This window comes from Dyadobacter sediminis, assembly GCF_005860765.1.
In the GTDB taxonomy this organism is placed as follows: Bacteria; Bacteroidota; Bacteroidia; order Cytophagales; family Spirosomataceae; genus Dyadobacter; species Dyadobacter sediminis.
Window position 1 is genome coordinate 114,550 of the sequence record NZ_VCEI01000031.1, and the last position, 57,671, is coordinate 172,220.

The 57,671-nt window shown below is 44.6% G+C and carries 47 protein-coding genes (1 of these 47 running past the window's edge); 28 read left to right on the top strand and 19 right to left on the bottom strand.

What is annotated here, in order from left to right; genetic code table 11:
- Nucleotides 1-266, top strand: partial view of a DNA-3-methyladenine glycosylase I gene (locus tag FEM55_RS23630; RefSeq protein WP_138283797.1) — the final stretch only. The gene continues 286 nt to the left of window position 1, outside the view; only the last 266 of its 552 coding nucleotides appear in the window; its start codon lies off the left edge, out of view; its stop codon occupies nt 264-266.
- Nucleotide 267: 1 nt separating this feature from the next.
- Here FEM55_RS23630 and FEM55_RS23635 read toward each other — a convergent pair whose 3' ends face one another.
- The gene (locus FEM55_RS23635) at nt 268-1,080 is read right to left on the bottom strand and encodes a glycerophosphodiester phosphodiesterase family protein (RefSeq protein ID WP_138283798.1); all 813 of its coding nucleotides are present in this window, start codon (nt 1,078-1,080) and stop codon (nt 268-270) included.
- Between the two features lie 127 nt (nt 1,081-1,207).
- Nucleotides 1,208-2,125 carry a PfkB family carbohydrate kinase gene (locus FEM55_RS23640; RefSeq protein WP_138283799.1) on the bottom strand — a complete coding sequence of 306 codons (918 nt, stop codon included), beginning with the start codon at nt 2,123-2,125 and terminating at the stop codon, nt 1,208-1,210.
- Between the two features lie 195 nt (nt 2,126-2,320).
- On the opposite strand from FEM55_RS23640, the gene FEM55_RS23645 reads away from it, so the two are divergent.
- From FEM55_RS23645 to FEM55_RS23655, 3 genes are read left to right on the top strand one after another with little or no spacing between them, the layout of a single operon-like run.
- Nucleotides 2,321-2,746 (top strand): DUF5618 family protein, encoded by a 426-nt coding sequence (locus FEM55_RS23645; protein ID WP_229209396.1) that lies wholly within the window; start codon nt 2,321-2,323, stop codon nt 2,744-2,746.
- An 18-nt stretch (nt 2,747-2,764) separates the two neighbouring features.
- Nucleotides 2,765-4,267 carry a cysteine--tRNA ligase gene (gene cysS, locus FEM55_RS23650; RefSeq protein ID WP_138283800.1) on the top strand — a complete coding sequence of 501 codons (1,503 nt, stop codon included), beginning with the start codon at nt 2,765-2,767 and terminating at the stop codon, nt 4,265-4,267.
- Nucleotides 4,268-4,271: 4 nt separating this feature from the next.
- On the top strand, nt 4,272-5,276 hold the full coding sequence (locus FEM55_RS23655) for a M28 family peptidase (protein ID WP_138283801.1): 1,005 nt from the start codon (nt 4,272-4,274) through the stop codon (nt 5,274-5,276).
- 40 nt (nt 5,277-5,316) lie between these two features.
- On the opposite strand, the gene pbpC is transcribed toward FEM55_RS23655, so the two are convergent.
- Nucleotides 5,317-7,617 (bottom strand): penicillin-binding protein 1C, encoded by a 2,301-nt coding sequence (gene pbpC / locus FEM55_RS23660; RefSeq protein ID WP_138283802.1) that lies wholly within the window; start codon nt 7,615-7,617, stop codon nt 5,317-5,319.
- Nucleotides 7,618-7,788: 171 nt separating this feature from the next.
- Between pbpC and glpK the strand changes: the two genes are divergently transcribed.
- The 6 genes from glpK to FEM55_RS23690 all read left to right on the top strand — a co-directional run bounded on the left by glpK (nt 7,789) and on the right by FEM55_RS23690 (nt 15,951).
- Nucleotides 7,789-9,288, top strand: a complete 1,500-nt coding sequence (glpK, locus tag FEM55_RS23665; protein WP_138283803.1) for a glycerol kinase GlpK — start codon at nt 7,789-7,791, stop codon at nt 9,286-9,288.
- A gap of 522 nt (nt 9,289-9,810) precedes the next feature.
- On the top strand, nt 9,811-10,620 hold the full coding sequence (locus tag FEM55_RS23670; RefSeq protein ID WP_138283804.1) for a 3'-5' exonuclease: 810 nt from the start codon (nt 9,811-9,813) through the stop codon (nt 10,618-10,620).
- A gap of 103 nt (nt 10,621-10,723) precedes the next feature.
- Nucleotides 10,724-11,077 (top strand): NADH-quinone oxidoreductase subunit NuoK, encoded by a 354-nt coding sequence (gene nuoK, locus FEM55_RS23675; protein ID WP_138283805.1) that lies wholly within the window; start codon nt 10,724-10,726, stop codon nt 11,075-11,077.
- A gap of 46 nt (nt 11,078-11,123) precedes the next feature.
- The gene (gene nuoL, locus FEM55_RS23680) at nt 11,124-13,040 is read left to right on the top strand and encodes an NADH-quinone oxidoreductase subunit L (protein WP_138283806.1); all 1,917 of its coding nucleotides are present in this window, start codon (nt 11,124-11,126) and stop codon (nt 13,038-13,040) included.
- Nucleotides 13,041-13,096: 56 nt separating this feature from the next.
- Nucleotides 13,097-14,545, top strand: coding sequence for a complex I subunit 4 family protein (locus FEM55_RS23685; protein WP_138283807.1), 1,449 nt, complete (start codon nt 13,097-13,099; stop codon nt 14,543-14,545).
- Between the two features lie 8 nt (nt 14,546-14,553).
- Nucleotides 14,554-15,951 carry an NADH-quinone oxidoreductase subunit N gene (locus FEM55_RS23690; protein ID WP_138283808.1) on the top strand — a complete coding sequence of 466 codons (1,398 nt, stop codon included), beginning with the start codon at nt 14,554-14,556 and terminating at the stop codon, nt 15,949-15,951.
- 132 nt (nt 15,952-16,083) lie between these two features.
- On the opposite strand, the gene FEM55_RS23695 is transcribed toward FEM55_RS23690, so the two are convergent.
- The gene (locus tag FEM55_RS23695; protein ID WP_229209397.1) at nt 16,084-16,935 is read right to left on the bottom strand and encodes an alpha/beta hydrolase; all 852 of its coding nucleotides are present in this window, start codon (nt 16,933-16,935) and stop codon (nt 16,084-16,086) included.
- A gap of 522 nt (nt 16,936-17,457) precedes the next feature.
- On the opposite strand from FEM55_RS23695, the gene FEM55_RS23700 reads away from it, so the two are divergent.
- The 5 genes from FEM55_RS23700 (at nt 17,458) to FEM55_RS23720 (ending at nt 22,126) form a co-directional block, all read left to right on the top strand.
- Complete coding sequence (locus FEM55_RS23700) at nt 17,458-18,231, top strand: alpha/beta fold hydrolase (protein WP_138283810.1); 774 nt, start codon at nt 17,458-17,460, stop codon at nt 18,229-18,231.
- A 102-nt stretch (nt 18,232-18,333) separates the two neighbouring features.
- Nucleotides 18,334-19,005: a CBS domain-containing protein gene (locus tag FEM55_RS23705; RefSeq protein ID WP_138283811.1), complete on the top strand. Its 672-nt coding sequence runs from the start codon at nt 18,334-18,336 to the stop codon at nt 19,003-19,005.
- A gap of 89 nt (nt 19,006-19,094) precedes the next feature.
- On the top strand, nt 19,095-19,970 hold the full coding sequence (locus tag FEM55_RS23710; protein WP_138283812.1) for an NAD kinase: 876 nt from the start codon (nt 19,095-19,097) through the stop codon (nt 19,968-19,970).
- Between the two features lie 24 nt (nt 19,971-19,994).
- Nucleotides 19,995-21,029: a dipeptide epimerase gene (locus FEM55_RS23715; protein WP_138283813.1), complete on the top strand. Its 1,035-nt coding sequence runs from the start codon at nt 19,995-19,997 to the stop codon at nt 21,027-21,029.
- Complete coding sequence (locus tag FEM55_RS23720; RefSeq protein ID WP_138283814.1) at nt 21,026-22,126, top strand: aminotransferase class I/II-fold pyridoxal phosphate-dependent enzyme; 1,101 nt, start codon at nt 21,026-21,028, stop codon at nt 22,124-22,126. The genes FEM55_RS23715 and FEM55_RS23720 overlap by 4 nt, the downstream gene beginning before the upstream one ends.
- 3 nt (nt 22,127-22,129) lie before the next feature.
- Here FEM55_RS23720 and tatC read toward each other — a convergent pair whose 3' ends face one another.
- Complete coding sequence (gene tatC / locus FEM55_RS23725) at nt 22,130-22,999, bottom strand: twin-arginine translocase subunit TatC (RefSeq protein ID WP_138283815.1); 870 nt, start codon at nt 22,997-22,999, stop codon at nt 22,130-22,132.
- A 136-nt stretch (nt 23,000-23,135) separates the two neighbouring features.
- Nucleotides 23,136-24,167 (bottom strand): pyruvate dehydrogenase (acetyl-transferring) E1 component subunit alpha, encoded by a 1,032-nt coding sequence (gene pdhA / locus FEM55_RS23730; RefSeq protein WP_138283816.1) that lies wholly within the window; start codon nt 24,165-24,167, stop codon nt 23,136-23,138.
- 128 nt (nt 24,168-24,295) lie between these two features.
- On the opposite strand from pdhA, the gene recF reads away from it, so the two are divergent.
- Entirely contained in the window at nt 24,296-25,387 is a 1,092-nt protein-coding gene (recF, locus tag FEM55_RS23735; RefSeq protein ID WP_138283817.1) for a DNA replication/repair protein RecF, read from the top strand.
- A gap of 16 nt (nt 25,388-25,403) precedes the next feature.
- On the opposite strand, the gene FEM55_RS25440 is transcribed toward recF, so the two are convergent.
- Together FEM55_RS25440 and FEM55_RS23745 are read right to left on the bottom strand one after the other, a co-directional pair.
- Entirely contained in the window at nt 25,404-25,685 is a 282-nt protein-coding gene (locus FEM55_RS25440; protein ID WP_138283818.1) for a type II toxin-antitoxin system RelE/ParE family toxin, read from the bottom strand.
- A 310-nt stretch (nt 25,686-25,995) separates the two neighbouring features.
- The gene (locus tag FEM55_RS23745) at nt 25,996-27,063 is read right to left on the bottom strand and encodes a mannose-1-phosphate guanylyltransferase (RefSeq protein ID WP_138283819.1); all 1,068 of its coding nucleotides are present in this window, start codon (nt 27,061-27,063) and stop codon (nt 25,996-25,998) included.
- A gap of 290 nt (nt 27,064-27,353) precedes the next feature.
- Between FEM55_RS23745 and FEM55_RS23750 the strand changes: the two genes are divergently transcribed.
- Nucleotides 27,354-30,434, top strand: a complete 3,081-nt coding sequence (locus FEM55_RS23750) for a carboxypeptidase-like regulatory domain-containing protein (RefSeq protein WP_138283820.1) — start codon at nt 27,354-27,356, stop codon at nt 30,432-30,434.
- Between the two features lie 5 nt (nt 30,435-30,439).
- On the opposite strand, the gene upp is transcribed toward FEM55_RS23750, so the two are convergent.
- Entirely contained in the window at nt 30,440-31,084 is a 645-nt protein-coding gene (gene upp, locus FEM55_RS23755; protein WP_138283821.1) for a uracil phosphoribosyltransferase, read from the bottom strand.
- 126 nt (nt 31,085-31,210) lie between these two features.
- Here upp and FEM55_RS23760 point away from each other — a divergent pair, with 126 nt between their 5' ends.
- From FEM55_RS23760 to FEM55_RS23785, 6 genes are all read left to right on the top strand, one after another.
- Nucleotides 31,211-32,953, top strand: coding sequence for a capsule assembly Wzi family protein (locus FEM55_RS23760; protein ID WP_138283822.1), 1,743 nt, complete (start codon nt 31,211-31,213; stop codon nt 32,951-32,953).
- A 15-nt stretch (nt 32,954-32,968) separates the two neighbouring features.
- Nucleotides 32,969-33,832, top strand: coding sequence for a carboxylating nicotinate-nucleotide diphosphorylase (nadC, locus tag FEM55_RS23765; protein ID WP_138283823.1), 864 nt, complete (start codon nt 32,969-32,971; stop codon nt 33,830-33,832).
- Between the two features lie 23 nt (nt 33,833-33,855).
- On the top strand, nt 33,856-35,976 hold the full coding sequence (locus tag FEM55_RS23770; protein ID WP_138283824.1) for a ComEA family DNA-binding protein: 2,121 nt from the start codon (nt 33,856-33,858) through the stop codon (nt 35,974-35,976).
- 54 nt (nt 35,977-36,030) lie between these two features.
- Nucleotides 36,031-38,184 carry a DNA helicase RecQ gene (gene recQ / locus FEM55_RS23775; protein WP_138283825.1) on the top strand — a complete coding sequence of 718 codons (2,154 nt, stop codon included), beginning with the start codon at nt 36,031-36,033 and terminating at the stop codon, nt 38,182-38,184.
- Between the two features lie 61 nt (nt 38,185-38,245).
- Nucleotides 38,246-38,629, top strand: coding sequence for a RidA family protein (locus FEM55_RS23780; RefSeq protein ID WP_138283826.1), 384 nt, complete (start codon nt 38,246-38,248; stop codon nt 38,627-38,629).
- 150 nt (nt 38,630-38,779) lie between these two features.
- Nucleotides 38,780-39,055 (top strand): hypothetical protein, encoded by a 276-nt coding sequence (locus FEM55_RS23785; protein ID WP_138283827.1) that lies wholly within the window; start codon nt 38,780-38,782, stop codon nt 39,053-39,055.
- A 67-nt stretch (nt 39,056-39,122) separates the two neighbouring features.
- Here the strand turns inward: FEM55_RS23785 and FEM55_RS23790 are convergent, their stop codons facing one another.
- The 5 genes from FEM55_RS23790 to FEM55_RS23810 form a co-directional block, all read right to left on the bottom strand.
- Complete coding sequence (locus FEM55_RS23790; protein ID WP_138283828.1) at nt 39,123-42,905, bottom strand: SNF2-related protein; 3,783 nt, start codon at nt 42,903-42,905, stop codon at nt 39,123-39,125.
- Nucleotides 42,906-42,988: 83 nt separating this feature from the next.
- Nucleotides 42,989-43,429 (bottom strand): NUDIX domain-containing protein, encoded by a 441-nt coding sequence (locus FEM55_RS23795; protein WP_138283829.1) that lies wholly within the window; start codon nt 43,427-43,429, stop codon nt 42,989-42,991.
- Between the two features lie 65 nt (nt 43,430-43,494).
- Nucleotides 43,495-44,079 carry a D-sedoheptulose 7-phosphate isomerase gene (lpcA, locus tag FEM55_RS23800; protein ID WP_138283830.1) on the bottom strand — a complete coding sequence of 195 codons (585 nt, stop codon included), beginning with the start codon at nt 44,077-44,079 and terminating at the stop codon, nt 43,495-43,497.
- 14 nt (nt 44,080-44,093) lie between these two features.
- Complete coding sequence (mnmC2, locus tag FEM55_RS23805; RefSeq protein ID WP_138283831.1) at nt 44,094-44,750, bottom strand: tRNA (5-methylaminomethyl-2-thiouridine)(34)-methyltransferase MnmC2; 657 nt, start codon at nt 44,748-44,750, stop codon at nt 44,094-44,096.
- Nucleotides 44,751-44,785: 35 nt separating this feature from the next.
- Nucleotides 44,786-46,054 (bottom strand): aspartyl protease family protein, encoded by a 1,269-nt coding sequence (locus tag FEM55_RS23810; protein ID WP_138283832.1) that lies wholly within the window; start codon nt 46,052-46,054, stop codon nt 44,786-44,788.
- A gap of 298 nt (nt 46,055-46,352) precedes the next feature.
- Between FEM55_RS23810 and tpiA the strand changes: the two genes are divergently transcribed.
- On the top strand, nt 46,353-47,114 hold the full coding sequence (gene tpiA / locus FEM55_RS23815) for a triose-phosphate isomerase (protein ID WP_138283833.1): 762 nt from the start codon (nt 46,353-46,355) through the stop codon (nt 47,112-47,114).
- An 88-nt stretch (nt 47,115-47,202) separates the two neighbouring features.
- Here tpiA and FEM55_RS23820 read toward each other — a convergent pair whose 3' ends face one another.
- The 4 genes from FEM55_RS23820 to FEM55_RS23835 all read right to left on the bottom strand — a co-directional run bounded on the left by FEM55_RS23820 (nt 47,203) and on the right by FEM55_RS23835 (nt 51,655).
- Entirely contained in the window at nt 47,203-48,447 is a 1,245-nt protein-coding gene (locus FEM55_RS23820; protein WP_138283834.1) for an OmpA family protein, read from the bottom strand.
- A 91-nt stretch (nt 48,448-48,538) separates the two neighbouring features.
- Entirely contained in the window at nt 48,539-49,294 is a 756-nt protein-coding gene (locus tag FEM55_RS23825; protein WP_138283835.1) for a DUF5672 family protein, read from the bottom strand.
- Nucleotides 49,295-49,305: 11 nt separating this feature from the next.
- Complete coding sequence (locus FEM55_RS23830; protein ID WP_138283836.1) at nt 49,306-50,283, bottom strand: glycosyltransferase family 2 protein; 978 nt, start codon at nt 50,281-50,283, stop codon at nt 49,306-49,308.
- Between the two features lie 79 nt (nt 50,284-50,362).
- Complete coding sequence (locus tag FEM55_RS23835) at nt 50,363-51,655, bottom strand: hypothetical protein (RefSeq protein WP_138283837.1); 1,293 nt, start codon at nt 51,653-51,655, stop codon at nt 50,363-50,365.
- A 98-nt stretch (nt 51,656-51,753) separates the two neighbouring features.
- Between FEM55_RS23835 and FEM55_RS23840 the strand changes: the two genes are divergently transcribed.
- The 4 genes from FEM55_RS23840 (at nt 51,754) to FEM55_RS23855 (ending at nt 57,160) form a co-directional block, all read left to right on the top strand.
- On the top strand, nt 51,754-52,305 hold the full coding sequence (locus FEM55_RS23840) for a hypothetical protein (protein WP_138283838.1): 552 nt from the start codon (nt 51,754-51,756) through the stop codon (nt 52,303-52,305).
- Nucleotides 52,306-52,335: 30 nt separating this feature from the next.
- The gene (locus FEM55_RS23845) at nt 52,336-53,124 is read left to right on the top strand and encodes a cysteine hydrolase family protein (protein WP_138283839.1); all 789 of its coding nucleotides are present in this window, start codon (nt 52,336-52,338) and stop codon (nt 53,122-53,124) included.
- Nucleotides 53,125-53,241: 117 nt separating this feature from the next.
- Nucleotides 53,242-56,106, top strand: coding sequence for an excinuclease ABC subunit UvrA (gene uvrA / locus FEM55_RS23850; protein WP_138283840.1), 2,865 nt, complete (start codon nt 53,242-53,244; stop codon nt 56,104-56,106).
- A 217-nt stretch (nt 56,107-56,323) separates the two neighbouring features.
- On the top strand, nt 56,324-57,160 hold the full coding sequence (locus tag FEM55_RS23855) for a fumarylacetoacetate hydrolase family protein (RefSeq protein ID WP_138283841.1): 837 nt from the start codon (nt 56,324-56,326) through the stop codon (nt 57,158-57,160).
- A 64-nt stretch (nt 57,161-57,224) separates the two neighbouring features.
- On the opposite strand, the gene FEM55_RS23860 is transcribed toward FEM55_RS23855, so the two are convergent.
- Nucleotides 57,225-57,623 (bottom strand): hypothetical protein, encoded by a 399-nt coding sequence (locus tag FEM55_RS23860; RefSeq protein WP_138283842.1) that lies wholly within the window; start codon nt 57,621-57,623, stop codon nt 57,225-57,227.
- Nucleotides 57,624-57,671 lie beyond the last annotated feature (48 nt).

Genomic DNA, 57,671 nt, shown 5'->3' on the forward strand with positions numbered 1-57,671 from the left:
GGCTTAAAATAAATGCCGCTATTGTCAATGCACAGAAAATACTGGAACTGAAATCGGAATTCGGATCTTTCAAAAACTGGCTGGACGCGCATCATACTTTGACCAAAGCGGAATGGATCAGGCTTTTTAAGAAAACGTTCAAATTTACAGGCGGTGAAATCGTCAGCGAGTTTTTGATGAGCACGGGTTATCTCGAAGGCGCACATAGTCCCGAATGCCCGATTTATGAGAAAGTCCGGAATTATTCCTGCACTGCAAGATCGTAAACTAGTTATAACCGTTTTCTTTTAGAAATTTAACCAGCTCAGCAGGTTTGTCCGTTTGCAAGCCCTGAACACCTTTTTGTAATGCGTCTTTCCAGGAAGCCGGTCCTTCATCAGGACGCTGCACATCCATCCAGACTGAAATATCCTGCGCATTTGCCGCTTTTATCATTTCGGGATTGGAAACATTGTCCAGAACTTTCAATTCTGTTTTTTTCAAAAAGCCATTCAGTCCTTCTACATCCGTTACTTCTTTGGGCATGCTGGAAATCAAAGGGATATGCGGAGCCGTACTTTTCCAGTGTTTGTGCTGATTTACATCATTCACATAAACAACGACCTGATGTTCCATTCCTGCTGCCTGAATCTGCTTCCACGTTGCGGCGGCATCGGCCTCTTTGAAGTCGAGGTAAATGTTTATTTTGTCCTTGCAAAGCGCCAGAATTTCCCTGAATTCCGGAATATGGTGCGTTCTTCTGTTCTGATTAAATACCTGAAGCTTTTTTATTTCAGCAAGCGTCATGGCACTTACTTTTCCGGTTCCGTTAGTCGTGCGGTCCACGGTTGCATCATGGATTACAATCAAATGTCCGTCCTTTGTCGTTCTAAGGTCCACTTCCACATAATCTGCTCCGCCGGCAATTGCTTCCTTGCAGGCTGCAATCGTATTTTCGGGAACCTTTACATGATTTCCTCTGTGGGCAATGACAACAATTTTGTTTTTACTTTGGGGCGAAGCATTCGGATGCTGTGATTTTGCAGAAAAGGCAATAAAAAGCAGGATAAAAAAACCTGTAACGTTTCTTGATAACATCATCAAATGGAATATTTAGCAGGGTTAATGTGTATTTCAAACATGCATTGATAACAGCATCAAAAAAGTCTATAAGCAAGAAGATTTTAATTCTGACTTATAGACCTCATCATTTTAGCAACTGAAAAATCTATTGTATTTCAAAACTGGATAAATTTACAAAATCCTGAACACGCGCATCAATTTCCTGCTGCGTAAGATTTACAATTCGTTCTGTACCGAATTTCTCAACGCAGAAAGAAGCCATGGCCGAGCCGTAAATAATGGCACGTTTCATATTTTCAAAGGAAATATCGTTTGTGCTCGCCAGATATCCGATAAATCCGCCTGCAAACGTGTCGCCTGCGCCGGTCGGGTCAAAAACCTCTTCCAACGGAAGCGCCGGTGCAAAAAAGATGCGGTCTTCCTGAAACAGCAATGCACCGTGTTCTCCTTTTTTTATGATCAGCGTTTTCGGACCCATCGCCATGATTTTTTTTGCAGCCTTGCGCAGGGAATATTCACCCGAAAGCTGGCGCGCCTCTTCATCATTGATCGTGATCAGATCCACCAGTTTCAGAACTGCTTTCAAGTCGTCCAGCGCGATGTTCATCCAAAGGTTCATGGTATCCAGCATAATCAGTTTCGGACGCTTGGCCATGCGCTCAATTACCAGTTTTTGCGTAGCCGGCACCGTGTTCCCAAGCATCAGAAATTCTGTTCCCTGATAAGAATCCGGAATAATCGGGTCAAAATGTTCCATGACGTTCAGCTGCGTTTCCAGCGTATCGCGGGTGTTCATATCTTCATGATATTTTCCTGACCAGAAAAATGTTTTTCCATCCTGAACAATTTCCAGACCTTCCGTATTAACGCCGTGATCCTGAAGAAGCGAAATCATTTCATTAGGGAAATCCCCGCCGACTACGGCAACCAGATTGTTCTCTTTTGTAAAGTAAGATGCAGCAAGTGTGATGTAAGTGGCAGCACCACCAATAATTTTATCTGTTTTTCCAAATGGTGTTTCAAGTGCATCAAATGCTACAGATCCTACGGTTAATAAACTCATAAATTAGTACTGTATTGATTTTAAGTTAGTTTCAGGTTTGAATATTATTCTGTAATTGCTGCGAAGATAATCAAAACGCCCGAATAGCCTTCCTGTCGCATGCTTTATGAATGAACAGGTACGGATCAATCATTGGTTATTTGCTATTTTTGTAGGAATCGGATAGCAGGTTACGGTCTGGCATTCGGATAAGTTATGCTATATCACGCTTATTTACACATACTGATGGAAGCCATTACAGAAGCAAGAAGGCACATTGACAATGCAAAAGGATTTCTCAAAAACAACGCAAGAAAACAGGACGGGTTGTTTCAGGATTCAAAATACGTCAAAATTGCAGGGCACACGGCTTATACCGGTATTTTGCTTGCGTTGAACGAGTTGTTAGGAGATAAAAAGAAGAAAACCCGTAAAAGTGCAGAATGGTACCAGAAGGAACTGAGTAGCCTGGATAAAAAAGTAACCGCAAATTTTGCCACTGCTTATGAAGTTTTACACTTGGCAATGGGTTACGATGGAACCAAAAGTGTTAAAATTGCCAATGTCGGACTGGAAGAAGCAGAAAAAATAATAGATTGGGTGGAAACCCGCCTGACGAAGAAAGAAATGAAGAATCCGTAATCAAAGAAAGTAAACTAAATGACCACACAATCTTTCCAGCCTCTTAAAATATTCAATACACTAACCCGTAAAAAGGATGTATTTGTCCCGATCGCACCTCCTTACGTCGGAATGTATGTCTGCGGGCCAACGGTTTACAACAATGTCCATCTCGGAAATATCCGTACGTTCCTGTCTTTTGACATTCTGTACCGTTATCTGACGCACATCGGCTACAAAGTACGCTATGTAAGGAACATTACCGATGTAGGCCATTTGGTAGGCGACGGTGAGGAAGGCGAGGACAAGATCGGGAAAATGGCCAAGCTGCAAAAACTGGAACCGATGGAAATTGTGCAGCGGTATACCAATGATTTTCATGACGTTTCTGCGATTTTCAACCTGCTTCCGCCCAGCATAGAACCAACCGCAACGGGCCATCTGATCGAACAGATTGAAGCGGTAAAGTCGCTTATAAGGAAAGGGGCTGCTTACGAATCAAACGGTTCGGTTTATTTTGACATCAATAAATATCAGGCGGGCGGCAATGAATACGGCAAGCTTTCAGGCCGGGTAATTGAGGATCTTCTGAATGAAACCCGCGAACTGGACGGACAGGCAGAAAAGCGCAATCCGCTCGACTTTGCACTCTGGAAAAAAGCCAGTCCCGAACACATCATGCAATGGGATTCGCCGTGGAGCATGGGCTTTCCGGGATGGCACCTGGAATGTACATGCATGAGTGCCAAATATCTTGGAAAACAGTTTGACATTCACGGCGGCGGAATGGACCTGAAATTTCCGCATCATGAATGTGAAATCGCACAGGGAAAATCGCTGACCAATGAAGAACCCGTACGTTACTGGATGCATACCAACATGCTGACGGTAAACGGACAGAAAATGTCCAAGTCGCTCAACAACTCTTTTCTTCCGGCTGAACTGTTTTCAGGAAACCATGCCTTGCTGGATCAGGCATACAGCCCGATGACGGTGCGCTTCTTCATGCTGCAAAGCCAGTACCGCAGTACGCTCGATTTTTCCAACGACGCGCTCAAAGCTGCGCATAAAGGGTATAAAAAACTGGCAAACGGATTGCGCATTGCAAAGCTGCTTGCGTATGTTCAGGAAGACGATGTAGCAAAGGATGAGGCAAAAATTGCTGACATTGAAAAGGCAATCGAAGGCTTTTATGCAGCCATGAACGACGATTTGAATACAGCCGTCGCATTTGCCAATTTGTTCAATTTGCTCAAATACATCAATATGATCAATATGGGCCAGCTGAAAACGGCGGCTCTGGGCGAAGAAACGGTAAAGAAGCTGAAAGATAATTTCATTGTTTTCTTTGAAGATGTACTTGGCCTGAAAGAAGAATTAAGCGAAGGCTACGCCATTCTCGACGGCATGCTGAAACTGTACAGCGAATATAAACTGTCGCGCAACTACGAAAAAGTAGATGAAATCCGTTCTTATTTTAAAAACCAGGGGCTTGTAATCCGTGATACCAAAGTGCGGATCGACTGGGCCTACGAAGAATAATTCCATGAAAAAAAGATTTTATCTCCTGCTTCTTGCTGTATTCAGCATTTATGGCTGCAAAACCAAGGAAAGTTCAGAGCAAACCAATGAACAAGCGCCGGCACTTGTAAAAAGCCCTGATTTCAATGCGGATTCTGCTTACAGTTTTGTTCAGAAACAGGTTGATTTCGGGCCGCGAGTTCCGAATACAAACCCGCATGTTGCCTGCGGCGATTATCTGGCTGCTACTTTGAAAAAGTATGGAATGCAGGTTACGGAACAAAAGTTTATTGCCAAAACATACGATGGCAAACAACTGAATGCCAGGAACATTATCGGAAGTTACAATCCGAAAGCTGCCAAACGCATTTTGCTGACTTCACACTGGGATTCGCGGCCTTTTGCAGATCAGGATTCGACGGAAAAGACCAAACCGGTTCCGGCAGCCAATGACGGTGCAAGCGGCGTCGGGATTTTACTGGAAATAGCGCGTACACTTTCTTTACAGACAGCAAAACCGGAGATCGGTGTGGATATTATCTTTTTTGATGCCGAAGACTGGGGAAATTCAGAAGAAGCCGGAGAAATGGAATACAGCGGATTTTGCCTCGGCTCGCAACATTGGGCGGCCAACAAGCATTTACCCGATTATACAGCTTATTTCGGCGTTTTGCTGGATATGACCGGTGCAAAGGGAGCAACTTTCTTTAAAGAAGGCTATTCGGTGCAAATGGCAGAAGGCGTTGTCCGGGAAGTCTGGAATACGGCCAGCAAGCTGGGTTACAACAATTATTTTATTGACGAAACCGGTTCAGCCATTACAGATGATCATTTGCCGGTGAACAAAGTAGCGCATATTCCGATGATCGATATCATTCATACAAGGCATAACAATCTTTCCAAAACGTTCTTTGACCAATGGCATACTGCGCAGGATACCATGGAAAACATTGATCCGAAGACCTTGAAAGCAGTCGGGCAAACGCTTGTTCAGGTGATTTACCAGGAAGCGGAAGGCGCAGCTTTGTAAGTATTTTGAGTTTCTGATCAAAAGACCTGTTTATTGATATTTACATGCGTTTCACGACAATCCAGATGTCCGAATTGCGGCCTTTGTCGTCACTGCATGAAATTTTTACTCTTCCCAAAGGCGGGTTGATAAATATGCCTTCGTGCGGCGCAGCTCTTTTGCTTAGTTTGTCATTGACATACCAGAAAACTTCCTGCACGTCATTGGCCGTATGGCAGGCGAGCTGAAGCTGCTGCGGTTCTTCTTTGCGGATGTAATATTCACTGCCTTCATTCGGACTTACGATCAGCGGCGCGCCTTCATGGAAAACCCGCTCGCACGCCGGGTTATGCGGAGGGATTTTCGGATACGGGATTTTCTGCATTTCGTTAAAGGCAATGAGTTCCGGCGCCAGATTCGCGTACGTTCGCTTTTCAAAATTCTTTTCGGGAAGACAATACGTACAATAGGAAATTTTTCCGGCCGGATCCGTAAAAACCCAGCGCAGATGCTGGCACTTTTTATACCCTGTAACGCCTGTAATATGATAATCCAGAATCTGGTTGGTGCAAAACTCCGACGGCACATTTCCGCTGACGGCACATACTTTTCTTAAAGAAACATTGGCTGTGGGTTTATACCAGCCCTTCGGCGAATTGTAATCCAGCGAATTGAAAATCGAAAACAGCAAAGGCGTTGCTGTATTGGCACCGCTAAGCTCCGGAACGCCTTCGCCTGAAAAGTTCCCGACCCAGATCCCGACCGTATACCGCCGGTTGTAACCAATGCTCCACGCATCCCGTTTGCCGTAAGAAGTACCCGTTTTCCATGCGATTTTTGGTAAATGATACGTATTGTCAAAATTGGTGGGAAGATCCGGACGCGTTATTTGCGTTAGAATTCCGGTGATCAGAAAGGATGCATCCGCTGAAATCAAAGTAGCGCCTTTTTTATCAGAAGGACTTTGTGAAGTATACCGCAGGTTTTTAAGTTTTCCTTCATTGGCAAATGCTGCAAAAAGCCTCGTCATTTCTTCCAGTGTTACGCCGCATCCGCCCAGAATCATCGACAAGCCCAAATCTTTTGCCTGTTTGTCCACCGTTTTAAACCCCACTTTCCGGAGTTTTTCGATTAACGACGAAGTCTGGATTTCCTTTAAAACCTTCACAGCAGGAATATTAAGTGAATTGGCAAGTGCAAATTCTGTCGTTACCGGACCGTTGAAGTGCAGATCAAAATTCTCGGGTTCATACCCGCTGAAATTTTCCGGAACATCGTTCAGGACCGTTTTCGGCGTAATAATTCCTTTGTCGAATGCCGTTGCATACAGCAAAGGTTTCAACGTACTTCCCGGCGAACGAACAGCACGTACGCCATCCACCTGGCCGCCGTCGTAAGGATTATTGAAGTCCGCAGAACCTACGTAAGCCTCCACCTGCATGGTTTCATTGTTCACAACCAGAACCGCGGCATTATGAATATTCATCACTTTCCGGCGGTTAATGAAATTCTTCACCTGTTCTTCAACCTGGTTTTGTAACTGGATTTTCAATGTGCTCTGAATCACCGGCTGATTACTGAATTCATGCTTAAGCCTTATCGCCAGATGCGGTGCCTGCTTTGGCGCATGCAGCCGCTTTACAAGCAGCGGCTCGTTCAGCGCATCGCGAATTATATTCATGTCAAATATTTTATCCTCTTCAAAGCGTTTCAGCCATTCGTTCCGTGCGGTTTTAAGGGCTTCATTTCTCGTTCCCGGCCTGAGGCTGGACGGACGGTTAGGCACAATGGTCAGTGCGGTTATTTCTGCGAGACTGAGCAATTGCGGCGGCTTACCAAAATACAACAGCGATGCCGCCTTGATTCCTTCTATATTGCCGCCGTATGGAACGAGATTAAGATAGAACTGCAGGATTTCTGCTTTGGAATAATGCATTTCAAGCTGCACGGCCCTGAAAACTTCAAGTGCTTTATTAAAATAAGTACGAGGACGCGGTTTCAGAAGACGCACCACCTGCATCGTAATCGTGGAAGCGCCGGAAGTTCTGCGGCCTGAAAAAATATTCCGGGCAGCAGCTCTGACGACGGCCATCGGATTTACACCCGGATGATAATAAAAGTACTGATCTTCTTTATAAATGAGCGTTTTACGAAGCAGCGGCGTAATTTCAGAAATGTCCGCATACAACCGCCATTTATCGTCATCACTCAGAAATGCATGGACGATATTGCCTTTATTATCCGTAACCTGCGTGGCATAACGGATTTCAGGCCGGAAAGGAAAAATGAGATCGGCGATAAAAAAAAGAACGATTGCCGCCAGAATAAACAGTATTCCTTTTCTGATTTTAATATTCTTCATTTCGTAGTGGTGTGTCAGCCTGTTTTTGGCAGTTATAAATATAAGATGTGTGTATGAAGTTCAGTAACATCGCTTGCAATATTATTCAGCTGTTTTTGTCAGGATCAGGTAATTTTTACTTATTACACGCTTTATTACAAATAAAACCAATCAAAATCCAGATTTTCGATTATGTCCAAATACATTGCTGCAATTGATCAGGGGACAACGAGTACCCGTTGTATATTGTTTAATCATCAGGGGAAAATTGTTTCGGTCGGGCAAAAAGAGCATGAACAGATTTACCCGCATCCCGGCTGGGTGGAGCATAATCCAACCGAAATATGGAAAAACACGCTGGAAGTTATTGCTGTTGCCCGGATCAACGTGTCTGCGACGGCATCGGACATTGCGGCCATTGGCATCACAAACCAGAGGGAAACAACCGTAGTCTGGAACCGGCGAACGGGAAAACCTTATTATAACGCACTCGTCTGGCAGGATACCCGGACAACGGACCTCGTTGCCAGATTTGAAAAAGAAGGCGGTTTGAACCAGTTCCGGGATATTACAGGATTGCCGGTTTCCACTTATTTCAGCGGCCTTAAACTGAAATGGCTGCTCGAAAATGTAGATGGCATCCGTGAAGATGCAGAAAAAGGAGAAGCAATTTTCGGAAATATGGATACTTTCCTGATCTGGCATCTCACCGGCGGCGTACAGGGCGGCATTCATGTAACGGATGTTACCAACGCAAGCCGCACGCAACTCATGAACCTTCATACCTTGCAATGGGACCGGAAAATGCTGTCAGTTTACAACATTCCTGAAAACATGCTGCCTGAAATCAAGAGCAGCAGTGAAGTTTACGGAAATGTTACCAATGAAATCCTGCCGGGCGTACCCGTCGCCGGCGATCTGGGCGATCAGCATGCCGCGCTGGTCGGGCAAACCTGCTTTCATCCCGGAATGGCCAAAAATACATACGGAACAGGTTGCTTTCTGGTGATGAACACAGGAAACGAACTGAAAACTTCGGAAAACGGGCTGCTTACAACGATCGCTTATAAATTTGGAAATGAGCCTGTGCAATATGCGCTGGAAGGAAGTGTGGCCATCACCGGCGCGTTGGTGCAATGGGTACGTGACAATCTCGGCATTATAAAACAAAGCAGTGAAATTGAACAGCTTGCCCAGACTGTCAATGACAACGGGGGCGCTTACTTTGTTCCTGCTTTTTCCGGATTATATGCGCCATACTGGCGCAATGATGCAAGAGGCGTTATTGCCGGTCTTACGCGTTATGTGAACAAAGGACATATTGCCCGTGCCGTACTGGAAGCCACTGCATATCAAACGCTTGATGTTGTAAAGGCCATGGAACAGGATTCGGGTATAAAACTGGCTTCGCTGCGCGTGGACGGCGGGATGGTTTCCAATCAGCTGCTGATGCAGTTTCAATCCGACATTCTGAACACACAGGTGGTATCTCCGGCTGTTGCCGAAACGACTGCGTTGGGTGCCGCATACGCTGCCGGTCTGGCCGTAGGTTACTGGCAAAATACCGAAGAACTTACCAGAAACTGGACCATAGCGCATACCTGGAACCCGGATATGGACGAAGAATCAAGAAACAGGTTTTATGGTGGCTGGCAAAAGGCTGTTACAAAGTCATACGACTGGATGGAGTAAGGCAAGCAGGGATGTATTGTTACAAGCAGGCTTGTTAGTTAAAGTATTGTCATTTTTTGTCATGGATTGTCACTCATAGTCATTTTTTTCAGGGATTGTATTTGTTGGGATTTGTTGTGAGAGGATGATTGGTTATGAAAGTCATTTATAGACATATATTGTCATTATAGTTTGAAGGTTTCTTGAAAAATTAACTGACAACAAAAATCTATAAAACCCTTTCTATCCATCCCAAACCAAACATGACCATATATGACAAAAAATGACAACTCTTGACTAAAAATAACCATATAACTAGACATAACCACACATGACAAAAAATGACAACTTCTGACCAAACATGACTATGCCTGACAAAAAATGACAACTTCTGACCAAACATGACGATTCGTTACTACTCGTGACAATCCCCTCCCCCGTAGTGTTTTAATCTTTTTATAATCAGTATAAACTAACCTCTTTCTTGCGCTATCTTATGTTTAAACGTAACTTCACGGCTCGAAAATCAAATCTGAGTGCCTTATGCATACCCTCCGTCTGAAAAAGCCGCTTGCTTTTTTTGATCTTGAAACAACCGGAGTCAATATTGTCCGTGACCGCATTGTAGAAATATCAGTAGTAAAGGCGCTGCCAAACGGTGAAACAGAAATACGTACGCGCAGAGTTAATCCCGAAATGCCCATTCCGCTGGAAAGCAGTTTGATTCACGGCATTTATGACGAGGATATTAAAGATGCACCGACTTTCAAAGGAATTGCCAAAACCCTAGCCGCATTTCTGGAAGGATGTGATCTGGCGGGATTCAACAGCAATCGGTTTGATATTCCCATGCTGGTGGAAGAATTTCTGCGCGCCGGCGTTGAATTTGACCTGAAAAACAGGAAAACGGTGGATGCACAGCGCATTTATCATTTGATGGAGCCTCGCAACCTTTCTGCTGCATACCAGTTTTATTGCGGCAAAACGCTCACAAACGCACACAGCGCAGAGGCCGATACCATTGCTACATTCGAAGTTCTTCAGGGACAGATTGCGCGCTACGAAGGTGTCAAGATTACGGATGTGCATGGCAATGAAACGGAGCCCATTAAAAATGATGTGGCCGTTTTACATGATCTTACGGCTTCCAGACTAATTGATTTTGCGGGCAGAATGGCTTACAATGACAAAGGAGAAGAAATCTTTAACTTTGGTAAACATAACGGCAAACGCGTAGCAGATATACTGAAAAACGAGCCGTCCTTCTTCGATTGGATGATGAAAGGGGAATTTCCGCTTGATACCAAAAGAAAACTGACCGAAATTAAACTGAGAGCATTGACCCAGCGCTGACATAATCATCCGCCCGCATTTGAGTAAGTGCTATTTATGTCTATTTTTGACGAAAATGTATTTTTGATTATTTTAACCGAATATCCAAACAGGTAAACCTGATATGATTCCAAACCCTAATATTCCAGAGGTTAATATACCAGCGGTTATTCAGAATATTCCACTTCAAAGTTATCTAATTCTCAGTACTTTACTTTTTGTAATCGGCATCATTGGTGTACTGACCCGCCGCAACGCCATTATCATCTTTATGTCTGTGGAATTAATGCTTAATGCTGCCAATCTGCTGCTGATCGCATTTTCGTCCTACCGGTCAGATCCTTCCGGACAGGTTTTCGTATTTTTTATCATGGCTGTTGCCGCCGCAGAAGTGGCTGTCGGGCTGGCGATCATTGTAATGATTTACCGGAATACAAGAAATACGGATATTGGCTTTCTTAATAAACTTAAGTGGTAAGTATTTCCCGACACAAATACTCAGGATTCAAGATTAACAAATAAATATGTCTGCATCATTACTTATTCTGATCCCGCTGTTACCGCTTGTCGGTTTCCTGATCAACGGAATCGGATTCCCAAACATACCCAAAAGTGCCGTAGGTATCATTGGAACACTGGCCGTTGTAGCAAGCTTTGTTTTGTCTGTCATGACATTCAATGCATTTGTTGCATCCGGAAGTGAAACGCTGATTGTACCGCTTTTTGACTGGATAACGGTCGGAGACCTGAACATTCCCTTTTCATTTCAGATCGATCAGCTTTCTTTATTGATGCTGATGATCATTACGGGCGTCGGTTCGCTGATCCATATCTATTCCATCGGCTACATGCATCATGACGCAGGTTTCGGAAAGTTTTTTGCTTATCTGAACCTGTTTCTGTTTTTTATGCTGCTGCTTGTTCTGGGCTCCAATTATGTGATTATGTTCATCGGCTGGGAAGGCGTTGGACTGTGCTCCTATTTGCTGATCGGCTTCTGGAACAAAAATACAAACTACAACGATGCCGCCCGTAAAGCGTTTATTATGAACCGCATAGGGGATCTTGGCTTTCTGCTGGGAATCTTTACGATCATTGCCACTTTCGGTTCGGTTGAATATTCGGAAGTTTTCAGCAAAGCAACGGCTTTCAGTGTCGGTGATCCGGTAATTATCACCATTACGCTGTTTCTTTTTATCGGTGCTATGGGAAAATCGGCGCAGATTCCGCTATACACATGGCTTCCGGATGCAATGGCCGGCCCTACCCCGGTCTCGGCACTTATTCACGCAGCGACTATGGTTACGGCCGGAATTTACATGGTGATCCGTTCCAATATCCTGTATTCGCTTGCGCCTTCAACGCTGGAAATTGTCGGCATCATCGGCGGGGCAACGGCGCTTTTTGCAGCATCCATCGGCCTTTTACAGAATGACATCAAGAAAGTACTTGCCTATTCCACTGTGAGCCAGCTGGGTTATATGTTTATGGGCCTGGGCGCCATGGCTTACTCAGCTTCCATGTTTCATGTCATTACACACGCGTTCTTTAAAGCTTTGCTTTTCCTCGGAGCCGGGAGTGTGATTCATGCCATGTCCGATGAGCAGGATATTCGTCACATGGGCGGTTTAAGAAAAAAGTTGCCTGTTACATTCCTTACTTTCCTGATCGCGACCATTGCAATTTCGGGAATTCCGCCGTTTGCAGGGTTTTTCTCGAAAGACGAAATCCTGGCGCATGTATTCGAGCATAACAAACTGCTTTGGGCAATCGGTGTTCTCGGTTCCTTAATGACATCATTTTACATGTTCCGTCTGCTTTTTCTTACCTTTTTCGGAACATTCCGCGGTACGCACGAACAGGAACATCATCTGCATGAATCGCCTGCTTCCATGACTGTACCGCTGATTGTTCTGGCGGTTCTTTCAGCCGTTGGCGGGTTTATCGGTGTGCCGGCTGCACTGCACGGCTCGCATCATCTGGCCGAATTCATGAGTCCGTTGTACGAAGGTGCACGTCAGGCCAACCCGGAAGCATTTATGCCCGCAGAACTTTCCCATACCGAAGAATACATTTTAATGGGCATTTCCGTAGCCGCAGCGCTGATTTCAGCCATAGCTGCTTACGTTATGTATGTACAAAGAGGAGCTGTTCCTGCACTGGATTCGCATGAAAAATCGGGATTGGAGCGGCTGGTTTACAACAAGTATTATGTTGATGAGCTTTACAATTCCGTTTTTGTAAAACCTGTCAAAACATTATCCAATATTCTTTACAGTTTTGGTGAATTCTTTATTGATCTGATTGTAAACGGCGCTGCCCGGCTTGTCAGTTTTCTTTCCGGATTGCTGAGAAAAACCCAAACCGGCTCCACAGGTGATTACGTTTTTGCCATGGTTCTGGGCATTGCGCTTATATTGTTCTGGAAACTTTTACTTTGATCAGTATTATCAATAAAATCTGTTTGCCATTTACTGCTGACCGTTGACTTGAAAATATGCTTACTCTTCTATTGATTCTTTTACCGGTAATAGCCGCTGTCATCACCCTTTTTTCCGGGGAACGGCTGGCCAAAACAGTTGCGCTGATCGGCGGCCTTGCTACACTTGGCCTGGCCGTAGTGACGTGGCTGCAGTTTGATCCGGCTGCGGGTACGCAGTTCGGTTTTAAATACGCCTGGGTTTCATCAGGAGGGATTTCCTTTGCTGCCGGTCTGGACGGAATCAGCCTTGTGCTTGTGCTGCTTACTACTTTTCTGACACCGCTTATTGTACTTTCTGCCTTTAAGCACGATTATAAAAAACCGGCTTCTTTTTATGCTTTGATCCTTTTTATGGAAGCTGCGCTGATCGGTGTTTTCACAGCGACGGATGCGTTCCTGTTTTACCTTTTCTTTGAAGCAGCATTGATTCCCGTTTATTTTCTCGCAGCGATCTGGGGCGGAGAAAACCGGATCAAGGTTACTTTCAAGTTCTTTATCTACACCATTTTCGGAAGTTTGTTCATGATGGTGGCGCTGGTTTATCTTTATTATCAGACACCCGGAACGCATACTTCTGAAATTACGGCTTTTTACCAGCTTCAGTTGAGCCCGCAAACGCAGGGATTTATTTTCTGGGCATTCTTTATTGCTTTTGCCATCAAAATGCCTTTGTTCCCGTTCCATACCTGGCAGCCGGATACTTACACGGAATCGCCGACTGCGGCCACGATGCTGCTTTCCGGGATTATGCTTAAAATGGGTGTTTACGGATTGATCCGCTTTCTGCTACCGATTGTTCCCCAAGGAATGGAAAGCTGGGGCCTGATGGCCATGATCCTTTCTGTAATCGGCATTATTTACGGTTCCATCATTGCCATTCAGCAAAGTGACATGAAACGCCTTATCGCCTATTCTTCCTTTGCACACGTCGGACTGATGGCTGCGGGTGTTTTTTCTTATTCTGTAAATGGCCTGCAAGGTGCTTTGATCCAGATGCTTGCACACGGAATCAATGTAATCGGATTGTTTTTTATCATTGATATTATTTATTCCCGTACCAAAACGAGGTTTCTCGATCAGCTTGGCGGTATATCGCAAAGTACGCCGCATCTGAGCATCTATTTCATGATCCTGTTGCTTGGAAGCGTTGCACTGCCTTTAACCAACGGATTCGTAGGTGAATTTCTGCTGCTGTCCAGCGTGTTCCATTACGATGGCTGGCTGGGAGCCATTGCAGGTTTGACCATCATTTTAGGCTCTGTTTATATGCTGCGGCTTTTTCAGAAATCCATGTTCGGGCCGAGATCCAAATGGGTGGAAGGATTTCAGGACCTTACGGCAAGCGAAAGCGCCGTATTGCTGCCGCTTGTCATCATGGTTTTCTGGATCGGAATTTATCCCAATACATTTCTGAAATTAACCGAGCCTGCTGTAAGTCAGCTTTTACAACTGGTAAATAACTAAGTAAAAATATGTATCCCATTATATTGCTGTCTGTTCTTGGTGTCGTTACCCTTTTTCTGGGCTTTTCGAAATCCAAGAATATCCTTCTTCCTGCAACGCTTCTGTTTCTTATCATTGCGTTAATCGGAAATTTCATTGAATGGAACAAAGGGCCGTTGCTGTATTTTTACGATATGTTCCGGGTCGATAACCTTACATTGTCCTTTAACGGCATCATTCTGCTTTCTGCTTTCATGATTGTGGCTATTTCAGGCGGGTTTCAGGATAACGCCGATTCCGAGCCGGCGGAATATTATGGCCTGATGCTGTTTTCGCTTGTCGGGGCCATGATGATGATCGGCTTTGAACATATGATCATGCTTTTTATCGGTGTGGAAATTTTGTCCGTTGCCATGTATGTGCTTACAGGAAGCAACAAACGCAATCTTCGTTCCAATGAAGCTGCATTGAAATACTTTCTGATGGGAGCTTTTGCGACCGGTTTTATGCTGTTCGGCATGACATTGCTTTACGGCGCAACGGGGTCTTTTGAGCTCAGCCAGATTCAGGGTTTTGCTTCCAATATGCAGCCAGGCTCGCAGTCTTACATTTTATACGCCGGCTTGCTGCTGCTGCTGATCGGAATGCTGTTTAAAGTATCTGCGGCTCCGTTCCATTTCTGGACGCCGGACGTTTACGAAGGCGCACCGACGATTTTTACGACATTTATGTCAACGATCGTAAAAACGGCCGGTTTTGCAGCTCTATTCCGCTTGCTGAATACTTCCTTTACAAACATTTACAGCTTCTGGTGGATTATTATTGCACTTATCGCAGTCCTTACGCTGCTTGTCGGGAACATTGGAGCAACCAGCCAGAACAGCTTCAAGAGAATGCTTGCTTACTCGGGTATTTCGCATGCCGGCTATTTACTGATTGCTTTGACAGCACTTTCCAGACCGTCGGAAAACGCGATTGTATTTTACTCTCTTGCTTATTCCCTTTCTACAATCTGCGCATTTGGCGTTCTGATGCTTGTTTCGAAAGAAAAGACGATTGAAGGTCAGCCAAACGAACACTATGACGCATTTAACGGCCTGGCAAAACAGAATCCTGTACTTGCATTTGTGCTGGCTGTTTCCATGCTTTCTCTTGCCGGAATTCCATTGACAGCAGGTTTCTGGGGTAAATTCTTCATTTTCACCAGTGCTGCCGAAAGAGGCATAATGTGGATTACCGTAATTGCAGTGTTGATGTCGACAGTCGGGATTTACTATTATTTCCGTGTCATCATTGCTTCTTATTTAAGAGAAGGAAATATGATCAAAATCCGGATTGCTCCGTTTTATCAGGTGATACTGCTCATAGCAACTTTTCTTACGATTCTGTTCGGCCTGGCTCCGGGCATTTTTGACAACCTGATTTAAGCATCTGAATCGATATTTGAAAAAAGAGCTGTACGTTTTTACAGCTCTTTTTTTTGCTTCCGGTTAAAAAAGGATCTGTTTGCTGAAACTTGCCGTTCCGGAATGTTCCATGTTTCAGACCCGCATTTGTGATTACTTGCTGTCCGGCAGCCACCGATTGCTCTGCATCCATTGCAGGCAACGACCAAACCATTCCTGAAAAGCAGGTGTTTTCAAATACCCGTGTTCACCTTTGGAATAAATGTGCATGTCTGCCGGTACTCCGTGTGTGTTCAGTGCTTCGTAAAATTTAATGCTGTTGGATACCGGAACAACCGTATCGTCACCGGCATGCGTCAGAAAAGTCGGAGGTGTTTTTTTACTCACCTGCAGTTCATTTGAGAAGTACTTGATGTTTTCTGCAGAAGGCGTCTTGCCCAGTAAATTGGTGCCTGAACCTTTGTGCCCGATTTTGTCCGACAAACTGATAACCGGATAAACAAGTATCATAAAATCCGGCCTTAAACTGGTTTTACGTGGATTTTCTATAAAAGTGCTGTCATAATGCGTTCCTGCGGTAGATGCCAGGTGCCCGCCTGCCGAGAAGCCCATAATTCCGATCTTGTCAGGATTGATTTTCCATTCACCCGCACGTTCCCGAACGGTTTTGATGGCTTGCTGCGCGTCCTGCAAAGGCCCGATAGACTGGTCTTTCATGATGCGGGCATCCGGAAGGCGGTATTTCAGAATAAAAGCGGCAATGCCTGATTTGTTCAGTTCTTTTGCAATTCTGTATCCTTCATAATCCATTACAAGCACGCCGTATCCTCCGCCCGGACACACGATTACAGAAGTTCCGTTTGCCTTTTCCGGTTCGGGCAAATAGACAGCAAGTGTGGGTTTCGAGACGTTCCTGATAATATCATCCTTGTTCGTTTCCTGATCCGGAGCATGGACGGAACTGGGAATTTGGGAAGAGTAAAGCGGAATTTCCGTTTGTGCCAATGCATTCAGAGCTAAGCACAGAAAGTAAATTATTAAAGTTACAGGGTTTGCAGATTTCAATACGAAATTCATAATTGTAGTATTTATTTTAATATTTTTCTAATCTTATAAATATAATTCCTGAATTAATTTTGGTTACACTTGATAATCAGTTAATTTAAGATGAGTAAAACAAGAAGTATGGCAATGAAATGGCAGCTATATGGTAGCTAACAGAATGAAGTTCAACGATGCCTGAATATACCTGTACCCCATACGTTTAATAACAAAAATGCCGGTACTGGTGCCGGGCCAAATTGTATCTTTTAATGTCATTAATCATATTATGTTATTATTAATATAATATTTACAAGAAATTAAAATCCGGTAAATGATGTTAAATCCGTATTCAACGAAAAAAATAATTAGTTTTGCAGGGTATAAAAATCATGCATTTGTTTCTTTAATGCGTTATAGGATAGGTTGAACTCTTTTTCTGTTTTTCAACTTCGTAATCATTATCAATCCACCACAGTATACAGAATGAAATTTACAGTACATGCAGAAGGCCGGTTTCAGTTTATCGACGAGGGAAAAGGCGAAACTTTACTGCTTTTGCATGGCCTTTTCGGAGCATTAAGCAATTGGGACGGCATTATTGAGCATTTTTCCGATCGTTACCGCATTATAATTCCCTTGCTGCCAATCTATGAACTGCCGCCGCGCGAAGCCGGCCTGGAAGCTCTTCTGGCCTTTCTTGAAGATTTTGTACGTTTTAAGGAACTCAGCAATGTGACCGTAATCGGTAATTCGCTTGGCGGACATATCGGCCTGCTTTACACCCTTAAAAACCAGAGTAACGTACACAAGCTAGTGCTGACGGGAAGTTCAGGGCTGTTTGAAAATTCCATGGGCGGGTCTTTCCCAAAGCGCGGAAGCTACGATTATATCAAGGAACGCGTGGCCTATACCTTTTACAATCCGGAAGTTGCAACAAAAGACCTCGTGGATGAAGTTTTTGAAACGACGTCCAGCATTCCCAAATGCATGAGTATTGTAGGCATCGCCAAATCCGCGCAGCGGCATAACCTTGCCAAAGACCTGCATGAGATAAATGTTCCTACGCTGCTCGTCTGGGGCCTGAATGATACCATAACGCCACCACATGTCGGTTACGAATTCAATCGTCTGATTGCCGGCTCGGAGTTATATTTTATCGATAAATGCTCGCATGCGCCTATGATGGAACATCCGCGTGAATTTAATGTTATACTTGAGCGTTTTCTTGAAAAGCATATTTCCGTTCAGGTTTTGTAAACTTAAGAAAACAAAATCCGCTTACTCTGAATGAAATTTCTTTTGATACGAAAGTTGACACATATATAGTTTTTTTATAGCTTCGAAAAAAGACATTCCGCTATGCTTGCAGCAACACTGATCAATCCTATGATTCCCGTCCTTAAACTTACCGATCCGGTAAGTATGGCACTGGACTGGATGGACGAATTCAGTGTGAAGCAGCTGGTTGTTGCAGATTCAGGCGTTTATCAGGGAATTGTTTCGGAAGATATTCTTTACGACGTTGCCGACAGTTCTGATTCCCTTTCCAAAATCATTATTCAGCACAAGGATATTTTTGCATCTGAAGACCAGCATCCTTATGAACTTTTACGGCTTGTCAACCAGTTTGGACTGTTAATTATCCCGGTTCTTTATGAAGACCGTACTTTCGCAGGCAGCATTCTTGTCAATGATCTGGTTGAACACTTTGTCAATGAATTGGGTGTGCAGGAAAAAGGGGCTGTAATCGTGCTGAAAATTGCTGAACGAAGCTATTCTCTTTCGGAAATCAGCCGGCTTATCGAATCCAACGGTACTAAAATCCTCAGCAGTTACTATTCGTCGGGAGAAACCTATAATCCTGCCAACGAAGCCCGGCTTACCCTGAAACTCAACCGCACGCACATTACGCCGGTTATTGCCACGCTGGAACGCTTTGGTTACGAGATTGAAGAAGCCCATGCCAATGATCCGATCGAGAGTGTGGATCAGGAGCGGCTGGATATGCTTTTGAGATATCTTGCAACCTGATTCTTCGCTTCTGTAAATGCCGCTGCCTTTGAATCGGCATATTTGTCACGTATCTTTCGGAAGAATCAAGATGATCTACTTTTTCTTCCATGAAAATAGCAATTCACGGACGTAACTTTAATGAGTCCGCCCGCCCGTTTATTGAAAACATGTTCAATGAACTGTCCCGACGGAATGTTGAAGTTCAGCTCTCCAAACCATTTCGTGCGTTTCTGGATCAGATCGGAATTCCGCATTACTCGGAACTGGTTTATGACAAGCCCGCAGAACTTTTCCAGGCAGACGAGGTAATCAGTATGGGCGGCGACGGAACTTTGCTGGAAACCGTTTCCCATATCGGAAAAAGACAGATTCCTGTTATTGGTATTAATGTAGGACGGCTTGGATTTCTGGCTACTGTTTCTCCGGAACGCATTTCGGACCTCATCAATTCACTGGAAAATGATCAGTACCGGATTGACGAAAGAACACTGGTCACACTGGAATCCAATACGGATGTTTTTGACGGCCTGAATTTCGGCCTGAATGATTTCACGATCACAAAGACAGACACTTCTTCCATGATTACCGTCCATACGTATCTGAACGACGAATTTCTGAATTCCTACTGGGCCGACGGATTGATTGTTTCCACACCGACCGGATCGACAGGATATTCGCTGAGCTGCGGCGGCCCGGTTCTTGTTCCGCATTCCCAAAATTTCATTATTACCCCGATCAGCCCGCATAATCTTAACGTAAGGCCGCTGGTCGTTGAAGATACGGCCGTGATCAAGCTGGAAGTAAAGAGCAGAAGCAACAATTTCCTGATTTCTCTCGATGCGCGGTCGCTTATCGTCGATGAAAACACACAGCTCACAATCCGGAAAGCAGATTTTACAGCCAGACTGATCAAAATGTTTGATGACAGCTTTCTGAATACCTTGCGCAGTAAACTTTCATGGGGCCTGGACATGCGCAATTAAATACATCCGGTAAATAGCAAATCAATGCAGCTGATCCTTCACACCTTCAACCTGGAACTTAAACATACGTTCACCATTGCACATGATTCCCGGGATGTGCAGCCCACATTGATTGCAGAGCTTACGGACGGCGAATACAGCGGCTACGGCGAGGCTACCTCTAATCCATACTACGGCATTACGATTGGCAATATGGTTCAAGCACTGGAAAATGTCAGAGACATTGTTGAAAGGGGATCGTATGCAAGTGCCGAAGAATTGTGGGATAAAGTGCATCCAATGCTTCAATCCAATTCCTTTGCACAATGTGCACTGGATGAAGCTGCACATGACTATTTTGCCAAAAAGAAAGGTCAGAAGCTATATCAAAGCTGGGGATTGTCCATTGAAAATAATGTGCTCACAAACTTTACAATTGGCATTGATACTGTCGAAAAGATGGTTTCCAAGATGAAAGAGCTTCCATGGCCTGTTTATAAAATCAAATTAGGCACCAACGAAGATCTTCGTATAGTGAAAGAATTGCGGCAGCATACTGATGCACTGTTTCGTGTAGATGCCAATTGTGCATGGACAGCGGAGCAAACCATTCAGATTGCCCCTGAACTGAAAAAGCTGGATGTGGAATTTATCGAGCAGCCACTTGCCGCTGACGATAATGAAGGAATGAAACTGGTTTATGCCGAAAGCGCACTTCCGGTAATTGCAGACGAAAGCTGTATTGTTGAAAGTGATGTAAAAAATTGCCATGGCTTTTTTCATGGCGTCAATATAAAGCTTACCAAATGTGGCGGCCCGACTGCCGCCAGAAGAATGATTTCCGAAGCCAGAAGCCTTGAAATGAAAACCATGATCGGCTGCATGACCGAATCCAGTGTCGGAATTTCCGCCATTGCACATCTTTTGCCTTTGCTCGACTATGTTGACATGGATGGCACTTTACTGATTAAAAATGATCCGGCGTCCGGCGTTAATTTTGATTTTGGAAAAGTAATTTATGTTAGCGAAAACGGAAGCGGAGCCTGCCTGAAAAACCGAGTTCCGGCAATTTTACAGTGAGCATTTACAAAACAAATACTCTTCCCGGAAGAACTGTAATTACTGCTGCAGAAGAGAAATTTCTTTGGTTTAGCGGTACGGATTATCTAGGAATGGGCCATAACGAAGCATTTCGTACATTCCTGAAAGATGGTCTGGAAAATTATGGAAACCATTTTGGAAGTTCACGCAACAACACGCTCCAATTAAATGTTTACGATGAAGCAGAAGGACTGTTTGCTGCATTTACAGGATCTCCTTCTGCATTGATTGTTTCTTCGGGAATGTGGGCCGGACAACTGGTTATGAAAGAAATAGAAAATCTGGTTCATAGCAGGTCAGAAACGGAACGGATCAAATATCATTATGCGCCGCGTGTACATCCGGCTTTGTGGGGTAATTATTTTAAGCCTGAAACTGCAAGCTGGAAAAATTGGGCTTATGACGTTGTGCAGGAAATCAATAACAGCACTACAAGAACAGCACATGTAATTTGTACGGATGCAACAGGCTCGCCCATGGTCGAGGAATTTGATTTTTCCATTTTTAACGTACTTCCTCCTTCACAAAATACATGGCTGATTGTCGATGAATCGCATGCACTTGGAATTACCGGAGATGACGGACGCGGCTTCTGGAAAAGTCTGGACCGTATTTCAGGTATTAATAAAATTATTCTTTCTTCATTAAACAAAGCATTGGGCATTCCGGGCGGAGTCATTCTGAGCAATAAGCTTACAATCAATCAATTGCGGCGTTCTCCGTGGTTTGCAGGTGCCTCTCCGCCTGCTCCGGCTTACATGCATGCTTTGAAAATGATGCTGAATACATTGCTTTATGCAAAGCTTCATTCCGATTTAATCCAGAATATCAGGTACTTTGAACAAAAACTTTCTGCAGGCAAGTTGTTTGAAAGCATTCACAATTATCCTGTTTTTTGCAGCAAGAACCTCGCTTTGTTTGATCATTTGCTCGAAAATAAAATAATGGCAAGCTGCTTTTCTTACCCGATGCCGACCGATGCACCTGTAACACGCATAGTTATAAGCGCCCTGCACCAAAAAGAAGACCTCGACAAATTAGCCGAGGTCTGTAAATTGTTCATTAGTCTGGGTTAATTGTTACAGTTCTGTATTTCCAAGTTTGGCAAGCCGTTGTTCTTCCCTGAGCTTTTCTCTTTCCACTTTTGCAGAAACCAGAATACTGACTTCAAAGAGCAGGAAAAGCGGAATGGCAACAAGAATCTGGCTGTAAATATCAGGCGAAGGCGTAATAACAGCCGCTACGATCAGAATGACGATCATTGAATGCTTTCTGTATTCCCGCATAAATGCCGGAGTCAACACGCCTACTTTTGAAAGTACAAACACGACTACGGGCAACTGAAATGCAATGCCGCATGCCAGTGTAAGCGTAGCAACAAGGGATATGTAAGATGCCAGGCTGAACTCGTTGATAATGGATTCATCCAGCGTGTAATTAGCTAAAAAGTTCATCGCCAGAGGCGTAACGATAAAGTATCCGAAAAATACCCCTGAAAAGAAAAGGAACGTTACATAAAATACAGCTCCGCTTGCAGACTTTCTTTCAGCTGGTCTAAGTCCTGGCTTGATAAACCGCCATACTTCCCAGAAAGCATACGGAAAAGCAAAAACGAGCCCGGCAATTACAGAAGAAGTCATACTCATTGTAAACTGGTCCCCTACGCCAATGGCCTGCAACTTGAAATTAAGCGCTTTTATACAAAGTTCATCGTAACCTACTTTATCTGCCAGCTTGCAAAGCATTCTGTAAGTCCAGAAATCCGGCTTTGCAGGAGCAATAATGACGTAATGATAAATTTCTTTAATATAAATAAAGGACAGAATTGCAAATACCAGTATGGAGCCTGCTGCGCGGATAACGTGCCATCTTAACTCTTCCAGATGCCCGATAAATGACATCTCTTTTCCTTCATCTTCTTCGTTATCAAATTCCTGATCCAAGGACATATTATTAATAATTACTGAAACTCAATCTACGTAAAAAAGTAAAAACAGGATCATTCCCTGTTTGTCAATGGCCGAATTTACTTAAAAAACCCGTCGAAATGATCCGGCGGGTTTTTTTAAATTGGTTTATATCTGATCAGTCCATCACAAACGGATAATCGTTCTCCACATACACATCGGTGTAAGCTTCTTTGGGATCCGGAAATTCGGATTCCTCGGCAAACTGAACAGATTCAGCAACGATATCCTTTACTTTCTTATCAATGTTTTCCAGTTCTTCTTCCGTCGCCAGATTATTGGAAAGGATTACAGCACGGATCTGCTCGATCGGGTCGCGGTGCTTGTATTCTTCCACTTCTTCCTTTGAACGGTATTTCTGCGGATCCGACATGGAATGTCCGCGATAACGGTACGTACGGAATTCAAGGAATGTAGGACCTTCTCCGTTGCGTGCACGTTCGGCAGCGCGGGAAACAGCTTCGTGAATTGCTTCCACACTCATGCCGTCCACAGGTTCGGAAGGAATATCATAAGCTTCGCCCATGGTGTAAAGCTCGGTAACATTGGAAGTCCTTGCAACCGAAGTTCCCATGGCGTAACCGTTATTTTCCACAACAAAAATCACAGGAAGTTTCCAGGTCATGGCCATGTTCAATGCTTCGTGAAAAGCACCCTGGCGAATGGCTCCGTCGCCAAAATAACAAATACAAAGATTTCCTGTCTTGTTATATTTCTCAGCAAATGCAATTCCGGCGCCCAATGGAATTTGTGCGCCTACGATTCCATGTCCTCCGACAAAGTTATTCTCTTTATCAAAAATGTGCATGGAACCGCCTTTTCCTTTGGTTGTTCCTGTTTTCTTGCCGTAAAGTTCAGCCATAATCGCTTTCGGATCGGTACCCAGCGCAAGCGGAATGCCGTGATCACGATAAGCCGTTATATACTTGTCACCTTTCTTTAAAGCTGAAACCGCTCCTGATGAGCAGGCTTCCTGCCCGATATACAAGTGGCAAAAACCCCGGATTTTCTGTTGGCCGTAAAGCTGGCCGGATTTTTCTTCAAAACGTCGTTGTAAAAGCATACTTTCGAACCAGAACATATATTGTTCCTTCGGATGCTGCAACTTTTGAGGCGCTGATGCTTCCATATTTTCAGTAACGGTGGCCATGTATTTGGTTCTCGTTTATAAAGACAGAACTTTGTCTTAAAGTTAGTGGTTTGAACAGAGTCTGTTTTTTGCCGTACTCACGCAAATGATTTGCGAAAATAAGCATAAACTAAATAACAAAGAAGTTCATGTGGTTAGAAAAGCTTCACCTTACATACTTTAAAAGCTATGAAGAGAAAGCCTTTACCTTCGGGGAACGTGTAAATTGCCTCATCGGTGAGAACGGAAGCGGTAAAACCAACCTGCTGGATGCCATTTACTTTCTTACACTTACCAAAAGCGCCTTTCACAATCAGGATGCGCTGGGCATCCGGCATGCCAATGATTTTTTTGTGCTGGACGGAATATTCCATGAATCCGGCAAAAACATCCAGATCACATGCAGCTTTCAGCGCGGCCAGCGCAAGGTTTTTATGGCCGACAAGAAGAACTATGAAAGACTGAGCGATCATATCGGCCTTTTTCCGCTTGTACTGATCGAACCCAATGATACGGATCTGATCCGGGACGGAAGCGAGGAACGGAGACGGTTTTTCGACGGTGTTCTGGCGCAGGCTGCGCCCGGCTACCTCAGCGACTTTTTACATTACAACAAAATCCTTTCGCAGCGCAACGGACTGCTGAAACTGTTTGCGGAACGCAATTACCTTGACGAAGATCTGCTGGAAACCTATAACGAGCCGCTCATTATATTATCTCAGCGTATTTACGAACACCGGAGTGAATTCATGAAGCGGTTTGTACCTATTTTCTATAAATATTATGAATTCCTGAGCAGCGGAAACGAGCAGGTCGATGTCATTTACGAAAGTGAAGTGGCTGATCCGAACTTTCCGGCCGGGTTCCGCAAAAACCGGAGCAAAGATCTTCATGCGCAGCGTACAGGCAAGGGCGTTCACAAGGATGAGTATATTTTTGAAATAGACGGCGTTACGTTGAGAAAATTTGGTTCGCAGGGACAGCAGAAATCGTTTCTGATTGCGCTGAAACTTGCCCAGTTTGAACTTTTGAAAGAAGAAAAGGAAAAAACGCCGATACTGCTTCTGGACGATATTTTTGACAAACTCGACGACCGCCGCATACACAAGCTGATCGAACTGATTGATACGGGCTTTCTAGGACAGGTTTTCATTACAGACGCACGCCCGGAACGTTCACAACGGATTCTGGAAAATGTAAAAGCCGATGTCCGCTTTTTTGAGATTAAGAAAGTGGTGTAAAAAGTCCGGATTTGGTCTAAGTGAAACGTTTGCAATCCAGAACGTTAAGCACAACCTCGGAATTATCGATTACAGTGTAAAAAAGAATATGATGTTTACCAACTGTCAGTTTCCTCACAGAAGACAATATTGAACGTTGCATGCCTATAAAAGGAAACATTTCCAGCTTGCCTAAACTTGACTGTAGTTCGTCAGTGAATCTTTCAGCAACTGTCTCTCCCAAGATATCATAAATGTAGGAGACCATTTCATGATAATTATCCTTGGCAATCTCTGTCCATTTTATTTTGTAAACCACTTTTTGGTCTCTTTTATGATTTCTTCATTGGACAGTAACTTATTTTGTCCAGCCTGAATCAGAGACTCGTTTAAAGATTTTAGTAATTCGGGGGAAGCAGTATCGATATGATTTGAATGCTGCTGCTAAATAAATACACGGATTGAAGACAGCAGATCCTCCATCCATGCAGCGTCCATTTCATTCACAAGACGGATTACTTCCGATTTTAATTCGACTGATGACATCTTTGAAATAATTGTTTGAACACTTAACAAATTTAAAAAAATAAGAGAAAGCTGCACAGAGAATGTGCAGCTTTGCATACAGTCTAAACGAACCTGCTGTTTACTTCTTTTGCATCCGCGACAAACTCTTTTACTCTTTGTTCATCCTCTTTTTTGCAGATCAGCAGAACGCCGTCATATTCGGCTACGATAAAACCGTCGAGGCCATTGATGACAACCAGCTTATCCTTCGGTGTTTTGATAATGGAATTAGCTGTATCGTAAAGGATTACATTGCCGTCAGTAACGTTCATATGCTCATCTTTTTCCGATACTTCATAAAGCGATTTCCATGTTCCGAGGTCCGACCAGCCGAAATTGCTTAAAACCACATGCACATTATCCGCTTTTTCCATAATGCCGTTATCAATGGAAATGCTGCCGCAATGCTGGTATGCGCGCTGAACAAACATATCTTCCGTTTCCAGGTAATAATGCGTGTTGCCTTCTTCAAATATTTCCGCAGTATATGGCTGAAATCTCTTCAGTGCCTTTTTGAATGCATTTATATTCCAGACAAATATGCCCGCATTCCATACGAAATCCCCGCTGTCCAGAAACTGCATGGCCAGTTCCAGATGCGGCTTTTCGGTAAATGACTTTACTTTTTTTACGGTCAGCTTGTCGGGAATGTACTGAATGTAGCCGTAACCCGTATCGGGCCGGCTTGGCTGAATGCCCAGCGTCACCAGAATATCCTCGTTCCGCGTTGCGCCCAAAGCCACTTTGATCGTATCCCGGAAAACGTCCTCTTTCAGAATAATATGATCAGCAGGAGCTACAACAACGTTGGCGTTGGGGTTTCTGGATGCGATTTTATAGCAGGCATAAGCAATGCAGGGTGCTGTGTTCCTGCGGTTCGGTTCCAGCAATATCTGTTTGTCATTCAGGAACGGAACCTGTTCCTTTACAATATCTCTATATTCCAGACTTGTAACGATGTATATGTTTTCTACCGGACAAACACCGTGAAATCTCTCAACAGTTTGCTGTAAAAGCGTTTTCCCCGTTCCCAATACATCATGAAACTGCTTTGGAAAATGGGTCCTGCTGAAAGGCCAGAATCTTGTGCCGACTCCGCCGGCCATAATGATAACAAAGGTATCCTGCATTGTGAAAGGCAATTTATATTCAAACTATAAAATCTGTTCAAATCTAAGGATAAAGAGCCACTTATGCCCGGTTCAAACCGCTTGTTGCAAGCAGGGAATGAGCCTGCGGAAAGCTGCAAAGCATAAGGATCTATCTTTTAAAATACTTATACTAAGCGGAATGCACAAGCTGACATCCATAAAACAGACGCGTTAAATAAGTAATATTTCAAGAAAAAATAGAATATAAAATTTAATATTTAATCTTTATAACTTTATACAATATTGCTAAAATCTTTCCTCATAATTCTATGAAATACACTTCTACTATTATAAGAATCTGTCTGTCGGTCTTGCTTGTTGTTGCCGGTAACCGGGCATTTTCCCAGATTGTAATCGAAGGAAACGTAACGGAATCCGTCACGGGCGAGCCGCTTGCAGGCGTAAGTCTGCAGGTGAAGGGAAAAGTAGCCGGAACCATAACGGACAATAAAGGAAAATTCAGCCTGAGCACCACTTCGGAGCCGCCGTTTGTCATTGCCGTTTCGTCAGTCGGGTTTCAGACGCAGGAAATCCAGATTACAGGCGGATTGTCGAACCTAAGTATAAAGCTGGTTGAACAGGCCGTTTTGGGAAAAGAACTGGTCGTTTCCGCATCCAGAATCGAAGAAAGCGTTATGAAATCGCCTGTCGCCATTGAAAAGATGGACATCAGAGGAATCCGGGAAACGGCTTCGCCCAATTTTTACGATGCACTCGCCAACCTGAAAGGCATCGACTTTGCAACGCAGGGTGTTTTGTTCAAATCGGTCAACATGCGCGGATTCGGAAGTACCGGAAATACACGTACCGTACAAATGATCGACGGAATGGATAATCAGGCGCCCGGGCTGAATTTTGCACTGGACAATATGATCGGGATGTCGGAACTGGACGTTGAGAGCGTGGAAGTACTGCCCGGCGCAGCTTCGGCACTTTACGGCCCGAATGCCATCAACGGCCTGATCCTGATGAACAGCAAGAGTCCGTTTTTGTATCAGGGATTAAGTGCGAACGTAAAAAGCGGCGTTATGCATGAATCCAGCCGCTCCAAGGCAACTACGCCATTTGTGGAAGGTACAATCCGTTATGCCAAAGCATTCAATAATAAGCTTGCGTTCAAGGCAAATCTGTCTTATGTAACAGCAAAAGACTGGGAAGCAAACAATTATACCAATCTCAACGTTGGCGGAAACGGCGACCCGAACCGCGGCGCAGGAACAGACCTTGATTATGACGGGGTAAATATTTACGGCGATGAAATCCAGACAAACATCAATTCCGTGGCAAGAACACTGGCTGCAAACGGGATCATTCCGCAGCAGGCCGTAGGGCTGGTTCCGAGTACGTTCGTAAGCCGTACAGGTTACAGAGAAAAAGACCTTGTGGATTACAACACGAAAAGTTTAAAGGCCAATGCGGCCGTTCATTACCGGATCAATGAAAAAGTTGAAGCGGTTGCACAAGTAAACTACGGCTACGGAACGACCGTTTATACCGGCACAGGGCGTTATTCGCTAAGGAATTTCAATTTAACACAAGCCAAGCTTGAACTGCGCGGCGATAATTTCACGCTGCGTGCCTACACAACGCAGGAACGTTCCGGAAAATCGTATTTGTCCGGCCTTGCAGCCGTTTCCATGCTCAACGAGGCTAAACCCAACAGTACATGGTTTGGACAATATGTGGGCGCATTTGCAACGGCGCGGGGTTCCGGCGTTCCGGAAGCAGAAGCGCACATTGCCGCCCGCCAGTTTGCGGATAAAGACATGCCGATGCCGGGCACTGCTGCATTCAACGATTTGCTGAACAAATACCGGAACACAGCCATCGTCAACGGCGGCGGAGGCTTTGCGGATAAAACCAACCTTTATCATATAGAAGGTTTTTACAATTTCAAAAATGAAGTCCGGTTTGTTGAACTGCTTGCAGGCGCCAATTACAGGTTGTATCAGCTGCGTTCGGCGGGAACTTTGTTTGCCGATACAAAAGAAGGAAGGGACGGCGTTATCCCGATTAATGAATATGGTGCTTTTGTTCAGGCAGGAAAAAACCTGCTTTCCAATCACCTGAAACTGACCGGATCTGTCAGGTATGATAAAAACGAAAACTTTGACGGACAGTTTACACCGCGTATTTCAGCCGTAACATCTTTCGGCGAGCACAATATCCGCTTGTCTTATCAGACCGGTTTTCGCATTCCGACTACACAAAATCAATATATTGACCTGAAAACGCCGGCCGGAACGCTGATCGGCGGCCTTCCTGAATTTGATGAACGTTATAATCTTTCCAAAGGGATTTTAAGACAGAATCTATCCGAAGAATCCATCCGAAATGCCATAGCAAGCGATCCTTCTATTCTGGAAAGTGCAACGAATTATGCCAAAGCAGCCGTTACACAGCAGGCCACGGTTGCCATTACGCAGGCAGTTACCGCGCAGGTTACACAAGCAGTAAACCAGGCTGTTGCAGCCGGCCAAATCCCGAACCAGCCTGCAGCGATCCAGGCCGCCATTACTGCCGGTGTAAACCAGAACCTTCCCGGCGTTCTGGCCTCGCAGCTTCCGGGTATTCTGGCGGCTCAGGTTCCCGGCCTTGTTCCCGATCTTGCCAAGGCGTATGCACTGGAAAAGATGCCCAAATACAAAGCGACCAAGTTAAAACCGGAACGGATTGCTTCTTACGAAATCGGTTATAAAGGCGTAATTGCCAAAAAGCTGTTTGTGGATGCTTATTATTATGTGAGTAAATACAGAAATTTTCTGGGCGGTTCGGTGATTGTAGTGCCCACCGCAGCTGCGGCGCCGGGATTGCCTGTAGAATCCGGAATCGGCGTGGGCAGTTACAATGCCTATTCCAGAACGGTGAACACATCGGAAACAATCACCACGCGCGGGTTTGCGCTCGGACTGAACTACGCATTTCCAAGAGGTTTTAACGCAGGCGGCAATGTTGCAAACAACGAACTGACGGATTTCAAACCTTCCGCAGAAGTGCAATATTCACAGTTCAACACGCCTAAATACCGTTATAACCTGAATTTCGGAAAAAGGATTACAAGTACGGGCTCTTTCGGGTTTAATGTTGCCTATCGTTATCAGCAGGCATTTCTTTGGGAATCAAGCTTTATGGTGCCGACCTCAACGGACGCGCCGTTATTTTCAAACACAATGGTTCCGGCAATAAGCAATCTGGATGCACAGGTGAGTTTGAAAGTTTCGTCCATCAAATCCATTCTGAAAATTGGCGGGACGAACCTTTTCGGAAAATCGTACTTTCAGGCATACGGAAGCGCCCATGTCGGTTCAACGTATTATGTTTCCATTACGTTTGATGAACTGCTGAACTAGAGATTTTATTTTTCACCGTAAGCCAGGTCGCCGGCATCGCCGAGGCCCGGCACGATGTAATATTGTTCGTTCAGTTTCTGATCCACGGCGCCCAGCCATAAACGGCAGTGCGGAATTCTTTTCTGGAGAAACTCCACGCCTTCGGGACTGGCGATAACGGATGCAATATGTGTTTGAGAAGGAATCCCGAAACGCAGCAGCGCATGATATACTTTTTCCAGCGAACGGCCGGTTGCCAGCATCGGATCGATAAGGATCAGTATTTTTCCTGTCAGGTCCGGGCTGGTGATGTAATCCATTTCTACTTCAAATTCATCTTCATCATTGATATGATGGCCGCGGTAGGCGCCAATAAAAGCATTGTCTGCTTTGTCAAAGAGATTCAGAAAACCCTGATGCAGAGGAAGTCCGGCACGTAAAATCGTAGCAAGAACCACGGGCTGCAATAAAGACCTTGAAGAAGCCTGCCCCAAAGGGGTTGCAACTCTTTCTGTTTTAAAGGTAAGTGTCTTGGAAAGTTCATAAGCCAGCAACTCTCCTATCCGCTCCATGTTCCTCCGGAACCGCATCCGGTCATTCTGACAATTCACATCACGCAATTCAGCCAGATAATGGTCGGCGATAGAAGGTTTCTGGGTAAGTAAAAACATAGGGATGACAGTATTTTAAACTACTTCATGCAAGATAATACAAATTCATTGACGTAATTTGGAACAGTGATTCGAAAAATTTCGGGCAAATGCCTGAGTTATGTGTCCAGTAGAAATTTTTTGCCTATGTATCAAGGAATTATCCGTCTTTCCCAAATACTGTTGATAACACTGACATCCTTGTCGTACGTACATGCGCAAAGCTCTTTTATTCCGCTTAATGATGATTATTACCATTTGATTGACCGGCTGGAGATCAAACGCGGCAAGCTGACCGAAGGTTTTCACTCCAATGTAAAACCTTTTGAAAGAAAAGCAGTTGTCGCATTAACCGACTCCATTCTTAAGGAAGGTACGGTTGATCTCACCAAACGGGACTGGGAAACAATTGATTATCTTAGAGAGGACAGCTGGGAATGGGCCGATAACATGGTTGCTACCGACTCGCTGCAATACAGCCGTCTTGGAAGGCTGGGCTGGTTCAAATCGCCGCCTCCCGGAGAAAAAAGGAAATTTTTTGAACATCCGGCAGACCTGTACAGCATTCACAACAAGGACTTTGACCTTCATTTCAATTTTACAACGACCAACTTCATCGGTCAGGATCAGAATCCGGACAGTACTTCCAACTTGTGGTTTACAGGCAGAGGTGTCGAAATCAGGGGAATGATCAATGAAAAACTGGGATTTTACACGTACGTAGCCGATAATCAGGGCCGCTTTCCGGCATATGTAAATGATTTCAAGCCGCAGTACAGCTTTCCCGGCGAAGGACTTGCCAAGGTAACGAGGAACAATGGCGTCGATTTTTTATCTGCACGCGGTTACATCACATTTCGTCCGCTAAGAAGTGTGAACGTCCGTTTTGGCCATGACTATAATGTATTCGGCAGCGGATACCGTTCGATGATTTTATCCAATAACAGCAGCCCGTACTTGTTTTTAAGACTGGATACGCAGCTTGGACGGTTTCATTATACAAATCTCTGGACAAGCATGATCAATTCGGATGATCAGTCGTGGAAGGAAGGATTAAGAGGCAAAAAATTTGCGGCAATTCACCATCTAAGCGTAAATCTCGGCGATCGCGTCAACATCGGCGTTTTTGAGGCGGAAGTTTTCAACCGTGATTCGGTCGGCGGCGGTTATGACCTGAATTATCTCAATCCGATCATTTTTTACAGATATGTGGAATCCTACATCGGAAGTCAGGACAATGCCATTCTGGGCTTTGATTTTCGCTGGCTGATCGGTAAAAAAGCTTCGCTTTACAGTCAGTTCGTTCTGGACGAATTTCTTACCAAATTTCTTTTTAACGGAAGTAAATCCTGGACCAACAAATACAGTCTTCAGGTAGGAGCCAAATATGTGGATGCATTCGGAATTCCCAATTTGGACCTGCAGGCGGAGTATAACATGGCGCGGCCTTATACTTACTCGCACAAAGACGGCGGAAGAAACTACATGCATTACGGACAGGCACTCGCGCATCCGCTCGGCGCCAACTTTAAGGAATATATTGGCATTCTGCGTTATAAATTATCTGCACGCCTTTCTGCTTACGGAACCGTGATGTATGCAGAAAAAGGAAATGATCCTTTCGGCAGCAATAGCAATTTCGGCGGAAATATTGCAAAGAGCTACGAAACACGCTATGGCGACCTGAATCAGAAAATTCTTCAGGGAATCAAGGCTACGACTACTTATACCGACTTGCGGCTCAGCTTTTCTCTGGCACACAATTTATTTCTCGACGGACGTTATCTGATGAGAAAAGTCAAATCCGCAGAAACAAGGACTTCAGCCGATGCCAACGTGTTCTCTTTTGCCATCAGATACAACATGGCATACAGGCAGCAAACTTTTTGAATTTACTTTTTTATTATGGAAACTAACCCGCACGAACTCCGCGATCTGATCCGGCTTGCACTGCTGGAAGACATCGGCGATGGCGATCATTCTTCCCTTTCCTCCGTACCCGAAAATGCAAAGAACCGCGCAAAATTACTTGTCAAGCAGGACGGGATTCTGGCCGGTGTGGATGTCGCATTGATTATTCTGGAAGAAACAGCAGCTTACTATAATGATCCGCCGCTTGCAATAGATGTGTTACTTTCTGACGGAACTTCCGTCAAAAGCGGAGATATCGTATTTACGGTAGCTGGAAATGCAAGGCTGATACTGAAAGCTGAGCGCCTGGTGCTGAACATGATGCAGCGTATGAGCGGGATTGCCACTTATACAAATCAGATGCTGAAACTGATCGGCGATTTGCCTGTCAAGTTGCTGGATACCCGTAAAACCACGCCCAATTTCAGGCTTTTTGAAAAAAAGGCAGTGAAAATAGGCGGAGCGGTCAATCACCGAATGGGCCTTTATGATATGATTATGCTGAAAGATAATCATGTGGATTATGCCGGCGGCATTGAAGCAGCCATTACGAATGCCAGAAAATACCTTGAAAGAACCGGGAAAAACCTGAAGATAGAAATCGAGACCCGGAACCTGAACGAAGTGGACGAAGTACTGCGGATCGGACAAGTGGATATCATCATGCTGGATAATTTTTCCATTGAAGATATGCGCGAGGCGGTGAAACGGATCGGCGGCCGCTTTGAAACGGAGGCTTCGGGAAATATTAATGAGAAAACGATCCGTGCTGTGGCAGAAACGGGTGTTACCGGCATTTCAAGCGGTGCATTGACGCATCAGGCGAGAAGTCTGGATCTGAGTTTGAAAGCCTTCTGATCTTTAACCAAAATATAGAGCGTATGCTTATATTTTATAAAAATGCATACGCTTTAAAAATATTTTGCTGTAACCCTGCATGTGCAGGATTTTACAGTCTGGTTACTTTCCTTTTTCTTGTGCCTGCACGCATGTTTGGTCAGGAGCCTCCGCGCATGGAAATGGACATTAATTCGTTTATCCAAAACCTTTTTCCGGATCCTTCCGAAGACACCGACTATTCGGACCTTTATGAATCCCTGTTTCAGCTTTACGCCAATCCGCTGGATCTGAATTCCGTAACACATGACGAGCTGGCTTCTTTATTGATCCTTTCCGATATTCAGCTGCAATCATTCTTTTTATACCGCGAGAAACTGGGGCCGTTGCTTTCGCTTTATGAACTGCAGGCCATTCCGGAATTTGACCTGGCAACCATTTACCGGCTGCTTCCGTTTGTAACCGTTCAGCCGCGCATGCTTTCCTTGCATGAATCGCTTAAAAACCCCACGCAGCATTTTCTGATGCTGCGTTCCGGAAAGTTGCTGGAAAAACAAAAAGGCTATTTACCCGCCAGTTCCGCTTCTTCTTCGCGGTATCAGGGAAAATCGTACAATGGCTATCTGAAATACCGGAATTCCCGCGCCGGATCTTACAGTTTTGGTCTGACAATGGAGAAAGATGCCGGTGAAAAACTATGGCTGTGGAACGGAAAACGCCAGATTTTCGGTAGTGATTTTACTTCATTCCATATTCAGATGATGAACCGGAGAAAATTGAAAAATCTCATCATCGGCGATTTTCAGATGCAGGCCGGGCAAGGTCTGGTCATGGCCGCCGGATTTTCGCTCGGAAAAGGTTCGGAAGTAATCAGAACAGGTTACAGAAGTACGTTGGGGTTAAAACCGTATACATCCGTGCTGGAAGCCAATTTCTTTCGCGGAATAGCAGTCACTGTTTTACCGGGAAAAAATACGGAGCTTTCTGCTTTTTATTCCTTTGTCAAACGAGATGCAACAGAGGACAACCTTCCGGACGGGCCTGACAAAATCGTTGCTTCTTCATTGCCTTTAACGGGTTATCACCGTACGCCGGCCGAGCAAAAAAAGCACAACAACCTTTCCGAGCAGAATGCAGGCATGCATTTGCTGTACAAAATGCCTTCGCAAAACGGACAGATCGGTGCGACGATGCTTTACACTTTTTACAGCATGACGATCAGGAAACGGGATGCTGCCTACAATCGTTATGAATTTACAGGAAAACGGAATCTGATTATCGGCGTACATGGTGATTATCGCTGGCAGAATTTTCATTTTTTCGGAGAAGGTGCAAGGTCGCAAAGCGGCGGGCTGGGCGCAGTCGGCGGAATGATAGCAGGTTTGGGAAAGAAACTGGATCTTACGCTTCTTGCCCGGCATTACGATAAGCATTTTCATGCATTTTACGGAAATTCGTTTGGTGAAGGTTCGCGCCCGATCAATGAAACCGGCGTATATGCCGGACTGAAATACGCTCCGAACAGACGCTGGCAGTTCAGTGCTTTCTATGACCTTTTCCGGTTTCCGTGGCTGAAATATCAGGTTGATTCTCCGTCCCGCGGACAGGATTATTACGTGCATGCACTTTGGAAGCCAAGCAAGAAATTCAATGCTTACGCGCTTTTTCATGAAAAAAGAAAACAAAAAAACCAGCCCGGAAATCATGCTTCCAAACTTCCGCTTGCGACAACTGTTCACCATACAGCCATGATCAATATTGAATATGATTTTCCGCTGCTTTTTTCATTGCGAACACGTTTGCAGAGCGGCAGTCTGAATTACATTAAAATTTCAAAGGGTTTTACGGTTTTACAGGATATCAGCTGGCATTTCCGGAAAATGGAACTGAGCGCCAGAATGGCTTATTTTCATACAGACGATTACGACAGCCGGCAATATGTTTACGAAAAAGACATGCTTTATGCATTTTCAATTCCTGCGTATTATGATACCGGAACAAGGCATTATATGATGGTCCGATACAATCTTGACAAACATTTGAAACTATGGGTACGATGGTCGCAAACAAGGTATTCGCATCTGGATAAAATCAGTTCGGGGCTCAACGAAATTGAAGGAAATAAACGAAGTGAAATAAAAATGCAGATGATGTATCAGTTTTGACCTGCTATTTTTGTTCATCTGTAAGCAATAACAAAACAGAATTTTGATTTTCCAATGCCGGACAATAAACAAGAAGTTTTAAAGAAATATTTCGGGTACGATGCCTTTCGTCCTCAGCAAGCCGATATTATTGATACGGTTATGGCGGACAAAGATTGTCTGGTGCTGATGCCGACAGGAGGCGGGAAATCCGTTTGCTTCCAGATTCCGGCTATTCTCCGGAACGGGCTTACAATTGTGATTTCGCCGCTCATTGCATTGATGAAAGATCAGGTGGAGGCGCTGAGAAGCAATGGTATCAACGCTGCTTTTCTTAATTCGTCGCTTTCTTCTTCGGAACAGGATCAGGTGATGTGGCAGGCCAAAGTTGGTGAACTGAAACTGCTTTACATTGCTCCGGAACGGCTCTTTTCAGGAAATACATTCGAGTTTTTGAAAGACTGGAATGTATCGCTGTTTGCCATTGACGAATCGCATTGCATTTCTTCCTGGGGTCATGATTTCCGTCCGGAATACCGGCAGCTTAATACCTTGAAACTGCGCTTCCCGAATGTTCCCGTTATTGCGCTTACTGCCACGGCCGACCGGGTTACGCGCCGCGACATTCTGAAACAGCTGAACATTGAAAATGCAGAAATCTTTGTCGCCAGCTTTGATCGTCCGAATCTCAGTCTGACGGTACTTCCCGGCAGAAAGCGTCTTCAGCAAATCCAGAGTTTTATCAATAAACACGATTCTCAGCCCGGAATCATTTACTGCCTCAGCCGCAAAGGAACGGAAACCGTAGCTGCAAGCTTGCAAAGTGCGGGCTTCAAAGCAGATTTTTATCATGCAGGCCTTGCTCCGGAAAAGCGGTCGCGTGTTCAGGAACAATTCCTGAAAGATGACATTCAGATTATTGTCGCAACGATTGCGTTCGGAATGGGCATTGACAAATCCAATGTGCGCTGGGTTATTCACTACAATCTGCCTTCCAACGTTGAAAGTTTTTACCAGGAAATCGGGCGTGCCGGCCGTGACGGTTCTCCTTCCGATACAGTCCTTTTTTACAGTTATCTCGATATCATTACACGTCAGGATATGATCAACAATTCAGATCAGTCTGCCGAGCAGAAAGAACTGCTGCATGCCAAGCTCAACCGGATGAAACAGTATGCAGAAGCGGATATTTGCCGCCGAAGGATTTTACTGAGCTATTTCAATGAAGCCGTTGACAAAGATTGCGGAAACTGTGATGTTTGCCAGAATCCGAGAACGCGCTTTGACGCAACGATCATTGCGCAAAAAGCATTGTCAGGCATTGCGCGCACGAACCAGAAAGTGGCCATGGGTATGCTCATCGATATTCTGAGAGGAAGCCGCAACCGCAATGTGCTGCATTATGGCTACGAACAACTTCCGACTTTCGGCGTAGGAACCGAGCTGCGTGGCGAGGAATGGGCCGAATACATCAGTCAGCTTTTGAATTCGGGCGCAATGGATATTGCTTACGACGAAGCGCATGCATTTAAACTGAATCCTGTAAGCCGGCAAATCCTGAAAGGCGAACGCAAGGTAGAGCTGGTGAAATTTATCCCGCTCGCCGAGCGCAAAGCCCGGGAAGAAGAACTTGTTCTAAAGGAAAAACCGAAACAGGAAATCATACGCGATGCACTTTTTGAACGCCTTCGTATGATGCGGAAACAAATGGCCGATGCGCTCGGCGTGCCGCCTTATGTCGTTTTCAGCGACGCCACGCTTTCCGAAATGGCACAGAAAAAGCCGGTTTCCGAAGCGCAGATGAAAGCGGTTTCCGGTATCGGTGCCGAAAAATTCAGAAGGTACGGAGAAACATTTATCAATGAAATTGTCGCTTTTGCAAAGGAAAACACCAAGCCGGGAACGCGTGTCGTAAAAGGAATGACTTACATTGAAACACTGGATTTGTACAAGGAAGGCTATTCTGTAAAAGTAATTGCCGAAAAAAGAGAACTCAATGCCGTTACAATCATTTCGCATTTGATCAAGCTGAAAGAAGACGGCCATGACATCAATTTGAAAAAACTGATCGACCATAAGGCGCTGACAACCATAACGCAGGCGGCACGTGAAATACAGGTTGGCAAAAATGATCCGCTGAAACCCTTGTTTGAGCTGCTTAATGAGCAGTTTGATTACGGTCAGATCAGGCTTGCTCTGGCTTTGTCGGAAGATGAAGACCCGTTTTAAGAACTATAAAAAGCAGAAAATTACAGAAGAAGAATCCTTATCATAAATTAAATCAATTGCTATGTCGAGAAAGAATATACTTTCGGGATCTCCGTGGGAAGATAAAATGGGTTATTGCCGCGCCGTCCGGATCGGGAATGTTATTGAAGTGGCCGGAACCGTGGCCATTGTGGATGGTGAAAAAGTGAAAGCAAACGATGCTTATGCACAAACCGACAATATCATTGAAAGAATTGCAAAAGTGCTGGAAGAAGCCGGAGCCAGTCTGAACGATGTCATCCGGACACGTATATTTACAACGGACATCATTTATTTTGACGATATAGCAAGAGCGCACGGTGCGTATTTCAAAGATATAAAACCGGCAACGGGAATTTACGAGATCAGTAAACTGGTTGCTCCGGATTATCTGGTGGAAATTGAATTTACTGCTATAATTCAATAAGATAAAAGAATAGTCAAAAATGGCCTTAATGATGATTTAAGGCCATTTTGGCAGTCCGGATTAATTTATCTGCATTCCAACCAATTGGCTTGAAAATTGCTCTTTGTTCAGTAGTTGTCTGAATTGGAATTGAAAACAAAGACACCTTTTATGAAAAACCGACAAACATTAATTATATCATCTGTTCTGCTGGCTCTTTGCGTGTTTGAGAAAAATGCAAGCGATAAAGCTTCCAAAATTGAAAATGCAAAGAATATGTTCAACACTACATTAGAAAATTACAATAATAGGATTATATCCGATAAAACTGCTCCTGAAATCAATGAAAATGAAGCTGTTGAAAAACCGGATTACCAAAGGTATGCGATGCTTCAGTCTAATTCTGCCGACAGTACCTCCGGGTCAAAACTCCAGTCAAAGCTTTAAGCCGTGATTTGCTGAATATTTCACCAGAAAGTGAAATTCTGGGTAATTGGGTGAACAATGGTTTAAATCAGCTAAAAAGACCCATTATATCTTCCTGACTTAATTTTTTGATAAACCCGGATTCACCTCCGACGAGATCTTCGGCAAGATCCTGTTTGCGTTGCTGAAGCAAAAGAATCTTTTCTTCAATGGTATCCTTGCAGATCATTTTATATGCAAACACCTTTCGCGTTTGTCCGATGCGATGCGTGCGGTCAATCGCCTGCCTTTCCACGGCAGGGTTCCACCAAGGGTCTACAAGGTAAACATAATCCGCTTCCGTAAGATTGAGCCCGACACCGCCGGCTTTCAGGCTCATCAGAAATACCCTGCATGTCTGGTCATTCTGAAAACGGTTTACCCGTCCGGCTCTGTCAACGGTTTGCCCGTCCAGATATTCGTACGGAATGTTTATTTTCTCCAGATGCTTGCGGATCAGATCCAGCATTCCCAGAAACTGGCTAAATATCAGGATCTTGTGATTGGACGCATTTTCCTCTATTTCCCTTGTGATTTCTTCCAGCTTGGCCGATTCGTTTCCATAATCTTCATCGCCTGACAAAATGGATGGAGAATCACAAATCTGGCGAAGCTTAAGCAATGCTTCCAAAATAAGAAAGCTGCTTTTGTTCAGACCTTCGGTAGCCAGTTTTTCTGCAATTTCAAGCCGGTATCTTTCGCGGAAAGTGTCATAAACCTTGCGCTGCTTGTTACCCATTTCGCAGAACAGGATCGTTTCGGTTTTATCCGGCAAATCCGTAGCGACTTCTTCCTTTGTCCGCTTCAGCATGAAAGGATAAACAAGTTTCCTCAGTTCAGCAGCCTTGTCTTTGTCCTGATATTTGTCAATCGGTGTTGCATATTCAGCTCTGAAAAAATCCGCATGGCCGAGCATGCCCGGGTTCAGGAATTCAAATTGGGAATACAGATCAAAAGTGTTGTTCTCAACCGGCGTTCCCGTCATCGTCAGACGGTTTTTCGCATGCAGTAACCGCGATGCTTTGGAAGTCAGTGAATCTGGATTTTTTATGGCCTGCGCTTCATCCAGAACAATGTAGTTGAAATCAAATTTCCGCAGCAGTTCCACATCGCTGCGCATGGTTCCGTATGTCGTAAGAATGATATCGTAATCTCTGAAAAAAGCAATGTCTTTGCGGCGCGTCATGCCGCGGTGTACGTATAATTTCAGGTCTGGAGTAAACTTTGCAGCTTCTGCCTGCCAGTTGAAAATCAGCGTTGTAGGAACTACGACCAAGTTCGTATATTCCGGATTCAGGTTTTTCTGCTGTTGAAGAAATGTCAGCATCTGCAGCGTTTTTCCAAGACCCATATCATCGGCAAGGCAGCCGCCCCAGCCAAATTCATCCAGAAAATGAATCCATTTATATCCTTCTTCCTGATACTGTCTTAATGTCGCATTGACATTTTCCGGAAGCGAAACATTCGGAATTTGCTTGAAATTGAGCAGCTTTTGCTTTTTCTCCCATAATTCCCGGAAAACTTCTTCATTGTCTATTTCCGATACAAGTTCGTCAATCAGGGAAAAATGGATTTTCGACAAATGAATCTGTTCTCCTTCTACCCTTCCGAACTGTAACAGCGGTTCCAGTTTGCTGATCCATTCTTCGGGCAGTACGCCCAGAGAGCCGTCTTGAAGCTGAACGTAATTCTGTTTTTTAAGCAAAGCTTTTTTAGCGTCGGCCAATGTAACCTTCTGATCGCCAAAGCTGATTTCCACCTGCATGTCAAACCAGTCGATTCCTGAAGAAGCCGTAACTTTCACCGTTCCGCGGTTTGGATTGAAGCGCATTTTCTTCAGGTCCTTGAAACCTAAAAGTTCATACTTCTTTTTCCCGACTGCTTCCACAAAGCTGAATAGCCAGCCTTCTTTCATGACATGATCCAGCGGAACATAGAAAAACGGTTGTCCGGACTGGTTTTTAAAAACCGGGTTCAGTGATCTGATCCATTCCCATATCTCGCCCTCCGATTCCAGATTTCTTTCCAGCATCGTAATGCGGTTGTCTTCAAAGCCGGCTTTGGTCCGGCGCTGATCATACAGGAATTCGATTTCATTTTCATCATTTTCACCTGCATAAACAAAGGAAGGCACGATCAGCAAATTGGCTTCGTCCTCTTTAAGAAATATACGCGGTTTGAGGAAATTCAGCGGCTTGGACTGTACTTCATGGCGCGTCTGGAAAATAACATCAAACTGTTCTGTAAGCGGAATAATCCATTCTGACAAAAAGCTTTCCGAAAATTCTTTCTTGACACGAATTTTGTAGCCCGTCTGGCCCAGGTAAGCCACCATTTCTGCTTCGCTGATGCCCGCCCAGCGGAAAAGGATATTTTCATTGTAAATACCCAGCCAGAAACTGTCGAGTGCAACCACTTTCTGCAATTCCACCGGACTGCCGGCTTTCAGCTCCACATACGGATTAAGTGTTATAAATTCTTTGTCTTCAGTCAGTACAAAGAAAATTTTGACCGGATCACGATGCAGGTCAAGTTGTGTAAGCTGGTTATTGCTGGTTACATAATCGCCGTCAGAGAGGTAAAGCCTTTCCGGATCCAGATCGCCAAAAACCCTGTTCAGCTGCTTTCCTACGTAATTTCTGGCTTCGTAACGCTGCTCGGCACTTACATCGTCAAAGTGAAGATACGCATTGTAAGCCCAGCCTTGCTTGCGGATGAATTTCTGCAAGCCTTCTTCCCAATGCTTGGCCATTCGCACAAGCCTGGCGTCTGCTTCTGTAAGCACCGGAATTTCGTCAGCCGTGTAGTAATGGCTCGATCCGCCGGCTATGTTCCGGATGTTGGTGATTTTTTCGGATTTAGAGCTGTGTTTTACAGAAAATACGCCGAAGCCGATGTCCAGCAAGTGATCTTTTCCTTTTGGCCAGAAAATAAATATTGAAATACGGTCTTCTTCATCCTGGCTGCCGTCAGCAGTTGTAACGCTGAAAGATGTGTTCTGAACGGGCAGTATTCTTTCCTTTAAAGCATTCCAGTCCTGAAAAGTCCCTATTTTCTGAATCGCGGGATCGAGCTTAACCAGATTCAGCTTTCCGTCTTCATCCAGTTTGAAATCGAATTTGCCTTTGATATCGTTTTCAAGCGAATAGCCGTATTCTGCCAGTAAACTGCTTTTCTCGGCTGTCAGATCGCGCATGACTTCAAATGCACGCTCGCCAAGTTCCTGCCTGAGTTTCAGCAAAGCTGCAAGCTTGTGCTCGCACAGCGGAACCCACAACTTCTTGTTGCATGTACAGGAAGTATGTATCTGTTTTGTACCTTTAATTCTCTGAACTCCAACCGTGTATTCCTGTCCATTTTCCTCGACAAGGCATTCCGCTTCGCCTTCTTTTGCAGAAATGATTTCCGTTTTCTGAATGGATTCCCTGTTTTTCCAGGTATCTTCCAGCACAAGGCTTCTGAGATATATTTCCTTGATTTCCGCCAGTTCGATTACCGTACTGCTCATTTCATAATCCACCTGCTTGATAGCCGGCATTTTATCGAGTATGTACAGGATTGCTGCAACGCGGTGTTTGCAAAGTCCGTTTTTATCAGGACAAGAACACTCGGTCGTTATCTGAGGCGTGAGAAAATCACGGATTCCGATCTGATAATATTGAATAGAATAGTCGCTTTTGACCTTGAATTCAGCGTTACCGGGTCCGTTATAGTCCAGTTTGGAGACTTTCAGCCCGCCACTGCTATAAATGGAACGTCCTCTTGACAATACATCTTTCTCCGCCCGCCTTATTAAGAAGTTGGATAATTTCTCCTTCTTTTCGTTTTCCATTTACCCTGCTGCCATTTAAAATGCAAAAGTACGGGATGTTTCTGTTTTATAGAAACGCAGAAGGCATATATAGAAAAACTGAATTACTGGATGTAAGGCTGATCTATAACTCCAATATGGCCCGGACTTATTTTTTTCTGGTAAAATGCAGCAATATGCGTGCCTATGTTCGGGTACATGAGCGTTGTATCCAGTTCATTCAATGGAATCCATACGATTTCAAGCGCTGTTGTCTGTTCCGGATTCAGTTCGGGTATGCCGGCGATAATATCGGCTTCAAAGGCCATATGCAATGTTTCCCGGCCCAGTTCGGGCCATAAAACTTCACCGCTGAAAACCATCGTATTTACTTTTGCAGTAATCCCAAGTTCTTCTTCCAGTTCACGTGCAAGCGCATCGGAAAGGCATTCTCCCGAATCCGGATTACCGCCGGGCAAAGCATAAACATGCTTGTCGCCGTAGCAGTAACGCAGGGTAAGAAGGGAATTATTACTGAGAATGATGGCCGAAGGACGTACGTTCATGATTTTGTTAGCTGTTGTTTGCGCTTTTCCCGGAATTTCAGGTTTTAAATAATCTTTGGCAAAAATTAATCCTGCAAAACCATTTTTTCAATCAGCAGCATGAAAATGTGAATTACCTTGATATGTATTTCCTGAATCCGGTCGGCATAACCGAAGTGCGGAACGCGGATTTCAATGTCTGCGGCGCCGGCAAGTTTCCCGCCGTCTTTGCCCGACATGAGAATCACTTTCATGCCTTTTGCCTTTGCAGCCTCCACGGCGCGGATGATATTGGCAGAATTTCCGCTCGTGCTCAATCCCAGCAAAATGTCGCCCGGCTGGCCCAAGGCTTCAATATATCTTGAAAATACAAACTCATAACCATAATCATTGCTGACACAACTGAGATGACTTACATCCGAAATGCAGATGGCGGGCAAAGCCTTGCGGTTATCGCGGTAACGGCCGGTCAGTTCCTCGGCAAAATGCATGGCGTCGCAGTGCGAACCGCCATTTCCGCATGAAATGATTTTTCCGTTATTGATAATCGAATCGGCCATAAGCCCGGCTGCTGCTTCTATTTTCGCTATTTGTTCCGGGTCGTTCAGGAAATTTTCAAGAACCTTTTGTGCTTCGTTCAATTCCTGACTGACTATGCTTTTATAATCCATTTTTGTAATGCCTTTTAATTTTTTGTTGCTTTCAGCACATGCGTTTTCCGTCCCGGGCCTTTGTGCCTTTTTACAGTAAAGCCAGCTGCGGCCAGTGCCCTTTTAACGATACCCTTGGACGAATAGGTTACAAGAATGCCTTCCGGCTTTGTCCGTGATGCAATTTCAAGGAATGTTTCCGAAGTCCATAGCTCAGGCTGCGCACGGGGATCAAATGCATCGTAAAAGATGACGTCGAAAAGCACGTCCGAAGTATAATCCTGAAGCCGGATATTTTCCTTTTGAAATGAGAAATTTTCCGAAAGGCGGTTTTTTTCGGACCAAGCGCATTCATGAAGTTTCATAAATCCAGCCTGGCCGGTCAGTGCTTCGTAATTCAGAAGAGAAGCTTCTTCCGGCAGTACGGGAAAAGCTTCTACGGTGGTGTAAAAAACCGGTTTCCGAAGCTGGTCCGCCAGCTTCCATGCAAGTAATGCATTCAATCCTGTGCCGAAACCCATTTCAAAAACATAAACCGGTCCGGCTGCATTTTCCAGTACAGGACGCAGGCCAAGGTTGATGTAAATGTGCTCCGACTCATTAAGCGCTCCCTGTAACGAATGATACTGCTGGTTGTGCCGGAAGCTGTACAAAGAATGCGAACCGTCTTCTGTTACAATAAGGCGTTCCAAAATTAAGCCGTGTATTTAGTTTGGCTTAAAAGTAGTTAAATCATTCTTCGCAGGATTATTTGTGTAAAGAAAATATCTCCTCTGCGCTTCACAAGCAGATCGATGCTTTTGCCGTCGCCGCGCTGCATCAGCTTGTATATTTCACTTACATTCAGTTCTTCTGCCGGATGATTATTGATAAAAAGCAGCTGATCGCCTTCCATAAGTCCCGCGTGCGAAGCCGGAGAATCTTTTACGATGTGATTGACAATGTAGGAATGCAGGTCATTTCCTTCTGCCCGGATTTCCATACCGCTCATGTCATGCTCAAATTTCTCACGCAAACGGCTTTTTACGGGTTTGAGCACCATATATTGTTCCTGATAATTCATGGTGACTTTAAACCGGCGCAGCAGCTCGCACCCGATATTTCCCTGGCGTTCAAAGCCGGGATGCAGTTTGGAGGCAAATGCAATGCTGTCGGGAAAAGAAGCTACAATATTGTTCAGCTGAAAACGTCCGAGCCGCAGTTTGTCGATCCGGCCAAGGTTGCCGTTGATCACGCCGTTCAGACCGCGTCCAAGCTGCGCCCGGATCACTTTTTCCGGCAACCGGAAGGATTCTTTGGGCGAATTGTTCAGTAACAACGCATGGCCTGCGCCGGTATCGATCAGAACGCGGATCGGGCGTTCGCGGCCATCGGCAAACAGCGTTACGGCATCCGTAAAAGGTTTGGTATCTTCAATAATGAGCTTGTGCTTGTCGCCTTTGCTTGTTTTGTAACGGTAATTATCCGGACGCATCAGAATAAGCTCCTTTTTGGAAAAATCAATCGTGACGACAAAATTGTTGAATATTTCATAGCCGAAAATGCCGTGAACCGGAACGCCGACGTACTCCGAAAGGCGCAGGAAATCATCTTCCAGCACAACGATATTCTGATGATTGGCTTTTAACCTGCCCATTGAAAACCGGTTGTCAATGGCTACATGCGCCGCAATGGCCTTGCCTTCTCCCGCGCCGGTCAGATTTACTTTTCTGGTCAGCCGGAGTTTGTCGGGCTTCAGAACGTTGGGATCGGTGATGATGATGGAACTTACTCCCGTATCCAGAATAAAGCGGAGCGAATCGGTGTCGTTGATTTTTGCATACAAAAGGATCAGATTTGAATGCAGTTCAAAGCGGATGCGGGCAGATTTGCGGTTTTTTTCCAAAAAATAACCATACTTTTCCTCAGAAACCGGGGGAACATCTATTGATTCTGCAAAGGATACGCTGATCGTAAAAAATATGACTGCTGTTATAAACCACTTAGACGTTTTCATCGTGGCCTCCTTTCTTTAAATTCTAAGTTCGAAACTCCTGTATTAACATCAAAAACCCTTTGGTTACAAGCAGCTTGCTGCTGCTTTTCTCTCCGTCCGCCATACTAAGTGCCGATTTTAGCCTGATCGGTTATTTAGAGTAAAATTAATACTATTTACCTTAATTAAACACAAAAAAATCTTTCTATTTACAAACTTTCTGCAATTTTTCAGAACATTTACGGATAATCATGTAAATGATGAAAATATGGTACTTTTGTTGCGTAAATAGACGTTTTTTCACAATAAAAATTTTCCCATGCGTAAAAAAATTGTTGCCGGTAACTGGAAAATGAACAAGGTTCTGGATGAGGCAGTTGCACTTACTTCCGAACTGATTACGATGGCTCAGGACGAAGTACAGGGCGATGTCAGAATCATACTTTGCCCGCCTGCCATTTATCTGACGGTCATTAAAAAATATATAGAAAATTCACCGAATTTCGCTCTGGCTGCACAAAATTGTTCCGACAAAGTTTCGGGTGCATTTACCGGAGAAATCTCTGCACAGATGCTGCAATCAATTGGTGTGGAATATGTGCTGATCGGACACAGCGAGCGCCGTCAGTATTTTCATGAATCCAATGAATTGCTGGCTGAAAAGGTCAATACGGCGCTGGAAAATGGCGTTTCTCCGATTTTCTGCTGCGGCGAATCGCTCAAACAAAGACAAAATGAGGATTACATCGGATTTGTAAAAAACCAGATCACAGAAAGTCTTTTCCATTTATCTGCCGAGCAGCTGCTTTCGGTTGTTATTGCGTATGAACCGATCTGGGCAATCGGCACCGGGCTTACTGCTTCGGCATTGCAGGCGCAAGAAATGCACGCAGCTTTGCGTCAGCACATTGCATCGAAATACGGCGAAGAAGTTGCGCAGGAAATTTCTATTCTTTATGGCGGAAGCGTAACGGCGGCAAGTGCGCCTGAACTGTTTGCTTCTCCCGATATCGACGGCGGACTTGTAGGCGGTGCGTCATTGAAATCAAGAGAATTCACTAACATTATCAAGGCAAGATAATTTTTGCTGCATTGTTTTAAATGAAAAGCTCAGGCCCAAAGGAAAACCTTCAAGCCTGAGCTTTTACATAAAGAGCTGAAATCGGGAACTACACGTTCGTAATTACAAACTCAACCCTTCTGTTTTTCCTGCGTTCCTCATCGCTTCCTTTGGTCAGTGGCCGGGTTCCTCCATATCCTTTGGCTTCGATTCGGCCGGAATCAATTCCTTTATTTAAAAGATATTCCTGAACTGCTTCTGCCCTTTTTCTGGAAAGTTCAAGATTTTTGTCAAAATCTCCGACATTGTCTGTATGGCCTTCCACGCGGATGCGGATTTCCGGATTGTCCTTCATCATCTGCACAAGCTGATCCAGTTCACTGGATGATTCGGGTAAAAGCGTAAACTTGGAAGTCTCAAAGTAAATATTCGGAAGCGTAATCGTTTCTCCCACAGCCAGCGGTGTCAGATAAAGATCCTGCTCAAACGCACTGCGGCTTGCCGAATCCGCCGGGGAAATTTCAAATGAAGAACCGTAATATCCTTTTGCCGTCACGCGCAAAGTATATTTTTCCTGAAGGTCCATACCGATCCGGAACTTGCCCGACGAGGATTTGACCTGTAGTGAATCTCCTTTTTCAACATAAGTAATCTGTGCTGCAACCGGCTGTCTGGTTTTTATATTGTAAACAGTCCCTTTCAGAACAGCAGCGGTACCTGCAGTTTCTGTTTCCTTCTTCAGCGGTTTCGGTTTTTCAACAGGTGCCGTTTCGGCAGGAGGCGTTTCAACCGGTTTTTTAACAGGCTTTTCGACTTTTGCTGTCGTTTTAGGCGTTTTATTCAAAGGGTTCTTAATGTGAATTCCGTAAAAATTCCATGTCTGTGATCCTTGCGAACTGCGGCCTTCATAAAAGTCAAACACTTCAACTCCCGGCGGCAGCTTTTCAAAATATGCGACAAAATCCACCTTTTCTCCCGGCGTTACACCTTTTGTCGTTGTGGTCGGAATATTTTCCGCTTTGATCAGCTTGTACTTTTTCTCAATTTCGCCGGGCTTGTACAATCTCGTTTCAGGATCCAGCCAGATCTGGTTTTTACCCATATTTTGCATATCCGGACTTTTCATATCAGGCAATCCGTACAGTTTCAGCTGCGGCATAAGTGGAGATGAAGATTTGTTTTCCGTGAACTGCAGATAAATAACCGTATGCTGGCCTGTAAGCTCCACGCGCTTGATCTTTACATATGGCGCAGACTGCTCGTCCACTTTCGGGCTCTCGGTAATTTGTCCGAAGCTGGTATTGACGGAAGTCCATATAGTAAGAAGGAATACTAATAATGACTTGACATTCATGACTGTAAAAATTTAATCTTTAATAAATATCCGAAAAAACGCCCGAACGGCTCTGATAGTTTGTTAAAAATTGTTAAACGCAGCGAACTCCCTAATTAACAGGAATATGCGCTGTCCAGAATTGCGGATCATAACGTTCCCACGCATGGCATGCAAACGGAAGTTCATGATTTGTAAGCTCGAATGTAGCGGCCGGACTTTTTTCAAAAGAAAAATGCATGGCTTCCTGCCAGGATGGAAGTTTCAGAAACAGTTTCATGGGAAAAAGGCGCGTAGCTTCCTGTGAAAAAAGCATGTCTTCATTGCCTTTCCAGGGCGGGTAAAAACGGTTGTAGATTTTCAGGTAACGGATAAATGACGGAATCCTGCGTAGGGAAAGGCCTCCGTTGAGTACGTAACGGCGGCTGGACAATGCAGCTGAAAATACATTTGCCGAACTTTCCGGAAGCGCATCAAATTCGCTCTGGTGCAAAGAAGGCGCGCCGATGTAATCATATCCTTTCCGGCACCAGTGCATCAGTTCGTCCCGGAACACAAATGCGTCCAGCTGATAAATCAGCATGTACTCATACGGCAGAAACGACCTGTAAAACTCGATGGAAACAAGCAGTTGGTTATAAGCGTCAATGCCGGTGAAATGTGCGTCATCCAATGAGATCAGGTCCATGGCAGGATATTGTTCTTTCAGGTGATCAAGGTTTAAGCTCCGGGGCTTGAAAACTTTTACAGGGTAACCTTGTAAAACGGTCATACACTGCTTTAAAGACAGCTTTTCAGCTTCGGATAACCGGGATTGATAAACCGGAATGACAACTACAACGGAAGGATCACTTTGTGAACTGTTCATAAACCTGAAAACTATTCCAGCAAGTCGCCAATGGCAGGCAGCCACCAGTCTTTACTGCTGAATTTGTAATAACCTCTCACAAGCTGATTGAGAATAGGCGTAAGTCTTTTATAACGTGTTTTCGGAAGAGATGCCCGGCGGTTGAAATGCTTTTGCGATAAGTACAGTTTGATCAGTTTCTCTCTCGGAATAAAGGGTACGGACCTTAGCAAAAGGTAAAGTTCGTTGAGTTTGTTTGCCTTTTCTTTTAATGGAACAAGCTTTTCCTCACGGTCCCGCAGCAGCCGGTCTTTCAGCTGCACTTTTTCAAGCCGGCTTCCGAACCCGACCTGCTGGCTGGAATGGATCCGGTACATGATCAAAGTATCGGCAATGAAATCGATTTTGTTTTCAAGGCTCAGTACAACGGCGATCCAGGCGTCATGAATCAGATCGGGAACATGCGTCGGAAAGGGAATGAGCCTTTCCAGACAGGATTTCCGGATGGCAAGCGTTGCACCGGTGACGACAAACCCGTTAAAAAGAATTTCATGCGGCTTTCCGCTTTTCCATTTGTTTTGTCCCGGCTGATTAAATTCTATTTCCTGCCAGATTGTGATTCCGGTAGGCTTGGAATTGTCGTCAATCAGAAGTCCGTCCGAAAAAACAGCGTCGGTTTGCGGATGTTCATTCAGGTAATCAATTTGTTTCTGCACTTTGTCTTCTCTCCACAAGTCATCCTGATCACAAAGGAAAATAACGTCACCTTTACACAATGTCAGGCATTTTTCAAAGTTTTTGGTTGAGCCGAGATTCTGTTCATTTATATGGATATGGACCGGAAAAGGACTTGTGGCGGCAAAAGTTTTCAGAATATGTATAGAATTGTCATTTGACCTGTCGTCGCATACAACCAGCTCATCGACAGCGAGCGTCTGGTCAGCAATGCTCCTCAACTGTTCAGACAAAAACTTTGCCCCGTTGTAAGTACACATGGCTACTGAAATCATAATGTGTATATAGAATTTGATTTAAAATGCTGCAAGTTAACTGCGAAACATCCCTTTGCGCAATACGGAACACACATTTTTACCATGATTTATCAATTGGATAATTTTCCGGAGCAGGCAGTTTTACGACACGGTGAGCCAATGCCCAGGACATAATATCCGAGTAGGTTTTGGCTTCACGGTAATAAATCAGCGGCGTAGCCGGATCCGTTTTCCACTTCATAATGGTTGCAACCTGCTCTTTGTTCATGTCTTTGAGTGCCGAAAGATTATTGTGGAAGCTGATTCCCCAAATCACTACGCCGAACGCTGCAATAAACTTCAGATGACTTTTTGTAATGATTTTCATATCCATAAAAATAAGGAGCAGAAAAACCGGGATTGCAGCTGTAAAAAACATGTAACGTGGCGCTATGCCTCCGGCGGCCTTTGTTTCAAACCTTGAAATGGAAATAATGATGCCCGTCAGAACCGGAAAGGAAAGCAGACAATACAATAGCGGATTCCTGAAAGCATATCCTTTCAGGAAAAGCCAAAGCCAGCAAACTGCAACAGCAAGTCCTGTAATCATGCACAAAATAATGTTTATGTGCACACCTGCCGGCGGATTGACATAAATAAAGCTGCCCAGAAAAGTAAACAGCAGCCGCGCCATCCATCCGAAATCAAACGCTGCATGAGCCGTAGCGCCGATTTCCGGACGCGGGAGAAAAGTAATGAATAGAAGTACAAGCGAAATCGTACCCCATATAAAAAGCAAGAACCGCTTCTTTTGTGCAAACAGTAAAAAAGCGCCCAGAAATAATACGATAAAGCCATTTCCAAATGAAAGTACGGCCAGTAACGCAGCCAACACGGATGCAAGAAAATTGCCGTCCGGCCGCTCCGGCGTTTTGTTCAGCAGAAAAAGACTTAAAAACGAAAAGAAAAAGACAGTATAATGCTGAATGCCGCCCCAGTAATAAAACGTAACCTGCCAGAAAGACAAACTGGCCAGAAATGCCGTTATAAAAAGTACCGTTTCGGAAACCAGTTGCTTTTGCTGCTTCATAAGCGCCAGTACCAAGATAAAGAACCCGGCAAAAAACAGATTCTGAAAAAGGATCAGATGCGCAAAGTTGATATAATGGAAAAGGCGGTAATAAACGGCAGCCGCAGCTTTTGAAATCAGTATTCTGTGTTCGTTATGACGGTTGAATAGTTCAGAGACTTTTCCGCCGAAAGAATTGTTTTCAAAATAAAACCGGCGGATAAAATCCAGTGTTGTATTGTAATCGTCAAAAGTGGGTGCATTCAGGACATTATTGAAAAGCGTAAATCCGAAAACTAAAATAATGGCAAGCGTTAAACTGATTGAGAAATATTTACTCATATCTGATATTTTTGTCAAAAGACTTTGAGCCGCAAACGACACATAAAGTTAGGATCCCGGTTTTGGGAATTTAAATAAAGTTATCAAAAGGATTTTGAATGGCGTTACCCGATCAGCTTAAAAAGGCAATTATCCAGATGCCTGCCAAAGAAAAGGATAAACTGTTGCTAAGGCTAATTACAAAGGATAAAACATTAACGGACAGGCTGCATTTTGAGCTTATTGAAGACAGTGCAACCGTTCCCGAACGCCGCGAAGAAATAATGGGCCGCATTGTAAGAATATCTAATTTCAACCAGAATACGCCGGGCTGGATTTTGATGGATCTGCGGAACCTGAGCGGCGATATTTCATATCATGTGAAGGTTACGAAGGACAAAATCGGCGGTATCGAACTTAACCTGTTTCTGCTGAACACATTCCTTGAAAAATATCCGGACATACTCAGAACGTATTCTTCCCGCGCAGACACCTGTGCTTTGTATATTGCAAAAAAAGCGCAAACCATCCTGAACGGTCTGAACAGGCTGGATGAAGATTACCGCGTGGATTATATAAAAGATACAAACCGGATGCTTAAAATGGTATTCAGCCTTTGTTCAAAAACGTACGCTAAACAACTGGAACTGCCGCAGGAACTGGAAGAATAATCCTGCCAATTTACTGACGAAACGCCCGATATGGAAAAAACCGCATTACTGATCATTGACGCGCAGTTTGATTTTTGTGACCCCAAAGGCTCGTTATACGTGCCCGGAGCGGAAGAAGACGTCAGGCGCATTGCGCAGCTGATTGCGCTGGAAGGAAAAAACTTAGACGCTGTTTTTGTAACGCTCGACACGCATAAAGTGCTGGATATTGCGCATCCGCTTTTCTGGGAAGACCGGAACGGAAATACGGTCGCTCCTTTTACGCTGATTACTTCGCAGGCCGTAAAAGACGGTAAATGGATTCCGCGTTTTCACAAGGAGTATGTTGTCAAATACCTGGAAACACTGGAAAATGAAGGTGAATTCAAACATTTTATCTGGCCGGAACATTGTCTCACCGGATCGCGTGGCAATGCGCTTGATGACACCATTATGAGCGCCATTCTGGCCTGGACGCACAGCACCGGAAGAGAATACAGGGCAATATCCAAAGGAACCAATCCGTTAACAGAGCATTTCGGTATTTTTCGCGCGCAGGTTCCTGTTGAAAATGCGCCGGAAACAGAACTTGACCGGAATTTACTGAATGAGCTGGCTGCTTTTGATCAGCTATTCATTGCCGGCGAAGCACGTTCGCATTGCGTGGCAACGAGCATCAGCCAGCTTATGAAATATGCGCCGGAACTTGCTCCTAAAATAAAGATTCTTTCAGATTGCATGTCGGACGTAACCAACTGGGGGCATCTGGCCGATGCTATTTTTGAAAAAGCCGAAGAAATGGGAATGACTTTTGTAAAGGCAAATCAAGTAAAACTGTAACATTTGCGCATTGCACGGTTCCCTTCTTACAAAGACAAACTAAATAACGTAACTTTTGGTTAGTATAAAGATCGGTACACTGACGAATTTGTGCCGGATTTTATTTCATTTTCTCCTATGATGCATTTACCTGTACCACGGATTGAGGCTGCTCAGTTCAATGATCTGGATCCGAGACAGTACATTCTGATTAAAGGTGCCCGCGTTAATAATCTTAAAAATATTGATGTAGCTATTCCGCGCAACAAGCTGGTGGTGATTACGGGTCTTTCCGGCTCCGGCAAATCTTCGCTTGCCTTCGATACGCTGTTTGCAGAAGGCCAGCGCATGTATGTGGAAAGTCTGAGCAGCTATGCCCGCCAGTTTCTGGGAAGAATGGAGAAACCCGAAGTGGAGTATATAAAAGGCATTTCTCCGGCCATTGCCATTGAACAAAAGGTAAATACCCGCAATCCGCGTTCGACGGTTGGAACTTCTACGGAAATTTACGATTATCTGAAACTGCTTTTTGCACGAATCGGCCAGACTTACTCGCCTGTTTCCGGTGAGCTGGTGAAAAAAGATTCGGTTACCGACGTTGTCAATTATTTGCTGGAACAGGAAGAAGGAACACGCGTCATGATACTGGCGCCGCTTCTGATCCGCGATGGACGGTCGCAGCGCGAAGAACTGACCATTTTACTTTCAAAAGGGTATACACGTATCGTCCTGAACGATGAAGTTGTCGCCATTGAAGATATTCTGGAAAATTCGGATCAGTATTCACAAGCTGGAAACCGTATTTTTATATTGATTGACCGCGCCGCCATAAAGCACGACGACGAGGATACGCAATACCGTCTTTCCGATTCGGTGCAAACCGCTTTTTTTGAAGGCGAAGGTTTGTGTATTGTTCGGATTGTCAACGGCATAACCAAAACTTTTTCAGACAAATTTGAACTGGACGGCATTACGTTTGAAGAGCCGACCGTAAATCTTTTCAGCTTTAATAACCCTTACGGTGCCTGTAAAAGATGCGAAGGCTTTGGAAAAGTGCTGGGAATTGATCCGGACCTTATTTTTCCTGACAAAAACCTTTCCGTTTACGAAGGAGCCATTGCGCCGTGGCGTACCGAGAAAATGAATGAATGGCTTGTGCCGCTTGTCCGCAACGGCATGAAGTTTGATTTTCCGATACACCGGCCTTACAAAGACCTTACGCCTGCCCAGAAAGAACTGCTCTGGACGGGCAATCAATATTTTCAGGGAATTAATGCGTTTATAGCAGAGCTCGAATCGCAAACGTATAAAATCCAGTACCGCGTGATGCTTTCGCGTTTCCGCGGACGTACAACTTGCCCCGATTGCCGCGGTTCACGCCTGCGGAAGGATGCGTCTTATGTAAAAGTCGGAAATGCTTCCATTACGGATCTTGTGCTGATGCCGATCCGGGATGTTTCCACATTCTTCAAAAAGCTGGAACTGGGCGAGCATGACCGCGATGTTGCCAGACGCGTACTGACCGAAATTGAAAACCGGCTGGATTATATGATCCGTGTCGGACTGGGTTATTTAACTTTAAACCGACTGACAAATTCACTTTCAGGCGGTGAATTTCAGCGGATCAAACTGGCGACTTCGCTCGGAAGTGCGCTTGTCGGCTCCATGTACATTCTGGATGAACCCAGCATCGGGCTTCATCCGAGAGATACGCAAAGGCTGGTCGGCGTACTTCAGTCTTTACGTGATCTGGGAAATACAGTAATTGTTGTGGAGCACGAAGAAGAAGTCATGCATGCCGCAGACCAGATTATTGATATTGGTCCGGAAGCCGGAACTGGCGGAGGACATGTTGTTTTTCAGGGAAACTGGGAAGACATTTCGGAGCTGAAAAATTCGGATTACATCAACAGCGACGATTCGGACGTGAAATCGCATACACTCGATTTCCTGCTTGGAAACGATTCCATTTCTGTTCCGACAATAAGAAGAAAATCATTGCATTTCCTTGAAATCAAGGGCGCAAGGGAAAACAATCTTAAAGAATTGAATGTAAAAATCCCGCTGAATGCGCTTACGGTTGTGACCGGCGTAAGCGGCTCGGGAAAATCGACGCTGATCCGGAAAATCCTTTATCCGGCATTGATGCGCCTGAAAGGTGAATTCAGTGAGGAAGTCGGCCGGTTTGACGATCTGTCCGGCGATCTTGACCGCATTGAAGCCGTTGAAATGATTGACCAAAACCCGATTGGTAAATCGTCCCGTTCCAATCCGGTTACTTACATCAAAGCTTACGATTATATCCGGCAGATGATGGCGGATCTTCCGCTTTCAAAAGCCAGAAGCTACAAACCGTCCCATTTTTCTTTCAACGTGGACGGCGGCCGGTGCGAAATATGTCAGGGCGAAGGTCAGGTGAAAATTGAAATGCAGTTTATGGCTGACATTTATCTGACGTGCGAAGGCTGTAACGGAAAAAGGTTCAAGCAGGAAATCCAGGAAATCCGGTATCAGGAAAAAGACGTTGCCGAAATCCTGGACATGACTGTTGATGATGCCATTGAATTCTTTCAGACAAAAGAACCTAAACTGGCAGAAAAACTGATGCCGCTTCAGGAAGTCGGACTGGGTTACGTAAGGCTCGGACAATCGTCCAATACATTGTCGGGCGGTGAAGCGCAGCGTGTGAAACTGGCTTCATTTCTGGGAAAAGGTTCTTCCAACAAAGGCAAAATGCTCTTTATTTTCGATGAGCCGACGACCGGACTTCATTTTCACGATATTAAAAAACTGCTGAAAGCAATCAATGCGCTTGTGGAACAGGGCGATACCGTCATTATTATCGAGCATAACATGGAAATCATCAAAAATGCGGACTGGATTCTGGATCTCGGGCCGGAAGGCGGCGATGGCGGCGGCTATCTTACCTTTGCCGGAACGCCTGAAGAAATGCTGAAACTGGAAAATAATTATACGGCTGCGTTTTTGAAAGACAAGGTTTGAAAGGCTGTTAGCGGTTAGCTTTTAGCTGTCAGGAAATAGATATTTAGTAAAGAGAATTTTATAAAAATGTAATTTTCGTGATTGTTTCAAAGCTAAAAGCTAATGAATAACAGCTAATAGCCAGTAGCTAATGGCTAAAAGCTTATAGCTAACTGCTTTTTAGAGTAAAGAAAATAAGTACAGGACTTATTGCATCTGAACTAACCATCCGCAATGTATGAAGTTATATAAAACAGAAAACGGCATTCTGCTTGAAAAAGAAGACACTTTCTATCGTTTGCATGAACAAGACTGGGATTTGGTGGTTAACAGAGACAACCTGTTTGATTGGCTGGAAATACAGATTGAAAGCCTGATTCCGCTGACTTTTACAAACGATATTCCTATGCCGGAAATTCTTGCGCCAATTGGTTCGCAGGAAGTATGGGCATCCGGTGTTACTTATTTCAGAAGCCGTACTGCACGGATGGAAGAATCGGAAATGGCCGGTGGCGCCAGTTTTTATGACAAGGTATATGAAGCCGAACGTCCTGAGCTTTTTTTCAAATCCGCCTCCTGGCGGGTTGTAGGCAATCACGGAACAGTACGCATACGCCGGGATTCTTCATGGAATGTACCGGAACCGGAACTTACATTATTTGCTTCGGAATCCGGAACACTTGTGGGTTATACAATTGGTAACGATATGAGTTCCAGGAGCATCGAAGGCGAAAACCCGTTGTACCTTCCGCAAGCCAAGTCATATACCGGCAGCGCAGCCCTCGGGCCTTGTCTGTACGTACCGGAATATGCGTTGTCCGGCGATACTGTTATTGATTTGTCAATTGTCCGCGAAGGCGAAGAGGTATTTAACGGCGAAGTTACTTTATCACAAATGAAGAGAAAGCCGGAAGAATTGCTGCAGTATCTTTACCGCGAAATGTCTTTTCCGCACGGATGTTATCTGATGACCGGAACCGGAATCATTCCTCCGAATGACTTTACATTACAAAAAGGCGACATTGTGCATATCAGCATTGAGCCGATCGGCACGCTGACAAACACAGTAGGATAAAAAAAGAAAAGCTGTAACGGGATAAACCGTTACAGCTTTTCTTTTGATGATAGAAGTATTGTGTTTACGAATTTGAAAATTTTGATGATCCTACAAAGGTGCAGATTGTACTGCGTATCATTGCAACGAGCCTGGATACAAATGTCTGGTCATAAGTTTCCTTTTCCTCTTCAATAAAAAATGACGCAGGGCCTGCTTCCAGAATTCTGTCATTCAGCGTCATCTGATCTGAAATGCTGCTGAAAGAAGATGCAATGGTTTGCTGCTTTACGGTTGCTGACGGCAACTTTACATGAAATTTTGACGCTTTTGCCTTCCTGGCAATGATTCTTTCATTCGGGCTGCTGCATTCTTTTCCGGACTGCAGTTTTTTGTGCGCTACAAACATGTTATGCGAGTAACCGGAGGCTCCAGCCTGAAAGCTGAAAAGAACTAGAAGTATAAATATTTTTATCGTTTTCATGGCTGTATGTTTCATTGTTTCAGAAAATTCCGGTTAGAATTTGATGTA

What these genes read in the sequence shown, in the direction of transcription:
- FEM55_RS23635 (WP_138283798.1), bottom strand. Translation starts at nt 1,080, where the DNA reads ATGATGTTATCAAGAAACGTTACAGGTTTTTTTATCCTGCTTTTTATT.
- FEM55_RS23640 (WP_138283799.1), bottom strand. Translation starts at nt 2,125, where the DNA reads ATGAGTTTATTAACCGTAGGATCTGTAGCATTTGATGCACTTGAAACA.
- FEM55_RS23645 (WP_229209396.1), top strand. Translation starts at nt 2,321, where the DNA reads ATGCTATATCACGCTTATTTACACATACTGATGGAAGCCATTACAGAA.
- cysS (WP_138283800.1), top strand. Translation starts at nt 2,765, where the DNA reads ATGACCACACAATCTTTCCAGCCTCTTAAAATATTCAATACACTAACC.
- FEM55_RS23655 (WP_138283801.1), top strand. Translation starts at nt 4,272, where the DNA reads ATGAAAAAAAGATTTTATCTCCTGCTTCTTGCTGTATTCAGCATTTAT.
- pbpC (WP_138283802.1), bottom strand. Translation starts at nt 7,617, where the DNA reads ATGAAGAATATTAAAATCAGAAAAGGAATACTGTTTATTCTGGCGGCA.
- glpK (WP_138283803.1), top strand. Translation starts at nt 7,789, where the DNA reads ATGTCCAAATACATTGCTGCAATTGATCAGGGGACAACGAGTACCCGT.
- FEM55_RS23670 (WP_138283804.1), top strand. Translation starts at nt 9,811, where the DNA reads ATGCATACCCTCCGTCTGAAAAAGCCGCTTGCTTTTTTTGATCTTGAA.
- nuoK (WP_138283805.1), top strand. Translation starts at nt 10,724, where the DNA reads ATGATTCCAAACCCTAATATTCCAGAGGTTAATATACCAGCGGTTATT.
- nuoL (WP_138283806.1), top strand. Translation starts at nt 11,124, where the DNA reads ATGTCTGCATCATTACTTATTCTGATCCCGCTGTTACCGCTTGTCGGT.
- FEM55_RS23685 (WP_138283807.1), top strand. Translation starts at nt 13,097, where the DNA reads ATGCTTACTCTTCTATTGATTCTTTTACCGGTAATAGCCGCTGTCATC.
- FEM55_RS23690 (WP_138283808.1), top strand. Translation starts at nt 14,554, where the DNA reads ATGTATCCCATTATATTGCTGTCTGTTCTTGGTGTCGTTACCCTTTTT.
- FEM55_RS23700 (WP_138283810.1), top strand. Translation starts at nt 17,458, where the DNA reads ATGAAATTTACAGTACATGCAGAAGGCCGGTTTCAGTTTATCGACGAG.
- FEM55_RS23705 (WP_138283811.1), top strand. Translation starts at nt 18,334, where the DNA reads ATGCTTGCAGCAACACTGATCAATCCTATGATTCCCGTCCTTAAACTT.
- FEM55_RS23710 (WP_138283812.1), top strand. Translation starts at nt 19,095, where the DNA reads ATGAAAATAGCAATTCACGGACGTAACTTTAATGAGTCCGCCCGCCCG.
- FEM55_RS23715 (WP_138283813.1), top strand. Translation starts at nt 19,995, where the DNA reads ATGCAGCTGATCCTTCACACCTTCAACCTGGAACTTAAACATACGTTC.
- tatC (WP_138283815.1), bottom strand. Translation starts at nt 22,999, where the DNA reads ATGTCCTTGGATCAGGAATTTGATAACGAAGAAGATGAAGGAAAAGAG.
- pdhA (WP_138283816.1), bottom strand. Translation starts at nt 24,167, where the DNA reads ATGGCCACCGTTACTGAAAATATGGAAGCATCAGCGCCTCAAAAGTTG.
- recF (WP_138283817.1), top strand. Translation starts at nt 24,296, where the DNA reads ATGTGGTTAGAAAAGCTTCACCTTACATACTTTAAAAGCTATGAAGAG.
- FEM55_RS23745 (WP_138283819.1), bottom strand. Translation starts at nt 27,063, where the DNA reads ATGCAGGATACCTTTGTTATCATTATGGCCGGCGGAGTCGGCACAAGA.
- FEM55_RS23750 (WP_138283820.1), top strand. Translation starts at nt 27,354, where the DNA reads ATGAAATACACTTCTACTATTATAAGAATCTGTCTGTCGGTCTTGCTT.
- upp (WP_138283821.1), bottom strand. Translation starts at nt 31,084, where the DNA reads ATGTTTTTACTTACCCAGAAACCTTCTATCGCCGACCATTATCTGGCT.
- FEM55_RS23760 (WP_138283822.1), top strand. Translation starts at nt 31,211, where the DNA reads ATGTATCAAGGAATTATCCGTCTTTCCCAAATACTGTTGATAACACTG.
- nadC (WP_138283823.1), top strand. Translation starts at nt 32,969, where the DNA reads ATGGAAACTAACCCGCACGAACTCCGCGATCTGATCCGGCTTGCACTG.
- FEM55_RS23770 (WP_138283824.1), top strand. Translation starts at nt 33,856, where the DNA reads ATGCTTATATTTTATAAAAATGCATACGCTTTAAAAATATTTTGCTGT.
- recQ (WP_138283825.1), top strand. Translation starts at nt 36,031, where the DNA reads ATGCCGGACAATAAACAAGAAGTTTTAAAGAAATATTTCGGGTACGAT.
- FEM55_RS23780 (WP_138283826.1), top strand. Translation starts at nt 38,246, where the DNA reads ATGTCGAGAAAGAATATACTTTCGGGATCTCCGTGGGAAGATAAAATG.
- FEM55_RS23785 (WP_138283827.1), top strand. Translation starts at nt 38,780, where the DNA reads ATGAAAAACCGACAAACATTAATTATATCATCTGTTCTGCTGGCTCTT.
- FEM55_RS23790 (WP_138283828.1), bottom strand. Translation starts at nt 42,905, where the DNA reads ATGGAAAACGAAAAGAAGGAGAAATTATCCAACTTCTTAATAAGGCGG.
- FEM55_RS23795 (WP_138283829.1), bottom strand. Translation starts at nt 43,429, where the DNA reads ATGAACGTACGTCCTTCGGCCATCATTCTCAGTAATAATTCCCTTCTT.
- lpcA (WP_138283830.1), bottom strand. Translation starts at nt 44,079, where the DNA reads ATGGATTATAAAAGCATAGTCAGTCAGGAATTGAACGAAGCACAAAAG.
- FEM55_RS23810 (WP_138283832.1), bottom strand. Translation starts at nt 46,054, where the DNA reads ATGAAAACGTCTAAGTGGTTTATAACAGCAGTCATATTTTTTACGATC.
- tpiA (WP_138283833.1), top strand. Translation starts at nt 46,353, where the DNA reads ATGCGTAAAAAAATTGTTGCCGGTAACTGGAAAATGAACAAGGTTCTG.
- FEM55_RS23820 (WP_138283834.1), bottom strand. Translation starts at nt 48,447, where the DNA reads ATGAATGTCAAGTCATTATTAGTATTCCTTCTTACTATATGGACTTCC.
- FEM55_RS23825 (WP_138283835.1), bottom strand. Translation starts at nt 49,294, where the DNA reads ATGAACAGTTCACAAAGTGATCCTTCCGTTGTAGTTGTCATTCCGGTT.
- FEM55_RS23830 (WP_138283836.1), bottom strand. Translation starts at nt 50,283, where the DNA reads ATGATTTCAGTAGCCATGTGTACTTACAACGGGGCAAAGTTTTTGTCT.
- FEM55_RS23835 (WP_138283837.1), bottom strand. Translation starts at nt 51,655, where the DNA reads ATGAGTAAATATTTCTCAATCAGTTTAACGCTTGCCATTATTTTAGTT.
- FEM55_RS23840 (WP_138283838.1), top strand. Translation starts at nt 51,754, where the DNA reads ATGGCGTTACCCGATCAGCTTAAAAAGGCAATTATCCAGATGCCTGCC.
- FEM55_RS23845 (WP_138283839.1), top strand. Translation starts at nt 52,336, where the DNA reads ATGGAAAAAACCGCATTACTGATCATTGACGCGCAGTTTGATTTTTGT.
- uvrA (WP_138283840.1), top strand. Translation starts at nt 53,242, where the DNA reads ATGATGCATTTACCTGTACCACGGATTGAGGCTGCTCAGTTCAATGAT.
- FEM55_RS23855 (WP_138283841.1), top strand. Translation starts at nt 56,324, where the DNA reads ATGAAGTTATATAAAACAGAAAACGGCATTCTGCTTGAAAAAGAAGAC.
- FEM55_RS23860 (WP_138283842.1), bottom strand. Translation starts at nt 57,623, where the DNA reads ATGAAAACGATAAAAATATTTATACTTCTAGTTCTTTTCAGCTTTCAG.